General features: G+C 73.6%; 54 protein-coding genes and 1 tRNA gene (1 of these 55 running past the window's edge). 34 read left to right on the top strand and 21 right to left on the bottom strand.

Going from position 1 to position 56,291, the window contains the following annotated elements:
- Positions 1-360 carry the 3' portion of a S26 family signal peptidase gene (locus tag BMW62_RS00275; protein ID WP_091928844.1) on the top strand. 36 nt of this gene lie to the left of the window's left edge, so only the last 360 of its 396 coding nucleotides appear in the window; its start codon lies beyond the left edge, outside the window; it ends in the stop codon at positions 358-360.
- On the opposite strand, the gene rfbC is transcribed toward BMW62_RS00275, so the two are convergent.
- On the bottom strand, positions 346-948 hold the full coding sequence (rfbC, locus tag BMW62_RS00270) for a dTDP-4-dehydrorhamnose 3,5-epimerase family protein (RefSeq protein WP_091928843.1): 603 nt from the start codon (positions 946-948) through the stop codon (positions 346-348). The genes BMW62_RS00275 and rfbC overlap by 15 nt on opposite strands.
- Before the next feature lie 53 nt (positions 949-1,001).
- Here rfbC and BMW62_RS00265 point away from each other — a divergent pair, with 53 nt between their 5' ends.
- The gene (locus BMW62_RS00265) at positions 1,002-2,195 is read left to right on the top strand and encodes an NAD(P)-dependent malic enzyme (RefSeq protein ID WP_091928842.1); all 1,194 of its coding nucleotides are present in this window, start codon (positions 1,002-1,004) and stop codon (positions 2,193-2,195) included.
- Here BMW62_RS00265 and BMW62_RS00260 read toward each other — a convergent pair.
- Genes BMW62_RS00260 through BMW62_RS00250 form a run of 3 tightly spaced genes read right to left on the bottom strand, consistent with a single transcriptional unit; the run spans position 2,185 to position 6,172 of the window.
- Entirely contained in the window at positions 2,185-3,624 is a 1,440-nt protein-coding gene (locus BMW62_RS00260; protein WP_091928841.1) for a pyridoxal phosphate-dependent decarboxylase family protein, read from the bottom strand. The two genes, BMW62_RS00265 and BMW62_RS00260, sit on opposite strands and share 11 nt — an antisense overlap.
- Complete coding sequence (locus tag BMW62_RS00255; RefSeq protein ID WP_091928840.1) at positions 3,621-4,964, bottom strand: MFS transporter; 1,344 nt, start codon at positions 4,962-4,964, stop codon at positions 3,621-3,623. The genes BMW62_RS00260 and BMW62_RS00255 overlap by 4 nt, the downstream gene beginning before the upstream one ends.
- 20 nt (positions 4,965-4,984) lie before the next feature.
- Positions 4,985-6,172: an RtcB family protein gene (locus BMW62_RS00250; protein WP_091929136.1), complete on the bottom strand. Its 1,188-nt coding sequence runs from the start codon at positions 6,170-6,172 to the stop codon at positions 4,985-4,987.
- 77 nt (positions 6,173-6,249) lie between these two features.
- Between BMW62_RS00250 and BMW62_RS00245 the strand changes: the two genes are divergently transcribed.
- Complete coding sequence (locus BMW62_RS00245; protein WP_091928839.1) at positions 6,250-6,546, top strand: hypothetical protein; 297 nt, start codon at positions 6,250-6,252, stop codon at positions 6,544-6,546.
- A gap of 12 nt (positions 6,547-6,558) precedes the next feature.
- Here BMW62_RS00245 and BMW62_RS00240 read toward each other — a convergent pair whose 3' ends face one another.
- The 6 genes from BMW62_RS00240 to BMW62_RS00215 form a co-directional block, all read right to left on the bottom strand.
- Entirely contained in the window at positions 6,559-7,272 is a 714-nt protein-coding gene (locus BMW62_RS00240; protein ID WP_091928838.1) for a metal-dependent hydrolase, read from the bottom strand.
- Positions 7,273-7,409: 137 nt separating this feature from the next.
- Positions 7,410-7,598: a DUF6104 family protein gene (locus BMW62_RS00235; RefSeq protein ID WP_091928837.1), complete on the bottom strand. Its 189-nt coding sequence runs from the start codon at positions 7,596-7,598 to the stop codon at positions 7,410-7,412.
- A gap of 68 nt (positions 7,599-7,666) precedes the next feature.
- Positions 7,667-11,470 (bottom strand): multifunctional oxoglutarate decarboxylase/oxoglutarate dehydrogenase thiamine pyrophosphate-binding subunit/dihydrolipoyllysine-residue succinyltransferase subunit, encoded by a 3,804-nt coding sequence (locus BMW62_RS00230; RefSeq protein ID WP_244523747.1) that lies wholly within the window; start codon positions 11,468-11,470, stop codon positions 7,667-7,669.
- 141 nt (positions 11,471-11,611) lie between these two features.
- The gene (locus BMW62_RS00225) at positions 11,612-12,421 is read right to left on the bottom strand and encodes an ankyrin repeat domain-containing protein (protein ID WP_091928835.1); all 810 of its coding nucleotides are present in this window, start codon (positions 12,419-12,421) and stop codon (positions 11,612-11,614) included.
- 80 nt (positions 12,422-12,501) lie between these two features.
- The gene (locus tag BMW62_RS00220; RefSeq protein ID WP_091928834.1) at positions 12,502-13,257 is read right to left on the bottom strand and encodes an ABC transporter permease; all 756 of its coding nucleotides are present in this window, start codon (positions 13,255-13,257) and stop codon (positions 12,502-12,504) included.
- The gene (locus tag BMW62_RS00215) at positions 13,254-14,132 is read right to left on the bottom strand and encodes an ATP-binding cassette domain-containing protein (protein ID WP_244523746.1); all 879 of its coding nucleotides are present in this window, start codon (positions 14,130-14,132) and stop codon (positions 13,254-13,256) included. Before BMW62_RS00215 ends, BMW62_RS00220 begins: the two co-directional genes overlap by 4 nt.
- A 240-nt stretch (positions 14,133-14,372) precedes the next feature.
- Between BMW62_RS00215 and BMW62_RS00210 the strand changes: the two genes are divergently transcribed.
- Genes BMW62_RS00210 through BMW62_RS00200 form a run of 3 tightly spaced genes read left to right on the top strand, consistent with a single transcriptional unit; the run spans position 14,373 to position 17,597 of the window.
- Positions 14,373-14,843 carry a universal stress protein gene (locus BMW62_RS00210; RefSeq protein ID WP_091929134.1) on the top strand — a complete coding sequence of 157 codons (471 nt, stop codon included), beginning with the start codon at positions 14,373-14,375 and terminating at the stop codon, positions 14,841-14,843.
- 14 nt (positions 14,844-14,857) lie between these two features.
- Entirely contained in the window at positions 14,858-15,928 is a 1,071-nt protein-coding gene (locus BMW62_RS00205; protein WP_091928833.1) for an adenylate/guanylate cyclase domain-containing protein, read from the top strand.
- Positions 15,929-15,959: 31 nt separating this feature from the next.
- Positions 15,960-17,597 carry an ABC-F family ATP-binding cassette domain-containing protein gene (locus BMW62_RS00200; protein WP_091928832.1) on the top strand — a complete coding sequence of 546 codons (1,638 nt, stop codon included), beginning with the start codon at positions 15,960-15,962 and terminating at the stop codon, positions 17,595-17,597.
- A 5-nt stretch (positions 17,598-17,602) separates the two neighbouring features.
- Here BMW62_RS00200 and BMW62_RS00195 read toward each other — a convergent pair whose 3' ends face one another.
- From BMW62_RS00195 to BMW62_RS00185, 3 genes are read right to left on the bottom strand one after another with little or no spacing between them, the layout of a single operon-like run.
- Positions 17,603-18,145, bottom strand: coding sequence for a GNAT family N-acetyltransferase (locus tag BMW62_RS00195; RefSeq protein ID WP_091928831.1), 543 nt, complete (start codon positions 18,143-18,145; stop codon positions 17,603-17,605).
- Position 18,146: 1 nt separating this feature from the next.
- The gene (locus BMW62_RS00190) at positions 18,147-19,271 is read right to left on the bottom strand and encodes an alpha/beta fold hydrolase (RefSeq protein WP_091928830.1); all 1,125 of its coding nucleotides are present in this window, start codon (positions 19,269-19,271) and stop codon (positions 18,147-18,149) included.
- Positions 19,192-19,611 carry a hypothetical protein gene (locus BMW62_RS00185; protein ID WP_091928829.1) on the bottom strand — a complete coding sequence of 140 codons (420 nt, stop codon included), beginning with the start codon at positions 19,609-19,611 and terminating at the stop codon, positions 19,192-19,194. The genes BMW62_RS00190 and BMW62_RS00185 overlap by 80 nt, the downstream gene beginning before the upstream one ends.
- Before the next feature lie 182 nt (positions 19,612-19,793).
- Here BMW62_RS00185 and BMW62_RS00180 point away from each other — a divergent pair, with 182 nt between their 5' ends.
- Positions 19,794-20,564, top strand: a complete 771-nt coding sequence (locus BMW62_RS00180) for an SDR family NAD(P)-dependent oxidoreductase (protein WP_091928828.1) — start codon at positions 19,794-19,796, stop codon at positions 20,562-20,564.
- Here the strand turns inward: BMW62_RS00180 and BMW62_RS00175 are convergent.
- The 4 genes from BMW62_RS00175 to BMW62_RS00165 all read right to left on the bottom strand — a co-directional run bounded on the left by BMW62_RS00175 (position 20,554) and on the right by BMW62_RS00165 (position 25,152).
- A complete protein-coding gene (locus BMW62_RS00175; protein ID WP_211434911.1) occupies positions 20,554-20,973 on the bottom strand; it encodes a hypothetical protein in 420 nt (139 codons plus the stop codon). The two genes, BMW62_RS00180 and BMW62_RS00175, sit on opposite strands and share 11 nt — an antisense overlap.
- A gap of 105 nt (positions 20,974-21,078) precedes the next feature.
- Positions 21,079-21,213 carry a methionine/alanine import family NSS transporter small subunit gene (locus BMW62_RS22010; RefSeq protein WP_139206147.1) on the bottom strand — a complete coding sequence of 45 codons (135 nt, stop codon included), beginning with the start codon at positions 21,211-21,213 and terminating at the stop codon, positions 21,079-21,081.
- On the bottom strand, positions 21,210-22,835 hold the full coding sequence (locus BMW62_RS00170; protein WP_091928827.1) for a sodium-dependent transporter: 1,626 nt from the start codon (positions 22,833-22,835) through the stop codon (positions 21,210-21,212). Before BMW62_RS00170 ends, BMW62_RS22010 begins: the two co-directional genes overlap by 4 nt.
- A 205-nt stretch (positions 22,836-23,040) precedes the next feature.
- Positions 23,041-25,152, bottom strand: coding sequence for a putative bifunctional diguanylate cyclase/phosphodiesterase (locus BMW62_RS00165; RefSeq protein WP_091928826.1), 2,112 nt, complete (start codon positions 25,150-25,152; stop codon positions 23,041-23,043).
- Between the two features lie 229 nt (positions 25,153-25,381).
- Here BMW62_RS00165 and BMW62_RS00160 point away from each other — a divergent pair, with 229 nt between their 5' ends.
- Entirely contained in the window at positions 25,382-26,731 is a 1,350-nt protein-coding gene (locus BMW62_RS00160) for an aminotransferase class V-fold PLP-dependent enzyme (protein ID WP_170852151.1), read from the top strand.
- A gap of 219 nt (positions 26,732-26,950) precedes the next feature.
- On the opposite strand, the gene BMW62_RS00155 is transcribed toward BMW62_RS00160, so the two are convergent.
- From BMW62_RS00155 to BMW62_RS00145, 3 genes are all read right to left on the bottom strand, one after another.
- Positions 26,951-27,022 (bottom strand) — tRNA-Arg (locus BMW62_RS00155).
- 70 nt (positions 27,023-27,092) lie between these two features.
- A complete protein-coding gene (locus tag BMW62_RS00150) occupies positions 27,093-27,755 on the bottom strand; it encodes a DUF305 domain-containing protein (RefSeq protein WP_091928824.1) in 663 nt (220 codons plus the stop codon).
- A gap of 31 nt (positions 27,756-27,786) precedes the next feature.
- Entirely contained in the window at positions 27,787-28,512 is a 726-nt protein-coding gene (locus tag BMW62_RS00145) for a DUF3105 domain-containing protein (protein ID WP_091928823.1), read from the bottom strand.
- A gap of 157 nt (positions 28,513-28,669) precedes the next feature.
- Here BMW62_RS00145 and argS point away from each other — a divergent pair, with 157 nt between their 5' ends.
- The 24 genes from argS (at position 28,670) to BMW62_RS00020 (ending at position 53,817) form a co-directional block, all read left to right on the top strand.
- Positions 28,670-30,331, top strand: a complete 1,662-nt coding sequence (argS, locus tag BMW62_RS00140) for an arginine--tRNA ligase (RefSeq protein WP_091928822.1) — start codon at positions 28,670-28,672, stop codon at positions 30,329-30,331.
- Positions 30,328-31,821: a diaminopimelate decarboxylase gene (lysA, locus tag BMW62_RS00135; RefSeq protein ID WP_091928821.1), complete on the top strand. Its 1,494-nt coding sequence runs from the start codon at positions 30,328-30,330 to the stop codon at positions 31,819-31,821. The genes argS and lysA overlap by 4 nt, the downstream gene beginning before the upstream one ends.
- Positions 31,818-33,122 carry a homoserine dehydrogenase gene (locus BMW62_RS00130; protein ID WP_091928820.1) on the top strand — a complete coding sequence of 435 codons (1,305 nt, stop codon included), beginning with the start codon at positions 31,818-31,820 and terminating at the stop codon, positions 33,120-33,122. Before lysA ends, BMW62_RS00130 begins: the two co-directional genes overlap by 4 nt.
- The gene (gene thrC / locus BMW62_RS00125) at positions 33,119-34,192 is read left to right on the top strand and encodes a threonine synthase (protein WP_211434910.1); all 1,074 of its coding nucleotides are present in this window, start codon (positions 33,119-33,121) and stop codon (positions 34,190-34,192) included. The genes BMW62_RS00130 and thrC overlap by 4 nt, the downstream gene beginning before the upstream one ends.
- Complete coding sequence (gene thrB / locus BMW62_RS00120; RefSeq protein WP_091928819.1) at positions 34,189-35,139, top strand: homoserine kinase; 951 nt, start codon at positions 34,189-34,191, stop codon at positions 35,137-35,139. The genes thrC and thrB overlap by 4 nt, the downstream gene beginning before the upstream one ends.
- Positions 35,140-35,505: 366 nt before the next feature.
- A complete protein-coding gene (rho, locus tag BMW62_RS00115; RefSeq protein WP_348271441.1) occupies positions 35,506-37,491 on the top strand; it encodes a transcription termination factor Rho in 1,986 nt (661 codons plus the stop codon).
- 139 nt (positions 37,492-37,630) lie between these two features.
- A complete protein-coding gene (rpmE, locus tag BMW62_RS00110) occupies positions 37,631-37,864 on the top strand; it encodes a 50S ribosomal protein L31 (RefSeq protein WP_091928817.1) in 234 nt (77 codons plus the stop codon).
- Between the two features lie 108 nt (positions 37,865-37,972).
- On the top strand, positions 37,973-39,052 hold the full coding sequence (gene prfA, locus BMW62_RS00105) for a peptide chain release factor 1 (RefSeq protein WP_091928816.1): 1,080 nt from the start codon (positions 37,973-37,975) through the stop codon (positions 39,050-39,052).
- Complete coding sequence (prmC, locus tag BMW62_RS00100) at positions 39,049-39,906, top strand: peptide chain release factor N(5)-glutamine methyltransferase (RefSeq protein ID WP_091929132.1); 858 nt, start codon at positions 39,049-39,051, stop codon at positions 39,904-39,906. The genes prfA and prmC overlap by 4 nt, the downstream gene beginning before the upstream one ends.
- Positions 39,907-39,997: 91 nt before the next feature.
- Positions 39,998-41,461 carry a protein kinase domain-containing protein gene (locus BMW62_RS00095; RefSeq protein ID WP_091928815.1) on the top strand — a complete coding sequence of 488 codons (1,464 nt, stop codon included), beginning with the start codon at positions 39,998-40,000 and terminating at the stop codon, positions 41,459-41,461.
- A gap of 46 nt (positions 41,462-41,507) precedes the next feature.
- Positions 41,508-42,149 (top strand): L-threonylcarbamoyladenylate synthase, encoded by a 642-nt coding sequence (locus BMW62_RS00090; protein WP_211434909.1) that lies wholly within the window; start codon positions 41,508-41,510, stop codon positions 42,147-42,149.
- A gap of 175 nt (positions 42,150-42,324) precedes the next feature.
- Positions 42,325-43,629: a serine hydroxymethyltransferase gene (glyA, locus tag BMW62_RS00085; protein ID WP_091929131.1), complete on the top strand. Its 1,305-nt coding sequence runs from the start codon at positions 42,325-42,327 to the stop codon at positions 43,627-43,629.
- 4 nt (positions 43,630-43,633) lie between these two features.
- Positions 43,634-44,869: a glycosyltransferase family 4 protein gene (locus tag BMW62_RS00080; protein WP_091928813.1), complete on the top strand. Its 1,236-nt coding sequence runs from the start codon at positions 43,634-43,636 to the stop codon at positions 44,867-44,869.
- Between the two features lie 58 nt (positions 44,870-44,927).
- Positions 44,928-45,374: a hypothetical protein gene (locus tag BMW62_RS00075; RefSeq protein ID WP_139206146.1), complete on the top strand. Its 447-nt coding sequence runs from the start codon at positions 44,928-44,930 to the stop codon at positions 45,372-45,374.
- The gene (locus tag BMW62_RS00070) at positions 45,371-45,616 is read left to right on the top strand and encodes a hypothetical protein (protein WP_091928811.1); all 246 of its coding nucleotides are present in this window, start codon (positions 45,371-45,373) and stop codon (positions 45,614-45,616) included. Before BMW62_RS00075 ends, BMW62_RS00070 begins: the two co-directional genes overlap by 4 nt.
- An 83-nt stretch (positions 45,617-45,699) precedes the next feature.
- On the top strand, positions 45,700-46,482 hold the full coding sequence (gene atpB, locus BMW62_RS00065) for a F0F1 ATP synthase subunit A (RefSeq protein ID WP_211434908.1): 783 nt from the start codon (positions 45,700-45,702) through the stop codon (positions 46,480-46,482).
- Between the two features lie 86 nt (positions 46,483-46,568).
- Positions 46,569-46,775: an ATP synthase F0 subunit C gene (locus BMW62_RS00060; protein ID WP_091928810.1), complete on the top strand. Its 207-nt coding sequence runs from the start codon at positions 46,569-46,571 to the stop codon at positions 46,773-46,775.
- Positions 46,776-46,800: 25 nt separating this feature from the next.
- On the top strand, positions 46,801-47,418 hold the full coding sequence (locus tag BMW62_RS00055) for a F0F1 ATP synthase subunit B (RefSeq protein WP_091929129.1): 618 nt from the start codon (positions 46,801-46,803) through the stop codon (positions 47,416-47,418).
- Positions 47,418-48,290, top strand: a complete 873-nt coding sequence (locus BMW62_RS00050; RefSeq protein WP_091928809.1) for a F0F1 ATP synthase subunit delta — start codon at positions 47,418-47,420, stop codon at positions 48,288-48,290. The genes BMW62_RS00055 and BMW62_RS00050 overlap by 1 nt, the downstream gene beginning before the upstream one ends.
- Positions 48,291-48,339: 49 nt before the next feature.
- The gene (atpA, locus tag BMW62_RS00045; protein ID WP_091928808.1) at positions 48,340-49,977 is read left to right on the top strand and encodes a F0F1 ATP synthase subunit alpha; all 1,638 of its coding nucleotides are present in this window, start codon (positions 48,340-48,342) and stop codon (positions 49,975-49,977) included.
- A 4-nt stretch (positions 49,978-49,981) separates the two neighbouring features.
- The gene (locus BMW62_RS00040; RefSeq protein WP_091928807.1) at positions 49,982-50,953 is read left to right on the top strand and encodes a F0F1 ATP synthase subunit gamma; all 972 of its coding nucleotides are present in this window, start codon (positions 49,982-49,984) and stop codon (positions 50,951-50,953) included.
- A gap of 48 nt (positions 50,954-51,001) precedes the next feature.
- The gene (gene atpD / locus BMW62_RS00035) at positions 51,002-52,444 is read left to right on the top strand and encodes a F0F1 ATP synthase subunit beta (RefSeq protein ID WP_091928806.1); all 1,443 of its coding nucleotides are present in this window, start codon (positions 51,002-51,004) and stop codon (positions 52,442-52,444) included.
- A gap of 560 nt (positions 52,445-53,004) precedes the next feature.
- Positions 53,005-53,394, top strand: coding sequence for a F0F1 ATP synthase subunit epsilon (locus tag BMW62_RS00025; protein ID WP_091928804.1), 390 nt, complete (start codon positions 53,005-53,007; stop codon positions 53,392-53,394).
- A 21-nt stretch (positions 53,395-53,415) separates the two neighbouring features.
- A complete protein-coding gene (locus BMW62_RS00020) occupies positions 53,416-53,817 on the top strand; it encodes a DUF2550 domain-containing protein (RefSeq protein WP_091928803.1) in 402 nt (133 codons plus the stop codon).
- Positions 53,818-53,869: 52 nt separating this feature from the next.
- Here BMW62_RS00020 and BMW62_RS00015 read toward each other — a convergent pair whose 3' ends face one another.
- Positions 53,870-54,481 (bottom strand): cob(I)yrinic acid a,c-diamide adenosyltransferase, encoded by a 612-nt coding sequence (locus tag BMW62_RS00015; protein ID WP_091928802.1) that lies wholly within the window; start codon positions 54,479-54,481, stop codon positions 53,870-53,872.
- Between the two features lie 234 nt (positions 54,482-54,715).
- On the opposite strand from BMW62_RS00015, the gene murA reads away from it, so the two are divergent.
- Both murA and BMW62_RS00005 read left to right on the top strand, forming a co-directional pair.
- On the top strand, positions 54,716-55,996 hold the full coding sequence (gene murA / locus BMW62_RS00010) for a UDP-N-acetylglucosamine 1-carboxyvinyltransferase (RefSeq protein WP_091928801.1): 1,281 nt from the start codon (positions 54,716-54,718) through the stop codon (positions 55,994-55,996).
- Positions 55,997-56,042: 46 nt separating this feature from the next.
- On the top strand, positions 56,043-56,291 hold a 249-nt coding region (locus BMW62_RS00005; RefSeq protein WP_244523744.1), incomplete at its 3' end, for a transposase.

Raw genomic sequence — 56,291 nt, 5'->3', positions numbered from 1 at the left:
GAAGAGCTCCCCGGGCTGGCGGCGCGCTGGGTGCTGGCCCGGGTGAGCGGCCCGTCGATGTCGCCCACCGTCCGCCACGGTGACCGGTTGCTCGTCCGCCGGCTGAGGCCCGGTGCGGCGGTGCGCGAGGGCGACGTCGTCCTGGCCCGGTTCCCGGCCCGCCCGGAGCTGCTGGTGGTCAAGCGGGTACGGCGCACCGTCGAGGGCGGGCACTGGGTCGAAGGGGACAGCCCGTTCGTGGCCGACGACAGCCGCGCCTTCGGGGCCGCCGTCGTCGTGGGCCGGGTGGTCGGCCGGCTGTGGCCGCGCCCGGGTGGGCTGCCGTCGGCGCCCCCGGGCCCCGGCTCAGGCCCCGCGTAGCTCCGCGTACCGCTGCGCGGACTGCTCCATCGTGGGCAGCAGGTCCTGCTGCCGCGCCTCGTCGAGGGTGGGGGCGGCGCGGTCCTTGGCCGACAGCTCCAGCGCGACGTCGGCGGGCCACGGCAGGGCGAGGTCGGGGTCCAGCGGGGAGATGCCGAACTCGCGCCCGGGGTCGTAGGCCGAGGACACCAGGTAGGTGACCGAGCTGCCGTCGGCCAGGGCGAGGAAGGCGTGCCCCAGCCCCTCGGCGAGGTACACCGCCCGCGGCCGCTCGCTGTCGAGCAGCACGCTGTCGTGCGCGCCGAACGTCGGCGAGCCGACCCGGACGTCGACGACGACGTCGAGCACCCGCCCGGCGGGGCAGTAGACGTACTTGGCCTGACCGGGGGGCACGAGCGCGAAGTGCACGCCGCGCAGCACGCCCGCGGTCGAGACGCTGTGGTTGGCCTGGGCGAGGGTCAGCGGGTGTCCCACTGCGTGGGACAACAGGTCGGCGCGGTACCACTCCGTGAAACGGCCCCGCGTGTCCCCGTGCGGTGTCAGGTCGATCACGTAACTGTCGGGCACGGCGAGCTCGCGGATCTCCACGAGCGCACCGTAGCGACAGCGCGGTCTCCGGCCGGGATTACGCTGCTGTGCCCATGAGCGGAAATCCGGCCTCCGGGGACCACGTCGGCACCGACCGATTCGCCCACGACCCGGCGTTCGCGGTGCACGAGGGCGGCAAGCTCTCCGTGTCCTCGACCCGCTCCATCGCCTCGATCGCCGACCTCGCCCTCACCTACACCCCGGGGGTCGCCCGGGTCTCGAGCGCGATCGCCGCCGAGCCCGACCTCGCCCGCCGGTTCACCTGGGCGCCCCGCGTCGTCGCCGTCGTCTCCGACGGCACCGCGGTGCTCGGCCTCGGGGACATCGGGCCGACCGCCTCGCTGCCGGTCATGGAGGGCAAGGCCTGCCTGTTCAGCGAGTTCGCCGGGCTCTCGTCGGTGCCGATCGTGCTCTCCACCACCGACGTGGACGAGATCGTCGAGACGGTCGCGGCGATCGCGCCGTCGTTCGGGGGCATCAACCTGGAGGACATCAGCGCCCCCCGTTGCTTCGAGATCGAGGCCCGGCTGCGCGAGCGCCTGGACATCCCGGTCATGCACGACGACCAGCACGGGACGGCGATCGTGGTCCTCGCCGCGCTGCGCAACGCCGCCGCGGTGGTCGGCGGCGAGCTGGGCGACCTGCGGGTCGTCGTCTCCGGCGCCGGGGCGGCCGGCGTCGCCTGCACCAAGATCCTGCTCGAGGCGGGCGTGGGGGAGATCGCCGTCGCGGACTCGCAGGGCGTCCTGCACGCGGGCCGCGAGGTCACGGGCACCAAGCAGTGGCTGGTCGAGAACACCAACCCGACCGGGTTCGCCGGCACCATGGTGTCCGCGCTCGAGGGGGCCGACGTCTACCTCGGCGTCTCCGGTGGTTCCGTGCCCGAGGCGGCGATCGCCTCGATGGCCGAGAACTGCATCGTCTTCTCCCTCGCCAACCCGACGCCCGAGGTGGACCCGGAGATGGCCGCGAGGTACGCCGCCGTCGTCGCCACCGGCCGCAGCGACCTGCCCAACCAGATCAACAACGTGCTCGCCTTCCCGGGCGTCTTCCGCGGCGCCATCGACGCCGGGGCAACGCGCATCACCGAGGAGATGAAGCTCGCCGCGGCGGCCGCGATCGCCGGCGTCGTCGGCGACGAGGTGCGCGCCGACTACATCGTGCCCAGCCCACTGGACCGTCGGGTCGCGACCGCCGTCGCCGAGGCCGTGGCCGCCTGCGCCCGGGAGCAGGGCGTCACCCGCTGAGCGCGGGGCGGTAGACCCGGCCCAGCACACCGGCCAGCAGCCGCTCGGCGACCGGCCGGGGGAGGGCGGCCACCAGGGCATGCACCGGTGCCATCCGCTCGGGCAGCGATCCGCCGGAGACGCCGGCCAGCTCCAGGAGCGCCTCGACCTCGGCCACCGACAGCGCCGCCGGGTCGATCGTGGCCGCCGCGGCCACCAGCCCGGGGTCGGGCACGGGGCGGGGGAGGGCGGCCGCCGCCCGCGCGGCGTCGCGGAGATCGGAGAGCAGGGCCTCCACCCGGTCCGCGGTGGCGGCCGTGACGGTGAGGTGCAGGGTGGCCGGCAGGTCGCCGCCGTCCTGGGCGAAGGGTGGCTGCGGCTGCAGCAGCCAGCCGCGCGCCGTCATCTCGTCGGCGAGGTGGAGCACGTCGACGCCGTCGGGGCCGTTCGCGGCCAGGGCGACCAGCGTCGCCACCGGCCGGCCGACCACCCGGAGCCCGTCGATGCCGGCGGCGCCCGACGCGAGCCGGGCCGTGGCCTCCCGGGCCCGGCACGCCAGGTCCCGGTACCCGTCGGTGCCCAACCAGCGGTGCACCGCCCAGGCGGCCGCCATGGCACCGGCGGGCCGGGTGCCGGCCAGGGTCGGGTTGACCACGGGGTAGCCGGGCCAGCCGGCGGTCGCGAACCAGTGCGCGTGCCGCAGCTCCGGGGTGGCGGTGAGCAGGACCGACACGCCTTTGGGTGCGTAGCCGTACTTGTGCAGGTCCACCGACAGCGACGTCACCCCCGGCACGGAGAGGTCGAAGGGCTCGGGGACGTCGTCGAGAAAGGGGAGCACCCACCCGCCGATGCAGGCGTCCACGTGGCAGGGGACGCCGGCACCGGCCGCGAGCCCCGCGATCCGGCCCACCGGGTCCAGCACGCCGTGCGGGTAGGACGGCGCGCTGACGACCACCAGCACCGTGCGCTCGTCCAGCTGCCGCACCACCGCCGAAGGGTCGGCGCGGCAGGTCTCCGGGTCGACGGGGATGTCCACGACCTCGACGCCGAACAGGTGCGCGGCCTTGCGGAACGCGGCGTGGGCCGTCACGGGCAGCAGCATCCGGGGCCGCCCGGTGCCGCCGCGGGCGCGCCACTGCTCGCGGGCGGCGAGCACGGCGAGCGCGCAGCTCTCCGTACCTCCGCTGGTGAGCGTCCCGACGGCGTCCGGCCCGCCGCCCAGCAGCTCGAGCGCGGCGCCGACGAGGTCGTTCTCGATGCGGGCGACGCTGGGGAAGGCGGTCGGATCGAGGGCGTTGGTCCACTGGAACGCGGCCTGCGCGGCCGCGGCGAGCTCGTCGACCTCGGTGCGCCCGGAGTCGTAGACGTAGGCCATCGTCGCCCCGCCGTGGGTGGGCACGTCGTCGCGCTGCAGCGCGGTCAGCTCGGCGAGCACGTCCTGGGGCGTCACGCGGGGACCTCCTGGGTGGGCACGGCGTCGAGCCGGTAGCGGGCGAGCACGGGCAGGCTGGCGAGCACGAACAGCGCGGGGACGAGGGTGAAGCCGACCCGCACGGCGAGGACGGCGCCGCCCGACTGCGCCACCACCTCGTCGCCGGTGGAGGAGACGTAGCCCGCGAGGGCGAGCAGGCCGCCGAGCAGGCCCGGCCCGATGGCGAGGCCCAGGGTCTCGGCCGCCGTCCAGACGCCGGTGAAGACGCCCGCCCGGCGCGCGCCGGAGGAGGCCTCGTCGGCGGCGATGACGTCGGGCAGCATCGCCAGCGGGAACATCTGCATGCCCGCGTAGCCGACGCCGACCAGCGCCACGAGGGCGACCGCCGCACCCGTGCCGCCCTCGGGGACGACGGCGAGCGCGCCCGCCGCCCCGGTGAACAGCAGCGACGCGGCGAGCAGCCCGGCCCGCTTGCCGGCCCGGCGGCCCACCCGCAGCCACACCGGCATGACGAGGATCGCCGGGCCGACCAGCGCGGCGAACAGCAGCGTGCCCGCGGCCGGGTCGCCGAGCACCTGCTCGGAGTAGTACGGCACCCCGGCCAGCATCACGCCGATGCCGAGGGCCTGGACGACGAAGCCGGTGAGCAGCACCCGGAAGGGCCGGGAGCGCCACGCCAGGCGCAGGGTGGCGCCGAGCCGGCCCTCGCTGCGCACCCGCGTCAGCGTCGGTGCGTTCCGGGTGCCGACGACGGCCCCGAGCATGCCCAGGGCCAACAGTGCGGCGACGAACACAGACATGGCGAGGTAGCCGCCTCGGCCGTCCCCGAAGGCGTCGACGACGGCGGGCGCTCCCGCACCGGCGAGCAGGATGCCCACCGCGAGGGCGGCGACCCGCCAGGACATCAGCGTCGACCGTTCGTCGGGGTCGTCGGTGATCTCCGCCGGCTGGGCGACGTAGGGCACCTGGAAACACCCGTACGCGGTGGCGGCGAGCAGGAAGGTGGCCGCCACCCAGGCCGCGGCCGCCGCCGGCGGGGCTCCGGGGCCCGCGAACACCAGCACGAACAGCGGGGGAAGGGCGACCCCGCCGGCCAGCATCCACGGCCGGCGGGGCCCCCAGCGGCTCTCGGTGCGGTCCGAGCGGCTGCCGATCCACGGGTTGAGCAGCACGTCCCAGGCCTTGGGTGCGAAGACCACCAGCCCGGCGATCCCCGCGGCGACGCCCAGAACGTCGGTCAGGTAGTACAGGAGCAGCAGCCCGGGGACCGTGCCGAAGGCCGCCGTCCCGATCGAGCCCGTGGCGTAGCCCAGGTGCGTGCCCCGGGACAGGTGGGTGCTCGATGAGACGGCAGTCACAAGATCCGCACCGTAGCGGTTCAGTCGCCCTTCACGTTCACCAGCTGGCGCAGCGTGTGCCGCACCTCCACCAGGTCGGTGGCGTCGGCCATGACGACGTCGACGTCCTTGTACGCCGCGGGGATCTCGTCGAGGAAGGCGTCGCTGTGCCGCCACTCGATGCCGCGCATCGACTCCTCGAGCTGGGCCCGCGTGAAGGTCTTGCGGGCCTTCGACCGCGAGTACACCCGGCCGGCGCCGTGCGGGGAGCTGTTCAACGACTCCGCGTTGCCCAGGCCGGCGACCACGTAGCTGGCCGTCCCCATCGAGCCCGGGATGAGCCCGGCCTGCCCCTTCTCCGCCTGGATGGCGCCCTTGCGGGACACCCACAGCTCCTCGCCGAAGTGGCGCTCGAGCTGGGTGAAGTTGTGGTGGCAGTTGACTTGCTCCAGCCGGGGCGTCGCGTCGGCGCGCATGTGCCGGGCCAGGGCGTCGGCGACCCGGTCCATCATCTCCTCGCGGTTGAGCAGCGCGAAGTGCTGCGCCCACTGCAGCTCGGCGATGTAGCGGTCGAACTCCGGGGTGCCCTCGTCCAGCCAGGCGAGGTCGCGGTCGGGCAGATCCAGGCCGTCCCGGCGAGCCCGGTCCTGCGCGACCGCGATGTGCCTCTGGGCGGTCTTGTTGCCCACCCCGCGGCTGCCCGAGTGCAGGAAGAGCCAGACGCGGTCCTGCTCATCGGCGGTCACTTCGACGAAGTGGTTCCCGGATCCGAGGCTACCCAGCTGCAGCGCCCAGTTCGGCGCCGTCGTCGTCACCGAGTGCAGGACGCGGTCGCCGAGCTCCTCGGCCGTCGCCTCGAGCTCGGCGACCCGGCGGCGGGCGGTCTCGGTCAGCTTCTTGTTGTACCGGCCCGCCGACAGCGGGACGGCGCGCTCGATGTCGCCGCGCAGCGGCGCGAGCGGGCCGCGGGCGCGCACCTCGCCCACCGACCAGGGCGTGCGGACGGCGATCATGCCGCAGCCGATGTCGACGCCGACCGCCGCCGGGATGATCGCCCGCCGGGTGGGCAGCACCGAGCCCACGGTGGCGCCCTTGCCCAGGTGGGCGTCCGGCATGAGGGCGACGTGGGGGTCGACGATGTCGAGGGAGGCGGTGCGCTCGGCCTGCCGGCGGGTCTCGTCGTCGAGGATGCTGGCCCAGTTCAGCAGCTTGTCCGAGAGTCTCTCCACCACCAGGATTCTGCGGTGCGAGCGGGTCCGCGGCGACCGGTTTACCCCGGCGCCCGGTCGCGGGTACGGGTGCGCCCATGGCAGCGGGCAGGGCGGCGGTGGCCGCGACGGACCAGTGGGTCGACCCCGACGACGGGATCCGGTACCCCGCCGGGGAGGTGCACGCGTGGGAGCGCGGGCGCAACGAGACGGTCTGCGGGCTGTCGTTGAACCGGTCGCGCCTCACCCGCTTCCCGCACGTCGGCTGGCCGGACGTGCAGCCGGAGTCGGGGCGGCACGCGGAAGAGGTGCAGTCGGTGTGCCGCCGCTGCCGCGCCGGTCAGGGTGCCCGGCGCGACGACCGCGGTTGGACGCGCACGGATCCGCGCCCGTGAGCGGGCTCAGTCTCAGCCCGAGCTGCGCAGCCGGTCCACCAGCGGGTCCAGCGCCGTGTGCAGCTCGGTGTTGGTGTAGGTGAACACGACGGTGGCGACGACGAACAGCGGCACCAGCGCGACCTTCTCCACGGTGGCGCCGGTGCGGATGGGGGACAGCGCCAGGCGCTTGCGCTTGACCAGCCAGAGCAGCGGCACCGGTACCCCGGCGGTGGTGATGGCGTCGCCGACGACGTGGGTCAGCACGCCGGCGGCCACCGCCCAGGGCAGCCAGGACGGGGTGCCCGTGTGGTCCAGCAGGAGCCAGGCGCCGCCCCAGGAGAGCACGAGGTTGCCCAGGATCGTCGTCTCGGTGCGCCCCGGGATGACGAAGTGCAGCGCCCGCAGCGCGAGCCCGATGGCCAGCGCCATCAGGAGCAAGCTGGACCAGAACGCGCCGGAGGCCGCCACGGCCAGCGCGCCGAACGCGAGCGGGGCGAGGACGGCGTCGTGGGTGCCCCAGCGGTGCCCGCCCGACAGCGCCCCGATCGCGCCGGCGGGCACGTCGGTGACGGGCCCCCACATGTCCGACACCGTGGAGTTTCGGTGGTCGAGGTCGGGGAGCATCGCGAACCCGCCGACGGCGGCCACCCAGGCTGCCTGGCCGACCGCACCCTGCACGGGGGCCCACGGCAGCGTCGCGGCGCCGGCGGCGAGACCGGAGAGCGCGTGGGAGTGACCGAGCACCTACGGAGCGTGCCTCCTGCGAAGCGCGCGGTGGCGCAGGCTCGCGGACCGTCCGGCGATCCGTTCAGTGCGACGAAATCGTGGCGATCAGCGGGTGAGGGCCACGAGTTCGTCGCACTGGAGCGCGCGGACTGCGCTCAGTCGTCGAGGTCGTCGTCGTCCGTGCCGCCGCGGGCCAGCCAGGTGGCCAGCCGCTCGACGGGCACCTCGAAGTCGGGGTGCTGGTCGACGAACGCCTGCATCTGGTCGGCGAGCCAGGCGAGGGTGACCTGCTCCCCGCCCCGCCGTTCGGCCAGTTCTTCCAGGCCCCGGTCGGTGAAGTACATGCCGGAGAACCTACGACGCCCGGCCCCCGAGGTGGTCGGGGGCCGGGCGTCGGTGGTCGTGCGGGCGGTCAGCCGGCCTGGCGGTCCGCGAAGGCGTCGGCGACCAGCTTGCGCTGCTCGACCTCGTGCACCTTCGCCGAGCCGACCGCCGGGCTCGCCGACGCGCGCCGGCTGACCCGCCGGAGCTTCCGGCCCTCGGGCAGCTCCTCCGGCAGGTTGACCGCCATGAACTGCCAGGCGCCCATGTTCGCCGGCTCCTCCTGCACCCAGACCACGTCCGCGGCCTCCGCGTAGCGCTCGAGCTCGGCGCGGATCTGCTCGGCCGGCAGGGGGTAGAGCTGCTCGACCCGGACGATCGCGGTGTCGGCGATGCCCTCGTTCTCCCGCTGGGCCATCAGGTCGTAGGCGACCTTGCCGCTGCAGAGGAGCACGCGCTTCACCGCGGAGCCTTCCAGCGGCTCGCCACCGACGCCGGCGTCGGGCAGCACCGGGCGGAAGCTCTCCTCGGTGAAGTCCGCGACCGGGCTGACCGCCGCCTTCGCCCGCAGCAGCGACTTCGGCGTGAAGACGACCAGCGGCCGGTGCACGTCCGACAGCGCCTGGCGGCGGAGCAGGTGGAAGTAGTTGCCGGGCGTCGTGCAGTTGGCGACGGTCATGTTGCTCTCGGCGCACAGCTGCAGGAACCGCTCGATCCGGCCGCTGGAGTGGTCGGGCCCCTGGCCCTCCATGCCGTGCGGCAGCAGCAGGACGACGCCCGAGCGCTGGCCCCACTTGGCCTCGCCGGAGCTGATGAACTCGTCGATGACCATCTGGGCGCCGTCGACGAAGTCGCCGAACTGGGCCTCCCAGAGCACCAGGGCCTGGGGATTGGCCACCGAGTAGCCGTACTCGAAGCCCACGGCTGCGTACTCGCTCAGCAACGAGTCGTAGACGAAGAACTTGGCCTGGTCCTCGGTGAGGTTGGCCAGCGGCGTGTACTCCGATCCGTTCTCGCGGTCGATGAGCACCGAGTGGCGCTGCACGAACGTCCCGCGGCGGGAGTCCTGCCCGGCCAGCCGGACCGGCACGCCCTCCGCCAGCAGCGACCCGAAGGCCAGCAGCTCGCCCATGGCCCAGTCGATGCCGCCCTCGCTGGCCATCGCAGCCCGCTTCTCCAGCATCTTCTGCAGCTTGGGGTGCGGGGTGAAGTCCGGCGGGAAGGAGACGTGCGAGTCACCGATGGTCTTGAGGACCTCCTGCGTGATCGCCGTCTGCACCGTGGACTCCTGCGGCGTGCGCGGGTCCATGACCGGCTCGGGCTTGGAGGAGTCCTGCGCGTCGTGCGTCTCGGCGAACGCCCGCTCGAGCTGGCCGCGGTAGTCCTTGAGGGCCTCCTCGGCCTCCTCGAGCGTGATGTCGCCGCGGCCGACCAGCGCCTCGGTGTAGAGCTTTCGGACCGAGCGCTTGCGGTCGATGATGTCGTACATCTGCGGCTGGGTCATCGAGGGGTCGTCGCCCTCGTTGTGCCCGCGGCGGCGGTAGCAGACGAGGTCGATGACGACGTCCTTCTTGAACTGCTGCCGGTACTCGACCGCCAGCCGCGCCACCCGCACGCAGGCCTCGGGGTCGTCGCCGTTCACGTGGAAGATCGGGGCGTTGACCATGCGGGCGACGTCGGTCGAGTAGAGCGTCGAGCGCGCCGAACCCGGGCTCGTGGTGAAGCCGACCTGGTTGTTGATGACCACGTGCACGGTGCCGCCGGTGCGGTAGCCGCGCAACTGGGAGAGGTTCAGCGTCTCCTGGACCACGCCCTGGCCGGCGAACGCGGAGTCGCCGTGCAGGAGGACCGGGAGCACCGTGAAGCCCTGCTCGCCCTTGTCGATCATGTCCTGCTTGGCCCGGACGATGCCCTCGAGGACCGGGTTCACCGTCTCCAGGTGGCTGGGGTTGCTGGCCAGCGAGACGGCGATCTCGGCGTCGGTGCGGAACGGGTTGCGGAACGTGCCGGTGGCGCCGAGGTGGTACTTCACGTCACCGGAGCCCTGGACGGTGCCGGGGTCGATGTTGCCCTCGAACTCGCCGAAGATCTTGGCGTAGCTCTTGCCGAGCACGTTGGCGAGCACGTTGAGCCGGCCGCGGTGGGCCATGCCGATGGCGACCTCGTCCAGGCCGTGGTCGGTGCCGGCGATCAGCACCTCGTCGAGGATCGGGATGACCGACTCCCCGCCCTCGAGGCTGAAGCGCTTCTGGCCGACGTACTTGGTCTGCAGGAAGGTCTCGAACGCCTCGGCGGCGTTGAGCCGGCCGAGCACGTGCTTCTGCTTCTCGCGGTCGGGCTGCGCGTGCTTGATCTCGATCCGCTCCTGGAGCCACTCGCGCTCCTCGGGATCGGTGATGTGCATGTACTCCACGCCGACGGTGCGGCAGTAGGAGTTGCGCAGCACGCCGAGGATGTCCCGCAGCGCCATGAGCCGCTCGCCGGCGAACCCGCCGACCGGGAACTTCCGGTCGAGGTCCCACAGCGTCAGCCCGTGCTGGAGGATGTCCAGGTCGGGGTGGGTGCGGACCTTGAACTCGAGCGGGTCGGTGTCGGCCATGAGGTGGCCGTTGCGCCGGTAGGACTCGATGACCTCGATGACCCGGGCTTCCTTGTCGATCTGCCCTTCGCGCGTGATCCGCACGTCCGGCATCCAGCGCACCGGCTCGTAGGGGATCCGCAGCGAGCGGAAGACCTCGTCGTAGAAGCCGTCCTCGCCCAGCAGCAGCGAGTGGAGCTTGCGCAGGAAGTCGCCGGACTCGGCGCCCTGGATGATCCGGTGGTCGTAGGTCGAGGTGAGCGTGATGATCTTCGAGACGCCCATCTCGGTGAGCACCTCGGGGCTCATCCCCTGGAACTCGGCCGGGTACTCCATGGCACCCACGCCGATGATCGCGCCCTGGCCGGCGGTCAGCCGCGGCACGGAGTGGTTGGTGCCGATCGTGCCGGGGTTGGTCAAGCTGATCGTGGTGCCGGAGAAGTCCTCCATCGTCAGCTTGTTGTTCCGGGCCCGCCGGATGATGTCCTCGTAGGCGGCCCAGAAGCCGGCGAAGTCCATCTCCTCGGCGCCCTTGATGGAGGCGACCACCAGCGAGCGCGAGCCGTCGGGCTTGGGCAGGTCGATGGCCAGCCCGAAGTTGACGTGCTCGGGCTGCACGAGCACCGGCTTGCCGTCGACCTCGGCGAAGGCGCTGTTCATGTTCGGGAACGAGTCCAGCGCCCGGACCAGCGCGTAGCCGATCAGGTGCGTGAAGGAGATCTTGCCGCCGCGCGCGCGGGCCAGGTGGTTGTTGACGACGATGCGGTTGTCGGCCAGCAGCTTGGCCGGCACCGCACGCACGCTGGTCGCCGTCGGCACGGTCAGCGAGGCGTTCATGTTCTTGACCACCGCCGCAGCGGCGCCCCGCAGCGGGGACTGCGAGCCGTCCGCGACCGGGAGCTTGGGCGCGGCCTTGGCGGCAGGGGCGGCGGGCTGGTCGGTCTTCTGCACGGGCGAGCTCCCCGTCGGCTGGGACCCGGCGGCCGGGCGCTGGACGTCGGGCTTCCCCGCGGCGGGGGCCGCGGGCGCGGGGGAGGCCGGGGCCGGCTTGCCCGCGGCCGGCTTGTCCCCGGCGGGCTTCTCCGCGGCCGGCTTCTCCGCGGTCGGCGCCGCGGGTGCCGCGTTCCCCGAGGAGGCCTGCTCCCGGTCGCCACCGGCCGGCGGACCGGGGCGGTAGTCGGCGAAGAACTCGTGCCACGCCTGATCGACGCTGGACGGGTCGGCGAGGAACTGCTGGTACATCTCCTCGACCAGCCACTCGTTGGTGCCGAACCCGGCGACCGGGGACGAGGTGGACGACGGTCGGGATGAACTCACGCTTGACACGGGGTCGAGTGCCTTCTTCGTCTCGGGGCTGCGTCTGAGGGGCGCGTCGCTGGACCGGGTGTCGAGTCTACGCCCGTGCCGGTTCGCCGACCGGGTGCAGAGCGGGATCCGCGCGCCCGCGCCACCCGGGGGTCAGTGGGTGGCGCCACGGGCGACGAGGAGCTCGGCCAGGGCGTCGTTGCCGCTGGCCTGGTCCTCGTCCGCCCGCCGGTGCCGGGCCGCCGCCACGCGGCTGATGTCGAGCGCGCTGGCGCCGTCGTGCGTCGTGGCGTTGACGTCCGCTCCGGCGTCCAGGAGCGCCCGGACGATCTCCGGTGCATCGCCCGCCGCCCCCGCCGCCACGGCGGTGTGCAGCGGGGTGCGGCCGGTGTCCGGGTCCCGGCGGTCGACGTCGGCGCCGGCGTCCAGGAGCAGGCGGACCAGCTCCGCGCTGCCGCCGGCGGTGGCCGCGTGCAGCGCGCCCCCGTCGGCGTCGGCGCCCCGGTCCAGCAGCTGGCGGGCGGCGCCGGCCGCCCCGCCGAAGGCGGCCCACGCGAGCAGGTCGACCCCGGTGGCGGGGTCGGTCAGCGGCGCGCCGTCGTCCAGCTCGCCGGTCAGCCGGTCGACGTCGTCGAGGTAGGCCGCGCTGGGGGCGTCGATGACCGCGCCTAGCTCCACCAGCACCGGCACCAGATCGGGTGCGTGCTCGAGGGCCACGTGCAGCGGCGTGCGGTGCTGGTCGGTGCGCGCGGTGAGGTCCGCGCCGGCCGCGGCGAGGACGCGCACGATCTCGACCCGGTCGCAGGCGACCGCCAGGTGCAGGGGCGTCCAGCCGCCCTGTCCCTCCCGTTCGACGGAGCCCTGGACCAGCTGCGGCGATTCGGCGATCGCCGACCGGACGGCATCGGTCTCGCCGTCGACGATCAGCCGGCCGAGTCGTTGGACGGTCATGCGAGTGGTCACGCGTTCTCCGTTCTGCGTTCGGGGCTGCCCGGCGCGTGCTGCTCGGCCGGTGCAGGGGTCGTGGGGGAGCCCCGGCCGCCTCAGGCGATGTCGCGGCGGACCGCGAGGAAGGTGCCCAGCAGGGCCGCCAGGAGACCGTAGCCGAGGAGCAGGGCGCCTCCTTGCCAGGCCTCGAGCAGGTCGGGGCCCTCGAAGGTCGCGGTGAGCGCCTCGAGCGCACCCCCGGGCATCCACTTGTACGCCCCCGAGGTGGCCGGGATCGAGCGGATGACCGGCTCGATGACGAACAGGTAGACCAGGCCGCCGACGATCGCCCCGACCTGGTTGCGCAGCAGCGCGCCGAGGCCCACGCCGATGACCGCGTAGATGACCAGGGCCAGCCCCGAGCGGCCCAGCGTCGCCAGGTTGTCGGCGTCGAGCGCAGGGGCCGCCCCGCGCACGCCGGCGTGGACCGCGACCGCCGCGTAGTTGACGACCAGCACCACCAGGGCGAACAGCGTGGCCGCCAGCGCGTAGGCCAGCAGCTTGGCGATCACGACGTTGCCGCGGCGCGGGGTGGTCAGGAACGTCGGGGTGGCCGTGCGGTGCCGGTACTCCTGGGTCATCCCGATGATGCCCACGATGAGGAACAGCACGTTGACGTTGACCGCGTTGGCCATCGCCAGCTCCTCGTAGAGCGGCGTGCCGACGGCCGGGATGCCCGACTCCGGGTTCCCGGCGAACGAGGTGAGCAGGACGGCGAACCCGATCACCATGACGCAGGCGCCCAGCAGCAGGCCGAGCCAGACCCTGGTCGTGAAGAGCTTGGTCCACTCCGCGCGGATCAGGTGGGTCATCGCGAGGCCTCCGGGGACGTCGCGCCGGCGGCGTACTGCTCCTGGCCGGCGGTGAGCTGGAAGTAGATCTCCTCCAGGCCGCTGGTGCGCGAGCGCAGCTCGTGCAGCTCCACCCCGGCGGCGAAGGCGCGGGCGCCGATCTCGGCGGTGGTGCGGCCGGCGGCGGTCAGGGAGTCGCCGTCGAGGGAGACGGTCATGCCGTCGGCGCGCAGCACCTCGGCCAGCCGAGCGATCTCCGGGCTGCGCACCAGCACCGTGCCGCCCCCTTCGGCGCCCGAGCGGAGCTGCTCCATCGAGGCCTCGCGGACCAGCCGCCCGGCGCCGACGATGACGACGCGGTCGACGGTCTGCTCCACCTCGGAGAGGAGGTGGCTGGAGACCAGGACCGTGCGGCCCTGGTCGTGGGCGAGGTGGCGGATGAACCCGCGCAGCCACTGGATGCCCTCCGGGTCCAGCCCGTTGGCCGGCTCGTCGAGCACCAGGACGGAGGGGTCGCCGAGCAGCGCCGTCGCGAGCCCCAGCCGCTGGCGCATGCCCAGGGAGTAGCCGCCGGCGCGCCGCCGTCCGGCGTCGGCCAGGCCGACCTGGGTCAGCACCGCGTCGGCGCGCTCCACCGGCAACCCGGCGGCGCGGCAGTAGACGCGCAGGTGGTTGCGGCCGGAGCGGGCCGGGTGGAACGCCGTCTCCAGGACCGCGCCCACGGTGCGGACCGGTTCCCGCAGCGACGTGTACGGGGTGCCGTTGAACGTGGCGGTGCCGGCATCGGGGCGGACCAGCCCGAGCAGCATGCGCAGCGTGGTCGTCTTGCCGGCGCCGTTGGGGCCGAGGAACCCGGTGACCGTGCCCGGCTCGACGGTGAAGCCGAGGTCGCTCACCGCCCGTACGGCACCGAAGGACTTGGTGAGCCCCCGGACCTCGACCCGCACGGGGTCGGTCGCGGGGGCGTGGGGGGTGGCGATGTCGCTCCTCCTCGTCTGGTGGCCCGTGTCCCGACCATCCAAGCGCACCGGGGTGGCGTTCCGGGAGGCCGCGCGCGCACGTCGTCTGCCGTTCACCCGGCCCCGTGCACGTGACCCCGGGCACACGGGAGCGCGGCGTCCCCTAGAGTGCGCGCCGTGAGCGAGCCCGCCAACGCCTATTCCACGGTCGTCGTCGGAACCGACGGGTCGGAGTCCTCGCTGCGCGCCGTCGCGCGGGCCGGGGCCCTGGCCGGCGCCTGCGGCGCGACGCTCGTGGTCGCCTGCGCCTACCTCCCCGCGGAGGCCGACGACCGGGAGCTCGCCCGTGCCCAGGACGTGCTCGGCGACGAGGCGTACCAGGTCGTCGGGTCCCACCCCGCCGAGGAGACCGTGCGCACCGCCGCCGAGCGCGCGCTCGCCGCGGGCGCCGGCGACGTGCGCACCGTGGCCGTCACGGGTTCCCCGGTCGAGACGCTGCTCGAGGTCGTCCGCCGCGAGAAGGCGGACCTGCTCGTCGTCGGCAACCGCGGTCTGAGCGGCATCAAGGGCCGGCTGCTCGGGTCGGTGCCGGCCGACGCCTCCCGCAGGTCGCAGTGCGACGTGCTGATCGTCCACACCACGGGCTGAGGTCCGCGACGGGCATGGACGATCCCGGGGCGGGCCCCGACCTCGGCGCCCGCGAGGCGCTGGAGCGGCTGCTGCTCGACGGCCCCCGCCGGTACACCCGGCTCGAGGTCGGCCGGATGGCCGGGATGCCACCGGAGCGGACCCAGCGGCTGTGGCGGGCCCTCGGCTTCCCCGACGCCGCCGACGACGACCCGGCCTTCACCGACGCCGACATCGCCGCCCTCGGGGTGCTCTCGACGCTCATCGACTCCGGCTTCGTCGACGCCGACAGCGAGGCCTCCATCGCCCGGGCGATGGGTCAGTCGCTGTCCCGGCTCGCCGACTGGCAGACCGACATGCTGGCCGACGCGCTGCTCCGCGGGGCGCAGCCCGGCGAGGACCCGGCCGCGACCACGGAGCGGGCGGTGGCCGCCGCGCAGGCGCTGCTGCCCCGGCTGCGCGAGGTGCAGGACTACGTCTGGCGGCGGCACCTCGTGGCCAACGTCGACCGGCTGCTCGCGGCCACCGGTCCGGGCGACCGGCGCGAGCTCGCGGTCGGGTTCGCCGACCTGGTGGGCTACACCTCGCGGAGCCGGGGCATGGGCGGCCGCGAGCTGGGCGCGATGGTGGAGGACTTCGAGAGCACCGCCGCCGAGGTGATCGCCCGGCACCACGGCCGGGTGGTGAAGACGGTCGGGGACGGCGTCCTGTTCACCGCGCGGTCGGCCACCGACGCCGCGGACATCGGGCTCGAGCTCCCCGACGCGTGGGCGGCCGACGACCGCCCGCCGCTGCGGGTCGGGGCGGCGTACGGCGCGGTCCTGACCCGCCTCGGCGACGTCTACTCGCCGGTGGTGAACCTGGCCAGCCGGCTGACCTCGCTGGCCCGTCCCGGCGCGCTGCTGGTCGACCGCGACCTCGCCGACCGGTTGCGCCCGCTCGCCGACTACCGGGTCCGGCCGCTGCGGCGGGTGTCCGTGCGCGGCTACGACCACCTGCAGCCGTGGCTGGTGCGGCGCGGCCGGGCGGCCGCGGAGGAGCCCGACAGCGGCTACGGCGACGACGCGTTCGACGTCGAGGACGATCCGTCGGCGAGCCGGGACTGACCTGCTCCGGGCGGCTTGGCAGGCTGGAGGGGTGAGCGCCACCCTCGTCGCCCGCGGACTGGCGGCCGGTCACGGCGCCCGCGTGCTGTTCTCCGACCTCGATCTCGTCGTCGCCCCGGGCGACGTCGTCGGCCTGGTCGGGGTGAACGGCGCGGGCAAGTCGACCCTCCTGCGGACGCTGGCCGGGGAGCTCCCGGCCGAGGCCGGGAGCATCGTGCTGAGCCCGCCGACGGCCACCCTCGGCTACCTGCCGCAGGAGCACGAGCGCCGCCCGGGGGAGACGGTCCTGGCGGCGCTCGGGCGGCGCACCGGGGTCGCCGCGGCACAGGTGGTGCTGGACGCCGCCACCGAGGCGCTCGCGGCGGGGGACCAGGGGGCCGACGACGCGTACGGCGACGCACTGGAGCGCTGGCTGGCCCTCGGTGGTGCGGACCTCGACGAACGCGCCGCGGAGGTCGTCGCGGAGGTCGCCCCGGGTATGGCGCTCGACGCGCTGATGACCGGGCTCTCCGGTGGCCAGGCAGCGCGGGTCGGGCTGGCTTCCCTGCTGCTGTCCCGCTACGACGTCCTGCTGCTCGACGAGCCGACCAACGACCTGGACCTCGCCGGGCTGGACCAGCTGGAGCGGTTCGTCACCGGCGCCCGGGCCGGCGTCGTCGTGGTCAGCCACGACCGCGAGTTCCTCGCCCGCACGGCCAACCGGATCGTGGAGCTGGACCTCGCCCAGCAGCTGGTGAGGGTGCACGACGGCGGCTACGAGGCCTACCTGGTGGAGCGCGAGGTGGCCCGCCGGCACGCGCGCGAGGAGTACGAGGAGTTCGCCGGCACCAAGGCGGGGCTCGAGGCCCGGGCGCGGATGCAGCGGAACTGGATGGCCAAGGGTGTCCGCGACTCGATCAAGAAGTCCAAGGACGGCGACAAGCACATCAAGGCGGCCAACCGCGCGTCCTCGGAGAAGCAGGCGGCCAAGGCCAAGCAGACGCAGCGGATGATCGAGCGGCTCGACGTCGTGGAGGAGCCCCGCAAGGAGTGGGAGCTCCGCATGGAGATCGCCACCGCGCCGCGTGCCGGGGCGGTCGTGGCGACGCTGCGGGGCGCGGTCGTGCGCCGGGGCGGGTTCACCCTCGGCCCGGTGGACCTGCAGGTCGACTGGGGCGACCGCGTCGCCATCACCGGCGCCAACGGCTCGGGGAAGTCGACGCTCCTGGCCGCCCTGCTCGGCCGGGTGCCGCTGGACGAGGGCGCCGCGTCGCTCGGCCCCTCGGTCCGGGTCGGCGAGATCGACCAGGCCCGCGGCCGCTTCCTCGGCACCGAGCAGCTGCTCGACGCCTTCGGTGCCGAGGTGCCCGACTGGCCGACGGCGGAGGTGCGCACCCTGCTGGCCAAGTTCGGCCTCACCGCCGACCACGTGCTGCGCCCGGCGGTCACGCTCTCGCCGGGGGAGCGCACCCGCGCCGCGCTGGCGCTGCTGCAGGCCCGGGGCGTCAACGTGCTGGTGCTCGACGAGCCGACCAACCACCTGGACCTGCCGGCCATCGAGCAGCTGGAGCAGGCGCTGGCCGGCTACTCGGGCACGCTGCTGCTGGTGACGCACGACCGGCGGATGCTCACCGCCGTCGCCACCGACCGGCGGCTCGAGGTCGACGGCGGGTGGGTCACCGAGCGCTGAGCGGGTCAGCCGGCCGGCGCACCCAGCTCGTCGGCGATGCCGACGGTGTCCATGCCCGCCCACGTGTCCGAGACGTGGTGCGCCAGCACCATGAGGTCGCGCAGCTCGCCGCTGCGGTCGCGGATGTGGTCCTTCAGCAGCGCCTCGCCGGTGAAGCCGAGGTCGCCGAAGAGCGCGAGCGCCGGCCCCTGCTCGGCGACCACCTCGACGACGAGCTTCGCCAGCCCCGAGGAGACCGCACCCACCAGCGCCTGCCGGGCCAGCTCCCGGCCGAGCCCGCTGCCGCGGCGGGAGGGGGAGACCACCAGGCGGACCTCGCCGACGTGGTCCGACCAGCCCGGGAGCGGCCGGACGGCGACGTAGCCGGTCACCTCGTCGCCGTCCACGGCCACCCACCGGCCCCCCGCGGACTCGCCGGTGGCCCACGCGCGGACGGTCTCGGGGTCGGTGACCTCCTCCTTGATGAAGGTCAGGTCGCCCTCGGGCAGGTCGCCGAAGAACCGCAGCAGTGCGTCGCAGCGCTCGGGTCCGAGTTCCACCACGGTCACGTCAGGCCTCCTGCGGTTTCTCGGCGGCGTCGAGCGGGTCGCTGCGCCGGCGGACGAAGTCGATGATCGTGGGCACCGTCGTCCTCGCGGCGGTGCGCCCGACGACCAGCCCCATGTGACCGGCGTCGAGGCGGAGCTCGTGCTTGTCGGGGGAGCCGACGAGGTCGATCAGCGGCGCGGTGGCGTCCGGCGGCACGATGTGGTCGCGGTTGGCGCGCACGGTGAGGAACGGCACCTGGATGTCGGCGAGGTGCACCGGGTCCCCGCCCACGCTGAGCCGGTCGTTCACCATGCCGTTCTCCCGCACGAGCATCTCCGCCGTCTGCCGGGCCGCCGCGCCGGGGAAGGGCACGTGGTCGTCCGACCACCCGGTCATCGCCTGGTACGACGCGACGTACTCGTCGTTCCAGAGCCGCTCCCAGAGGGTGACGTAGCGGGTCACCTCCGCGGTCGGCGTCAGCGCCCGGAAGCCCTGCACGACGACCGAGGGTGGGACGTTGCCGTCCGCGTCGAGGACGGACCTCACATCCATCCCGCCGACGGCGAAGATGTCGGCGAGCGGGCCCATGTGGCGGAAGTCGACCGGCGCCGCGAGCACCGTCAGGCTGCGCAGCGGCGCGTCGGGGTGGTGGGCGGCGTAGAGGAGCGCGAGGTTGCCGCCGAAGCAGTAGCCGAAGAGGTTCACCTCGTCGGCGCCGGAGAGCTCGAGGACGCGGTCGATGGCGGCCGGGATGTAGTCGTCGGCGTAGTCCTCCAGCCCGTTGCCCGCGTCCCGCTCGTCGGGCTCGCCCCAGTCGAGCATGTAGACGTCGAAACCGGCCTCCAGCAGCTGCTCCACGAAGCTGTTGCCGGGCGTCAGGTCGAGGATGTAGCTCCGGCTCACCAGGCTGAACACGATCAGGAGCGGGGGCCCGTAGCGGACACCGCCGTACGTGTCAGGGTCGTTGCGGTAGTGCCAGAGCTGGGTGCGGCCCCGCTGCCAGACGATGTCCTTGGGGGTCCGCCCGACGCCGGGCCGGTCGACGCCGGCGACGAGCTTGATGCCGTTACGGGCGCGGAGGGTGTTGCGCTCGACGTCGCGCCGGACGCGGTCGAGCACCGTCTGCGGGCTGGGCACCGTCGGCATCGCTGTCCTCCGTGGTCGGGGTCGTCTGTCGCGGAGCGCCGGGGCGCGACGTGGCGCTGCGGCGCCGCTCCTGCTCCAGCTGGATGGTCAGCCGCCGCACCTCGCGGTCGAGCGAGCCGATCTGCGCGCGCAGCCGGCTGATGTCGCTCCCCGCGGGCAGGTTCAGGAGGTGCCAGGCGCGGGCGCTGAGGCCCTGCGCCGAACGGCTCGCGAGGGTCTGCGCCCGCCGCACCAGCGCGGCGCCGAGGGCGAAGTGCTCCGTGCGGACCAGGCTCTCCGCGCGCGGCGCCACGGCTCGTTCCGCCGCGTCGAACGCCTGCCGCCACAGCGGGGCGCTCACCGGTCCACCCCGGCCACCCGCCGCGCGGCCCCGGACGGCTGCTGCGCGAGGTCGGTCATGGGTCGCCCCCCGGGGTGCTCGGTTCCTGGTCGGCGGGTCCCTACCCGGCTCGACCGGTGATCTACCGCACAGGGCCGATACGGTGGCCCGACAGCCCGCCGACCACGAGGAGACCCCCGCTCATGCCCGACCGCTCGATCCTCGACCTGTTCCGCCTCGACGACCGCGTCGCCATCGTCACCGGGGCCTCCTCCGGGCTGGGGGCGGTGTTCGCGCGCACCCTCGCCGAGGCCGGCTGCGACGTCGTGCTGGGCGCCCGCCGGGCCGACCGGCTCGCCGAGACCCAGCGCGCGGTCGAGGCGGCCGGGCGGCGGGCGATCAGCGTGGCCACCGACGTCTCCCGGCCGGAGGACTGCCAGGCGCTCGTCGACGCGGCCATGGCCGAGTTCGGCAAGGTCGACGTCCTGGTGAACAACGCCGGGGTGGGCACCGCGGCGCCCGCGACCCGGGAGACCCCCGAGCAGTTCCGGCAGGTCATCGACGTCAACCTCAACGGCTGCTACTGGATGGCGCAGGCCTGCGGCCGGGTCATGCAGCCGGGCAGCTCCATCGTGAACATCTCCAGCGTGCTCGGGCTGACCACGGCCGGCCTGCCGCAGGCCGCCTACGCCGCGAGCAAGGCGGGGCTGATCGGGCTGACCCGCGACCTCGCCCAGCAGTGGACCGGCCGCAAGGGAATCCGCGTGAACGCCCTGGCGCCGGGCTTCTTCACCTCGGAGATGACCGACCAGTACCCCGAGGGCTACCTGGAGTCGCAGCTGGCCCGGGTGCTGGTGGGGCGCAAGGGCGAGCCCGAGGAGCTGGCCGCCGCGCTGGTCTTCCTGGTCAGCGATGCCGGCGGGTACGTCACCGGCACGACGATCCCGGTCGAGGGCGGGATGCTCACCAGCTGAGCGGCCCGCCGATGGCGGTGCACCCGGTGCGAGCGGGGTCCGGCCGCACCGGTCCGGCCTCGGCGTCCGGTGGCGGGAGCGCCGCGGTGCCGCCACCGCGGAGCGGGCGTGGCCGCCGCGGCTGGCGGCTGCCGCTGCCGCCGCCGCGGTGCGGGTAGACCAGGACACCGTTCACCGGGTCGGGGGCGGCGTCGAGCGCGGCGCGGACGGCGGGGGAGTCGCGGAAGCCGTCCCGGCGGCTCTCCTCGTCGAAGACGAACTCGCAGACGACGCCCCAGCGGTGCTCGTGCTCGTCCCAGAACCGGACGCCGGCGGTCACCGCCGTCTCGACGAGCCGGTCGTGCCAGGCCCGCAGCCACCCCGCGGCGGCGGTGCCGCCGTCGAACACCTCGAGGGTGAGCCAGTGCACACCCGGGACGGTACGAGGACCGCCACGTCCGGGGAAGCCGCCTCCGGCGTGGCGGTCACGCGGGGCGGTCGCCCCCTGCGGGGTCGGTCGACGTCGTGCGCCGGGTCAGGGGTCCCGGCGCACGTTCTCGGCGCGGTCCTCGACGGCGCCGTGGCGCACCAGGCTGGTGACGGCCAGGGCGAGGCCGCCCCAGATGATCAGCATGGCCACCAGCATCATGACGATCGCGCTGGCGCTCACCGGCGGCCTCCTTCGTCGTGCCCGGTCACCGAGCGGTCGCGGCCGGCCGCGTCCGCCACGGGTGCCCCGTCCAGGGGTGTTCCCGGATCGGAGCCGGGTGGCGGCCCGTCCAGGTGGGTCCCGGCGCGCCACGGCAGCCGGGCGAGCAGGAAGCCGACCAGCGGCAGCGCCAGGACAAGCAGCCAGCCGAAGCCCAGCAGGAGCCAGGTGGGGTAGCCCTCGTAGGGCGCGGCGAGGTCGTCGCGCACCGCGAGGACGAGCACGATGGCCAGGCCCGCCGGGGCCACGATGCTGGTGAGCACCCGCCAGCCGGTGCCGACCCGGGGCCGGCCGTGGACGTTCAGGTGGTCGCCGAGCCGGGGCAGGGCCCGCAGCACCCAGGCGACGACCAGCATGCTCAGCAGCGCCACGACGAGGATGCCGTACTGGTTGACGAAGTGGTCGACGACGTCGAGCACGTAGATCCCGCTCGTCGTGCTGAAGAGCACCAGGCTCAGCACCGCGCTGGGCACCACGACCGCGAGGGTGGCGGTGAGGCGGCTGGTGTCGAGCTTGTCGCGGACGGCGGAGATCACGACCTCGATCACGCTGATCAGCGACGTGATGCCGGCGATGACCAGGGACCCGAAGAAGAGGACGCCGATGAGGGCGCCGGCCGGGGCCTCGTTGATGATGGTGGGGAAGGCGATGAAGGCCAGCGCGATCCCGTCGCGGGCGACCTCGCCGACCGCAACCCCGCCGGCCTGGGCCATGAAACCGAGGGCGGCGAACACGCCGATGCCGGCCAGCAGCTCGAAGCTGGAGTTCGAGAAACCGACGACGAGGCCGGAGCCGGTCATGTCCTCGCGACGGCCGACGTACGAGGCGTAGGTGATCATGATGCCGAAGCCGATCGACAGCGAGAAGAAAATCTGCCCGAACGCGGCGGCCCAGACCGCGGGCTCGGCGAGCGCCGCCCAGTCGGGCGTGAACAGGGCGTCGAGGCCGGCACCCGCTCCCGGCAGCAGCAGCGCCTGCACCACGAGGACGGCGAAGGCGAGTACCAGCACCGGGATGAAGACCAGGGAGACGGCACCGATCCCGCGCTGGACGCCGAGCGCCAGGACCACCAGGACGGCCAGCCACACGACCGCGAGGGGCACGAGCACCCCGGGCACCACGTCGGCGGTGACCGCGACGTCGCCGGCCTGCAGGTACTCCCCGAAGAAGAAGCCCTCCGGATCGGCGCCCCAGGCCTGGTCGAGCGAGAAGAAGGTGTAGCTCAGCGCCCAGGCCAGCACCGCGGCGTAGTAGACGGCGATGAGGAAGCAGATCGCCACCTGCCACCAGCCGAGCCCCTCGGTACCGCGGCGCAGCCGGGCGAAGGAGAGGGGGGCGGAACCGCGGTGGCGGTGGCCGATCGCGTAGTCGAGCAGCAGGAAGGGGATGCCGGCGGTGAGCAGCGCGACCAGGTAGGGCACCACGAAGGCGCCGCCGCCGTTCTCGTAGGCGACGTACGGGAACCGCCAGATGTTGCCCAGCCCCACCGCCGAGCCGATCGCCGCCAGGATGAAGATGCGCCGGGAGCTGAACGAGCCGCGCCGGCGCTCCTCCTGCGCGGCGGCACCCGCTGTCGAACTCATCTGACCTCCTGCGTCGTGGTCCGCCGGCCCGCGAGCACCGGGGCGCGACGGGCCGTCGAAGGCAACGTGCCAGAACTCGCGCCACGTCGCACGCCCGGACCCCGCACGGCCGGGCGGCGGCCCGAGGTCCCACCACCGCGGCGCTGCCGGAACGCGCGCCCGGCCCCGTCAGCCGATCCGGGCCGTCGGGGCCTCGGTCCGCGGGCTAGGCATGGCCGCGTGTCGTGGCTCCCCGGACCGGGTCGACCCCACCTGGTGGAGCTGCGGTGGCTGCCCGGGGAGCCGGTGCGGAGCGAAGCGCGGCTCCGGGGCTGCCCGACCGGCGGCGCTCTGCGCCGGGCGAGGCGTGCTGCGGAGGAGCGGGCCGTCCCAGGTGGTAGCCCTGCCCGTACTGCACGCCGAGCTGCTCCAGGGCGGCGAGCTCGTCGGCCGTCTCGATGCCCTCGGCCACGAGGACGAGGTCCAGGATCTGCCCGAGTGCGACGATCGCACCGATGACGGCCCGGTCCTCGGAGCAGGTCGCGATGCCGTGGACGAAGGACTTGTCGATCTTCAGGACGTCGATGGGGAAACGTCGCAGGTAGCTCAGCGACGAGTAGCCCGTGCCGAAGTCGTCGAGGGCGAGCCGGATCCCGAGAGCCTTGAGCGCCTCGAGCTTCTGCGTCGTGCCGGCCGTGTCCTCGGCGAACAGCGACTCGGTGATCTCCAGGGTGAGCCGGTCCGGCGCGAGGCCGGAGGCGCGCAGCGCCTCCGTGACGTCGTCGACCAGGTCGGGGTGCTGGAACTGGCGCACCGAGACGTTGACGCTCATCCGCGGTCCCCGGCCGTCGGACTGCTGCCAGGCCGCGGCCTGACGCGTGGCCTCCCGGAGGATCCAGCGGCCGATCGGGACGATGAGGCCGCTGTCCTCGGCGAGGGTGATGAACTGCACCGGCGGCACCATCCCGCGCGTCGGGTGCTCCCAGCGCACCAGCGCCTCGTAGCCGGTGACCCGGCGGGGGGTCAGGTCGACGATCGGCTGGTAGTGCAGCACCAGCTCCTGCCGCTCCAGCGCCTGGTACAGGTCTGCCTGCAGGCGCTCGCGGTCGAGGTGGTCGGCGTGGTGGCTGGGCTGGAACACCTCGCAACGACCCTTGCCGCTGGTCTTGGCCACGTACATCGCGATGTCTGCCGCACGGAGCAGCCCGATGCCGCTGACGCCGGCGGTGGTGGTCGTGGCCAGGCCGATGCTGAGGCCGGCCCGGACCATGCGGTCGACGACGAGCACCGGCTCGCGCAGCGCGGCGAGGATGCGCTCGGCCACGCGCGGAGCCATCTCACCGCTCTGCGGGCCGCCGAGCAGGACGGCGAACTCGTCGCCGGCCAGGCGGGCGAGCGTGTCGCCCGGGCGCAGGCAGGCGCCGATACGCTGGGCCACCACCTCGAGCAGCGCGTCGCCGCCGTCGTGGCCGAGGGTGTCGTTGACCGCCTTGAGGTTGTCGAGGTCCAGGAACAGGACGGCAGCCGGGGTCCCGGTGTCGTGTTCGAGCTCCTCGGCGGCGCGCAGGCGCTCCATGAACAGAGCCCGGTTCGGCAGGCCGGTCAGCGGGTCGTAGAACGCCTGGGTCCGCAGCTGCTCCTCGAGTTCCCTGCGGTCGCTGACATCCCGGGTGGTGAGCACGATGCCGGTGACGGCGGGATCGTCCCGGAGGTCGTTGACGACGGTCTCGGTCCACCGCCAGGAGCCGTTGCGGTGCCGCATCCGGACGGCGGGGCTGGACGTCGGGGGCGCGCCCCGCACGACCGAGGCGAGCTGGTCGCGGAAGGTGCGGGCGTCCTCGGGGTGCACGAGATCGTGGATGTCGGTGCCGATGAGCGTCCCGGGCGGGTAGCCGAGCACCCAGCCGACCGACGGCGTCTGGTAGGTGACCGTGCCGGAGGGGTCGACGACGGTGATGACGTCGGAGGCGTTGCGCACGAGTGCGCGGAAGTGCTCCCCCGCCTCGAGTGCGTCGAGCAGGCTGTTGAATGCCTGGGCGGTCTCCCCGAGCTGGTCGTCGGAGTCCACGCGGATGCGCTGGGAGGTCGACTGCGTCCAGTCGCCGGTGCGGCTGGCCTGCGAGATCCCCTGGGCCACCGACCGCAGGTGGCTGCTGAGCACGGCCAGCCGGCCGCCGACGAGGCACCGGCACAGCGCGTAGCTGAGGGCGCCGACGAGGAAGCCGGCGCCGAGGCACGCCGCCTTGAACACCGGGCGCTCGGCGTACTGGGCCGGCACGCCCAACCCGGTCGCGAACGGTGGGAAGACCAGCCCGACCGCGATGCCGAGACCGACCATCCAGACCGCCAGGTCCTAGAAGACCCGTGATGTCAGCCGCAGTCCCCGTCGCCGGCGACGGCCGTTGCCGACCTCGATCCGCGTTCCGCTCATGCTCAGTCCCTCGACAACCGGTACCGGCCCTTGAGCCTGCTGCCCGTAGATCCCCCGGACGGGTCAGTGCACCGGGCAGCGGTGCACGCCCGCTTGAGAAATGCGGCCGGCGGCCGATGGGACAACCATGCAACCGGTGCGTGATACGGCCCTGAGCCGGCTCGTCGGCGACGACGTCCGGGTCCCGACGGTCGGTGGGGGGCTGTCCCGCTACGTCGATCTGGACGCCGCCGCGACCAGCTCGGCATCCGTCCGGGTGGTGCAGGCCGTGCAGGACCTCCTGCCCTGGTACTCCAGCGTGCACCGCGGGGCGGGGGCGAAGTCCCGGTGCACCAGCGCCCGCTACGAGGAGGCGCGGGAGACGGTGCTGGACTTCGTCGGGGCCGACCGGCGCTCGCACGGCGCGGTGTTCACGCGGAACACCACCGAGGCGCTGAACGCGCTGGCCTTCCGGTTGCACCTGGCGCCGGACGACGTGGTCGTGACCACGGCCGCCGAGCACCACGCCAACCTGCTGCCGTGGCGCCGCCACGCGCGGTTGCGGGTCGTCGACGTCGACGCCGGTGGGACCTTCTCCACGGAGCAGGTCGTCGCCGGACTCGACCGGCAGCCCGCGGCCCGCGTCCTGGCCGTCACCGGGGCCTCGAACGTCACCGGCTGGTTGCCGGACCTGGCTGCGATCACGGCCGCGGCACGGGAGAGGGGTGTCTTCGTCGTCGTCGACGCTGCCCAGCTGGCGCCGCACCGGCCCATCGACATGGCGGCTCTCGGAGTGGACGCCCTCGCCTTCTCCGGCCACAAGATGTACGCACCGTTCGGTGCCGGGGCGCTCATCGCCCCCCGGACGGTCCTCGACCGCGGTGAGCCGATGCTCGTCGGTGGCGGCGCGGTGAAGGCCGTCTCGTTCGACGACGTCGTCTGGGCCGATGGGCCCGACCGCGACGAGGCCGGGTCGCCGAACGTCCTGGGTGCCGTCGCACTGGCCACGGCCGCCGAGGAGCTGCGGAGCGACTGGGCCGGGCTGCTGACCCACGAGCAGGCCCTGGTCGATGCGCTGGACGCCGAGCTGAGCAGCGTCCCGGGGCTCCGTCGCTACGGACCCGCCTCCGGGGACCGGCTGCCGGTGGCGGCCTTCAACCTCGACGGCGTCCCGCACGAGCTGCTGGCTGCCCGGCTGTCGGCCGAGTACGGGATCGGCGTGCGCAGTGGCTGCTTCTGCGCCCATCCCTACATGGCCCGGCTGCTGGGTCTGACCGAGGAAGAGGTGGACCGCTTCCACCAGGACGCCCGCGCCGGGCGCCGCCAGTTGCCCGGCGCCGTGCGCGCCAGTGCCAACCGGGCCACCTCGATCGAGGAGGTCGTGGCGCTCGGGGATGCCCTCCGTGCCATCGCCGCGACACCCGAGCAGGGGCGTCGCTACGGCCTGGACGAGCACGGAAACCACGTGCTGCCCGGGGTCCGCGTCCACGTGCCGACGGGAGCGTGATCGCCGGCGCCGTCGCCCGCCTGCCGGTGGGAAGACCAGTGCGAGCCCGAGCCCGTCGTCCCTCACCGACCGGATCGGTGGCCGACGTCCGATCGACGTGATCGGCACCGGCGCCGCTCGGGCGGGCCGTTCCGGGCTCCGGCGCCGCTCGGGCGGGCCGTTCCGGGCTCCGGCGCCTCGCCCGTCAGCCTGTGCCGCGGAGGCTGCATGTCCGCTCTGTGCCCCCGGCAGGATTCGAACCTGCGCACCCGCCTCCGGAGGGCGGTGCTCTATCCCCTGAGCTACGGGGGCTCGGTGGTGGGGCAGGGAAGAAGTTACCAGCCCACCACGGCGGTCCGGGACGCGGCTCCCGGGCCGCGGGTCACGGCTCCGGGAGGGGGGTGGCCCCCCGGGCGGCGAGCATGTCGGTCATCGTCCCGGTCTCCGCGCCCTGCGACTCCACGATGGACTCGGCGAGGTCGCGCACGGCCCGCTCCTCCGCGTGCTCCGCAGCGTAGGTGGCCATGTCGAAACCACCCTGGTGGTGCCGGATCATCAGTTGCAGGAACTCGACGTCGAAGGCGCGGCCGGACAGGCTGCGCAACTCGGCCAGCTCCTCCTCGGTGGCCATGCCGGGCATGGGCGCGCCGGTGCCCATGGCCATGTCGTGCCCGCCATGGCCCGCGCCCTCGGGCATCCACGCCATGGTCTCGCCGCCGGTGAGCGGCACATTCCAGAGCGCGAGCCAGCCCTGCATCCGGCCGGCCTGGTTCAGCTGGGTCTCGGAGATGTCGAACGCCAGCGACTCGACCTCGGGGTCCTCGCTGCGTTCGGCGACGAGGTTGGCCATCTCCACGCCCTGCAGATGGTGGATGGACATGTCCCGGGCGAACCCGGCGTCGACCGAGTCGGCCGCGGGGTCGGCGTCCCGGCCGACGCCGAGTGCGACGGCGAGCCCGCCGCCGAGGAGGAGCAGACCGACGCCGATGACGGCGAGCAGGGCGATGCGCAGCGGGCTGCGCGTGGTGCTGGTGGGTTCGGTCACGTGGTCACCTCCGGGGCGCCGTCGGTACCGGTCAGGGGGCGGTGGGAGCGCCGGCGTCGTCGCTCTCCAGGGCCGGGTCGGCGAGGAAGTCCGGCCGCTCGCAGGTGGCGCCGGGCTCCGGGAACTCGCCGGCCTTGTAGGTCATGAGGTCGGCGAACTGCTTGATCCGCTCGTCGTCGGCGCTGTCCACCTTCAGCTGCTCGCCCCACGACTGCACGCTGATCGGGGAGTCCTGGCCTTCGTACGGCGAGAGCATGCGGCCGGAGACGCCCTCGACCAGCCCGGCGAGCGTCTCGACGCCGGCGTCGGAGACCTGCTCGGGGTCGTAGGTGATCCACACGGCGCCGTGCTCGAGGCTGTGCACCGCGTTCTCGTGCCGGATGTCCACGTCGTAGACGGTGCCGGTGCAGTCGGCCCAGACGGGATCGTGCTCGCCGCCGACCGGCGGCGACTGCTCGTAGTCGACGGGGGTCTGGACGTGCTCGCCGGCACCCTCGAGCTCGTAGGTCGCGGCGCCGGCGATCTCGTCGATCGAGTCCACCCGCAGGGCGTCGGCCTCCTGGACCTGAGCGACGGCGTAGTAGATGACGGCCGCGGCGAAGACGACGACGGCGATCGCGGCGGCGATCAGCCCCCAGGGCCGCTGCTGCGCCACGACCTGCGTCGGCGGCCGGGTGCGGCCCCCTGCGCGCCCGCCGGACCGGGTGGCCCCACCACCGGTGGCTCGGCTCTTGTCGGGCGTGCGGTCCTTGGCCAAGGCCTCTCCTCGTTCACGGGGCGCGTCCGCGCCGATGCGGTGGGGACCGGGCGGACCCCGGCTCACCGGGCGCGAGTCTAGGTCGGCCGCCTGTACGTCAGCTGGGAGCCGGGCGGGGGCGGCGGGGCGCCGCCGGTGCCATCAGTACGCTCGCCGGGTGACACCGGAGCAGCTCCAGGACGTCGTCCGCACCGCCGTGGCCGCGGTCGTCGGACGAGGCGCGCTGCCCGTCGACGTACCCGCCGAGGTCGTCGTCGAGCGGCCGAAGAACCCCGAGCACGGCGACTACGCCACCAACGTCGCCCTGCGCCTGGCCAAGCCGGCGGGCCGCCCCCCGCGCGAGGTGGCCGCACTGCTCGCCGAGGAGCTGCGCGCGCACCCGGGCGTCGCAGCCGTCGACATCGCCGGCCCCGGCTTCCTCAACATCACCCTCGCCCAGGGCGCGCTCGGCACGATCGCCGTCGACGCGGTGACGGCGGGGGAGGCCTACGGGCGCACCCGGAACCTGGCCGGGCAGAAGCTCAACCTGGAGTTCGTCTCGGCCAACCCGACGGGACCGGTGCACATCGGCGGCACGCGCTGGGCCGCCGTCGGCGACGCGATCGCCCGCCTGCTCCAGGCCAGCGGGGCGGACGTCACCCGCGAGTACTACCTGAACGACGCCGGGGCCCAGATCGACCGGTTCGCCCGGAGCCTGCTCGCGGCGGCGCACGGCCGCGAGGTGCCCGAGGACGGCTACGCGGGCAGCTACATCGGCGACATCGCCACCCAGGTCGTGGCCGCCGAGCCCGGCCTGCTGGACCGGTCCGAGGCCGACCAGCTGCCGGTCTTCCGCGCCCGGGGCGTGGAGCTCATGGTCGCCGAGATCCGCAGCACGATGGAGGCGTTCGGCGTCCACTTCGACGTCTGGTTCTCCGAGACGTCGCTGCACCGGGCCGGTGCCCTGGAGAAGGCCGTGGCCCGGCTCCGCGAGCAGGGGCACGTCTACGACTCCGAGGGCGCGGTGTGGCTGCGCACCACGACCTTCGGCGACGACAAGGACCGGGTGCTGGTCAAGGCCGACGGCGAGCCCACCTACTTCGCGGCCGACTGCGCCTACTACCTGGACAAGCGCGAGCGCGGTTTCGACAAGGTCGTGATCATGCTGGGCGCCGACCACTCGGGCTACGTCGGCCGGTACAAGGCGCTGGTGGCCGCGGCCGGTGACGACCCCGCCGCCCACCTCCAGATCCTGCTCGGCCAGCTCGTCAACCTGCTCCGCGACGGCGAGCCGGTGCGGATGAGCAAGCGCGCCGGCACCGTGGTCAACCTGGAGGACCTGGTCGACGCCATCGGCGCCGACGCCGCCCGGTACGCCCTGGCCCGGGCCTCGGTCGACCAGCAGATCGACATCGACATCGACCTGTGGACCAGGAAGACCAACGACAACCCGGTCTTCTACGTGCAGTACGCGCACGCCCGCATCTCGTCGGTGCTGCGCAACGCCGCCGACCTCGGGATCGCGCTCGGCGAGGCGGGCGACGTCGACGTCACCGCGCTGGTGCACGAGCGGGAGAACGACCTGCTCCGCGCGCTCGGGGAGTTCCCGCGGGTGCTCACCTCGGCCGCCGAGCTGCGCGCCCCGCACCGGGTGGCGCGCTACCTGGAGGAGCTCGCCGGCACCTACCACCGCTTCTACGACGCCTGCCGGGTGCTGCCCCGCGGCGACGAGGAGACCACGCCGCTCACCACCGCCCGGCTCTGGCTCTGCGCCGCGACCGCGGTGGTGCTCCGCAACGGGCTCGGCGTCCTCGGCGTGACCGCGCCGGAGCGGATGTGAGGGCGCACCCCGCGGGGCCGCTGCACGGCAACATCACCCCGCCCACGGCCGCCGGCGCCCCGCCCGAAAAGCTCGGTGCGCTGGACCCGCACGTCTGGCCGCGCTCGGCCACCCGCGTCGACGGCGAGCTGCACCTCGGCGGCCGGGCGGTCACCGACCTGGCCCGCGCGCACGGCACCCCGCTCTTCGTGCTGGACGAGGAGGACTTCCGCGGCCGCGCCGCGGAGTTCGCCGCGGCCTTCGACGACGCCGACGTGCACTACGCGTCCAAGGCGTTCCTCTGCGGCCAGGTCGCCCGGTGGATCGCCGACGACGGCCTGCACCTGGACGCCTGCAGCGGCAACGAGCTGGCGCTGGCCCTGGCGGCCGGGTTCCCCGCGGAGCGGATCGCGCTGCACGGCAACAACAAGTCGCTGGTCGAGCTGCAGCTGGCCGTCGACTCGGGCATCGGCCACGTCGTCCTCGACTCCTTCGACGAGATCGAGCGGCTGGTCCCGATGGCCGAGAAGCGGGTCGCCGACGGCGGGGCGCCGGTGCCGGTGCTCATCCGTGCGACCGTCGGCATCGAGGCGCACACCCACGAGTTCATCGCCACGGCGCACGAGGACCAGAAGTTCGGCTTCTCCCTGGCCACCGGCGACGCGCTCACCGCCGCGGTGCGGGTCATCCGCGAACCCGCGCTCCGGCTGGCCGGCCTGCACAGCCACATCGGCTCGCAGATCTTCGACACCGCCGGCTTCGAGGCCGCGGCGCACCGGGTGGTCGGGCTCCTCGGGCAGGTGCACCAGGCCACCGGTGAGGTCCTGCCCGAGCTCAACCTCGGCGGCGGCTTCGGCATCGCCTACCTGCCCGAGGACGACCCGGTGAGCCCGGCGGACGTCGCGACGCGGCTGCGGGCCGTCGTCGCCGCCGAGTGCGCCCAGCTGGGCCTGCCGGTGCCGCGGCTCGCGGTCGAGCCCGGCCGCGCCATCGCCGGGCCGGGCACGGTCACGCTGTACGAGATCGGCACGATCAAGCCGGTGCGGCTGGGCGCGAGCGGTTCCCCGGGCGCGCCGCAGGTGCGCAACTACGTGTCGGTCGACGGCGGGATGAGCGACAACATCCGCACCGCCCTCTACGACGCCGCCTACACCTGCGTGCTGGCCAACCGTGTCTCCGAGGCCCCGCCCGCCCTGTGCCGGGTCGTCGGGAAGCACTGCGAGAGCGGCGACATCCTGGTCCGCGACCTCTGGCTGCCCTCGGACGTCCAGCCCGGCGACCTGATCGCCGTCGCCGCCACCGGGGCCTACTGCTGGTCGATGGCGAACAACTACAACTACCTGCTCAAGCCCCCGGTGGTCGCCGTCCGGGACGGCGCTGCCAGGGAGATCGTGCGACGTCAGACGCTGGCGGACGTGTTCGCCCTCGACGCGGTCCTCGCCGACCGCCCCGCCCCCTCGCCGGCCCTCGACCAGCCGGCGCCCGAACACCCCGCGGGAGCGACCTCGTGAACCGACCCCTCAAGGTGGCGCTGCTCGGCTGCGGCACCGTCGGCAGCGCGGTGCTGCGCGCGCTGCAGGAGCAGGCCGACGACCTCGGCGCCCGCGTCGGCCGCGCCGTGGAGGTGGCGGGCGTCGCCGTGCGCCGCCCCGACCACCACCCGGACGTGCCCGCGGACCTGCTGACCACCGACGCCCACGCGCTGGTCACAAGGGAGGACGTCGACCTCGTCGTCGAGGTCATCGGCGGCATCGAGCCGGCGCGCTCGCTGATGCTCGCCGCCTTCGAGGCCGGCAAGTCGGTGGTCAGCGCCAACAAGGCGCTGCTCGCCGAGGACGGCGTCGCCCTGCACGCCGCGGCGGCGAAGGCCGGCGTCGACCTCTACTACGAGGCGGCCGTCGCCGGGGCGATCCCGATCCTGCGCCCGCTCCGCGAGTCGCTGGTCGGCGACCAGCTGTCCCGCATCGTGGGCATCGTCAACGGGACCACGAACTACATCCTGTCGCGGATGGCCGAGACCGGTGCCGGCTTCGGCGAGGCCCTGGCCGAGGCCACCGAGCTCGGCTACGCCGAGGCCGACCCGACCGCCGACGTCGACGGCTTCGACGCCGCCGCCAAGGCCGCGATCCTCGCGTCCCTGGCGTTCCACACGCCGGTCTCGGCCGCCGACGTGCACCGCGAGGGCATCTCGACGGTGACCGCCACCGACGTGGCCCGGGCCGCGGAGATCGGCTGCACGGTGAAGCTGCTGGCCATCTGCGAGCGCGTGGCGAACGGTTCCCCCACCCACCCCGGCGACTCGGTCGCCGTGCGGGTGCACCCGGCGATGATCCCGACCACCCACCCGCTGGCGTCGGTCGGCGGCGCGTTCAACGCCGTCTTCGTCGAGGCGGAGGCCGCCGGGCAGCTGATGTTCTACGGGCAGGGCGCCGGGGGAGAGCCCACCGCGAGCGCGGTGCTGGGGGACCTGGTGGCGGTCGCCCGCAACCGGCTGGCCGGGGCCGCCGGGCAGGGGCCCTCGGGCTACGCCGACCTCGCCGTCCGGCCCATGGCCGAGACGCCGACGCGGTACCACGTGAGCCTCGACGTCGCCGACAAGCCGGGTGTGCTCGCTGCGGTCGCCCAGGAGTTCGCGCAGCACGGCGTCAGCATCTCCACCGTCCGCCAGACCGGCCGCGGCGACGCCGCCACGCTGGTCATCGTCACCCACAGCGCCCCGGACGCGGCGCTGTCGGCCACCATTGCCGCACTGCGGGAGATGGCCGCGGTCCGGGGGGTCACCAGCGTGCTGCGCGTGGAGGGTCTGCAATGACGGTCTCGTCGGTCGTGTCCCCGGGCTGGCCGGGCCTCATCGAGGCCTACCGGTCCCGCCTGCCGGTGTCGGACACCACCCCGGTGGTCACGCTGCAGGAGGGCGCCACCCCGCTGGTACCCGCCCGCGAGCTCTCCCGGCGGACCGGCTGCGAGGTCTACCTCAAGGTCGAGGGCGCCAACCCGACCGGCTCCTTCAAGGACCGGGGGATGACGATGGCCATCACCAAGGCCCTCGAGGAGGGCGCGCAGGCGGTCATCTGCGCCTCCACCGGCAACACCAGCGCGAGCGCGGCCGCCTACGCCGCCCGCGCCGGCATGACCTGCGCCGTCCTCGTGCCGCAGGGCAAGATCGCGATGGGCAAGCTGGCCCAGGCGCTGGTGCACGGGGCCAAGCTGCTGCAGGTCGACGGCAACTTCGACGACTGCCTCGCCCTGGCCAGCAAGCTGGCGATCGACTACCCGGTCAGCCTGGTCAACAGCGTCAACCAGTTCCGCATCGAGGGGCAGAAGACCGCCTCGTTCGAGATCGTCGACGTGCTCGGCGACGCCCCGGACGTCCACTGCCTGCCGGTGGGCAACGCGGGCAACATCACCGCCTACTGGCAGGGCTACCGCGAGTACGCCGCCGACGGCACCGCCTCGCGGACGCCGCGGATGTTCGGCTTCCAGGCGGCCGGCGCCGCCCCGATCGTGAACGGGCAGGTGGTGGAGAACCCGAGCACGATCGCCACCGCGATCCGCATCGGGAACCCCGCGTCCTGGACCAAAGCGCTCGCCGCCCGCGACGAGTCCGGGGGGCGCATCGACGCCGTCACCGACCGCGCGATCCTCTCGGCCTATCGGCTGCTGGCCCGCAGCGAGGCCGTCTTCGTCGAGCCGGCCTCGGCCGCCTCGGTCGCCGGCCTGCTGCAGGTCGCCGACGCCGGCGAGCTCGAGCCCGGCCAGCGGATCGTCTGCACCGTCACCGGCAACGGGCTCAAGGACCCGGAGTGGGCCATCTCCGGGGCGCCGGCCCCCGTCACGGTGCCGGTCGACGCCGCCGCGGCCGCGGCCCAGCTCGGCCTGTGACCGGGGTCGTCCGGGTCCGGGTCCCCGCCACGAGCGCCAACCTCGGACCCGCCTTCGACTGCGCCGGGCTCGCGCTGGCGTGCCACGACGTCCTCGAGTTCTCGCTGATCGAGCGCGGGTCGACGAAGATCGTCGTGCGCGGCGAGGGCGCCGGCACGCTGGCCGGGGACGAGTCGCACCTGGTGGCACGGGCCTTCCGCGCCGGGTGTGCAGAGCTGGGGTGGAATGCGCCGGGCCTGCGGATCGAGGCGGACAACGGGATTCCCCAGGGGCGCGGGATGGGGTCCTCCGCGGCCGCGGTGGTCGCCGGATTGCTCGCCGCGTGGTCGCTGTGCCCGGACGTCGACGCGATCGACGGCGATGCGGTCCTGCGCCTGGCCGACGCCCTGGAAGGGCACCCCGACAACGTCGCACCGTGCCTCCTCGGTGGAGCCACGCTGTCGTGGTCGACGGCCGGCGGCGCCCGGGCCGACCGGCTGGACGTGTCCGACGAGCTGCTCGCCGTCGTGCTCGTCCCGGAGGGCGTGCTGCCCACCCACGTGGCCCGCACCCTGCTGCCGGAGTCGGTGCCCCACGGCGATGCCGCTTTCAACGCCGGTCGCGCCGCCCTCCTCGTGCATGCGCTGACCCGTGAGCCCGGGCTCCTCCTGGAGGCCACCGAGGACAGGCTGCACCAGCGGCAGCGGACCGCGGCGATGCCCGGGTCGCTGGCGCTGATCGACCGGCTGCGCGACGCCGGCCACGCCGCCGTCGTCTCCGGAGCCGGTCCGAGCGTCCTGGTGCTGACGCGACGGCATCCGGACGACCCGCCCGGCGATCCTGCCGCCGCGGTGCGGGTCAGGGAGGTCGGTGCCCTCGTGCCGGCCGGCTGGCGCGTGCTCCCGCTGCCCATCGACCCGACCGGCGCCCGGGTCGACCGCCCGGTGCGCCAGGTATCGTCTCGGTAACGGGGAACACGCCGAGATCATCCGGTGTTGTCCTGCCCGTGAGCTGCGACTAGGCTCACGGCGTAGCCGCCCACTCGGGCGAGCCTCGCGCGGGGCCGAAGCAGATGTCCGAACCTCTTCGCCGCTGATCCGCCTCGCATCTCTCGACCTGTCTCCTGACGCGCACCCGCCCTCCGGGCCGGTCCGCCGGGGACCGGGCACCCCCTGCGCTGAGACGCGCAGGTCACCGCAGGGAAGGACCTGTACGTGAGCGAAACCACCGACCTCGGCACGACCGGCGCGCCCGATGCCGCCGCCTCCGCCGAGGGCACTGCCGCTTCTGGGTCGGCCGGGCGTCCCCGCCGCCGCGGCAACGGGCTGTCGGGCATGCTCCTGCCCGAGCTCCAGCGTCTCGCCGGCGAGCTGGGCATCCCCGGCACCGGCCGGATGCGCAAGAGCGACCTGGTCGCGGCCATCTCCGCCCGCCAGGTGGGCGCCGGCTCCGAGGGCGGCGCGCCCGCGCCGGCCACGGAGAGCGGCTCGACCGGTGGCGCGGAGGCCGCGCGCGGTGCGGCCGTGTCGGCCGCGCCCCTCGAGGCGCCCGTCAGCGGCGGCGCCAACGGCGGCCCGGTGACCGGCGAGGCCCCGGTGCGCACCCGCCGGTCGGCCAGCCGCCCGGCCGGCGCGCCCGGCGCCCCGGCCGAGGGTTCCGCGGCTCCGGCCGATGCCGCCCCGGCCGAGGCCCCCGCGCGGGACACCGCGCGGGACACCGCCCCGGCCGAGCCGCGCGAGGACGAGCAGCGCGACGACGAGCGCCCGCAGCGGAACCGCGGCCGCAACCGCGGCGAGCGGGACGGCAACCGTGACGGCGGTGAGCGCGCCGAGCGGGGCAACCGTGACGGCGGTGAGCGCGCCGAGCGGGGCAACCGTGACGGCGGTGAGCGCGCCGAGCGGGGCAACCGTGACGGCGGTGAGCGCGCCGAGCGGGGCAACCGTGACGGCGGCAACCGCGACGGCAATCGCGGTCCCGACGGCCGCAACGACCGGGGCGGCCGGCCGGACAACCGGAGCGACAACCGCACCGACGGCGGCCGCAACGACCGCCCCACCGAGGACGAGGACGACGACTTCGAGGGCGGCCGCGGCCGGCGTGGCCGCCGCTACCGCGACCGCAACAAGCGCGGCGGGAACACCCGCGACCGCTTCGAGCAGGGCGAGCCCACGGTCAGCGAGGACGACGTCCTGCTGCCGGTCGCCGGCATCCTCGACGTCCTGGACAACTACGCGTTCGTCCGCACCTCGGGCTACCTCACCGGGCCGAACGACGTCTACGTCTCGCTGTCGCAGGTGCGCCGCTACGGCCTGCGCCGCGGTGACGCCATCACCGGCGCCGTCCGGCAGCCGCGCGAGGGGGAGCGCAAGGACAAGTACAACGCGCTCGTCCGCCTCGACACGGTCAACGGCCTGGACCCCGAGCAGGCGCGCAACCGGCCGGAGTTCACCAAGCTGACCCCGCTCTACCCGCAGGACCGCCTGCGGCTGGAGACCGAGCCGCACCTGCTGACCACCCGGGTCATCGACCTGGTCATGCCGATCGGCAAGGGGCAGCGCGCGCTCATCGTCAGCCCGCCGAAGGCCGGCAAGACGATGGTGCTGCAGTCGATCGCCAACGCGATCACGACGAACAACCCCGAGTGCCACCTCATGGTCGTCCTCGTCGACGAGCGCCCCGAAGAGGTCACCGACATGCAGCGCTCGGTGAAGGGCGAGGTCATCGCCTCGACCTTCGACCGGCCGCCGGCCGACCACACCACGGTCGCCGAGCTCTCCATCGAGCGGGCCAAGCGCCTGGTCGAGATGGGTCACGACGTCGTCGTCCTGCTGGACTCGATCACCCGCCTGGGCCGCGCCTACAACCTGGCGGCCCCCGCCAGCGGGCGCATCCTCTCCGGTGGTGTCGACTCCACGGCGCTCTACCCGCCCAAGCGCTTCCTCGGCGCGGCCCGCAACATCGAGAACGGCGGCTCGCTCACGATCATCGCCTCGGCGCTGGTCGAGACCGGCTCGACGATGGACACGGTCATCTTCGAGGAGTTCAAGGGCACCGGGAACGCGGAGATCAAGCTGGACCGCCGGCTGGCGGACAAGCGGGTCTTCCCGGCCGTCGACGTCAACGCGTCGGGCACCCGCAAGGAGGAGATCCTCATGTCGCCCGACGAGCTGGCCATCGTCATCAAGCTGCGCCGGGTGCTCGCCGCGCTCGAGCCGCAGCAGGCCCTGGAACTGCTGCTGGACAAGCTGAAGAAGACGCGCAACAACGTCGAGTTCCTCATGCAGATCCAGAAGACGACGCTGGGCCCGGGCCAGGACTGAGCAGGGCCGCCCACCGGCGGGGTTCACCGATCTGGGAGACTGGTCGGCCGAGCCCCGCTGGCGCGGCCGGAAATACCCGTCCGGCCCCCGGCGTTCTGACCGACCGAACGACCCAGACTTCGTAGAAGAGGCAGCAGCCATGAAGCCCGACATCCACCCGGCCTACAACGTCACCGCCGTGACCTGCGGCTGCGGCAACACCTTCACGACCCGCAGCACCTCCCCGACCGGTCAGCTGACCGTCGAGACCTGCTCCGCCTGCCACCCCTTCTACACCGGCAAGCAGCGCATCCTCGACACCGGCGGCCGCGTCGCCCGCTTCGAGAAGCGGTTCGGCAAGCGCAGCGCCGGCGCCTCGACCGACGCCCAGTAGCACCCCCGACGGCGCCCGTCCCACCTCTGCGGTGGGGCGGGCGCCGTCGTCATGTCCGGCCCGCGCCCGATCCCCGCACGTCCCGCACCCCGAGAGGCAGCACCAGCGATGAGCAGCACCGAGACGTCGGCGCCCGACCGGCTGGCCGGGTTGCTCGCCGAGCACGCCCGCCTGGAGCAGGAGCTGGCCGACCCGGCGGTGCACGCCGACCAGGCCCGCGCCCGCCGGATGGGTCGCCGGTACGCCCAGCTGGCGCCGCTGGTGGAGACCGCCCGCGGGCTGGACCAGGCCCGCGACGACCTCAGCGCCGCCCGCGAGCTGGCCGCCGAGGACCCGTCGTTCGCGGCCGAGGCGACGGCGCTCGCGCAGCAGATCGCCGAGCTCACCGGCCGGCTGCGCGAGCAGCTGCTGCCCAAGGACCCGGACGACGACAAGGACGTCATCCTCGAGATCAAGGCCGGCGAGGGCGGTGCCGAGTCGGCGCTGTTCGCCGGCGACCTGCTGCGCATGTACCTGCGGTACGCCGAGCGACGGGGGTGGGCCACCGAGGTCCTGGACGCCGTCGACGCCGAGCTCGGCGGCTACAAGGACGTCGCGATCGCGGTGAAGTCGCGCACCGACGAGGGCATCTGGTCGCGGCTGAAGTTCGAGGGCGGCGTGCACCGGGTCCAGCGCGTGCCCGCGACGGAGAGCCAGGGCCGCATCCACACGTCGGCTGCCGGCGTCCTGGTGCTGCCCGAGGCCGAGGAGGTCGACGTCAGCGTCGACCCGAACGACCTGCGCATCGACGTCTTCCGCTCCTCGGGCCCCGGCGGGCAGAGCGTGAACACCACCGACTCGGCCGTGCGGATCACCCACCTGCCCAGCGGCATCGTGGTCAGCTCGCAGAACGAGAAGAGCCAGCTGCAGAACCGCGAGTCCGCGTTGCGCGTGCTCCGGTCCCGCCTGCTGGCCGCCGCGCGCGAGGAGGCCGCCGCCACGGCGAGCGACCAGCGCCGCAGCCAGGTCCGCACCGTCGATCGCAGCGAGCGGGTGCGCACGTACAACTTCCCGGAGAACCGGATCTCCGACCACCGCGTCGGCTACAAGTCGCACAACCTCGACCAGGTGCTCGACGGCGACCTCGACGGCGTGATCGACGCGCTGGTCGGCGCGCACACCGCCGAGCTGCTGGCGGCCGGCTCCTGAACGCGCGGCCCCTGCTGAGCGGGGCGGTCGCCCGCCTCGCCGAGGCCGGCGTCGAGAGCCCGCGGGTGGACGCCGAGCTGCTGCTGGGCCACGTCCTGGGCGTCCCGCGCACCCGGCTGCTCACGCTGGACGCCGTGGACGACGCGGCCGCCGCCCGGTTCGAGGAGCTGGTGGCCCAGCGCGCCGACCGGGTGCCGCTGCAGCACCTCACCGGCCGGGCGCCGTTCCGCCACCTGGAGCTCGCGGTCGGTCCCGGCGTGTTCGTGCCCCGGCCGGAGACCGAGCTGCTGGTGAGCTGGGCCCTGGAGCGGTTGTCCGGGGTCGCGGCCCCCGTCGTCGTCGACCTCGGGGCCGGATCCGGGGCGATCGCGCTCTCGCTGGCGCACGAGCGCCCCGGCGCGCGGGTGACGGCGGTGGAGCGCGACCCCGGCGCGATCGCGTGGACGCGGCACAACGCCGGTGCGCGCTCGGCAGCGGGGGACACCCCGGTCGACGTCCTCGCCGGTGACATGACCGACCCGGGCCTGCTGCGCGACCTGGACGGGAGCGTCGACCTCGTGGTCAGCAACCCGCCCTACGTGCCCGACGGCGCCCGGGTGCCGCGCGAGGTCGCCGACCACGATCCGCCGCTCGCCCTCTGGGGTGGTCCCGACGGGCTGGACGTCGTGCGCGGGCTGCTGGCCACCGCGGCGCGGCTGCTGCGACCCGGTGGGTGGCTGGGCGTCGAGCACGCCGACCAGCAGGGCGGGTCGCTGCCCGCCGTCGTCCGCGCCCACGGCGGATTCGCCGACGTCGACGACCACCACGACCTGGCCGGCCGCCCGCGGTACACCACCGCGCGCCGCGCCGGCTGAGCCGGCACCCGGACGGGTGCTTTCCGAGGATCTGCCGATTACCCGCAGGGGTGCGGTGGCACGGGGGAACGGACGACAGGGGGCGAGCGCGATGGGGCCACCGGCCGAGGTGCTGGCGAACCGCTACCGGCTGACGTCGTTGATCGCCGGCGGAGGGATGGGCCAGGTCTGGCGGGGGCACGACACGCTCCTCGACCGGCCGGTCGCGGTCAAGGTGCTGCGCGACCAGTTCGCGGCGGACGCGGTGTTCCGCACCCGCTTCCGGGCGGAGGCGCAGCACGCCGCCCTCCTCACGCACCCGCACATCGTCGCGGTCTTCGACTACGGCGAGGTGCCGGCCGGGCCCGGTGCCGCGCCGCTGGCCTACCTGGTGATGGAGCTCGTCGAGGGGGAGTCCCTCGCGGACGTGCTCGCACGGGAGCGGCGCCTGACGCCGGCGCGAGTCGTCGACGTCGTCCGGCAGGCGGCCGCCGGGCTCGCCGCCGCGCACGCCGCCGGGGTCGTGCACCGTGACATCAAGCCCGCGAACCTGCTGGTCACGCCGCAGGGGACGGTGAAGCTCACCGACTTCGGCATCGCGCGGTCCGCGGCCAGCGCCGCGGTGACCGGCACCGGCCAGATCATCGGCACGGCGCACTACTTCTCGCCCGAGCAGGCGGCGGGCGGGCAGGCGACCCCGGCCAGCGACGTCTACGCGCTCGGCGCGGTCGCCTACGAGTGCCTCACGGGGCGGCGTCCGTTCGAGGCCGAGAGCCCCGTCCAGATCGCCGTCATGCACATCCGCGACGAGCCGGTGCCCCTGCCGGCGTCCGTCCCGCCCGAGGTGCGGGCGCTGGTGGTGCGGGCCATGGCGAAGGACCCGGCGGCCCGCTTCCCCGACGGGCACGCTCTCCACGAGGCCGCCGCGCGTTCGGCCGCGGGGATGCCCACCGCGCCGGGGAGGCCGGGGGCCACCGCGGTGCTCCCCGTCCCCGGTCCGGGCACCAGGCCCCTGCCTGCTGTGGCGGCGTCCCCGTCCGGTCGCCGGCGCCCGCGAGCACGGGGACTCGTCCCCGTGCTCGCGGGCATGGCCGCCGTCCTGCTCGCGGTGGTGCTGGCGGTGTTCCTCCTGCCGGGCGGGTCGGACCGCCCCTCCGGCGGGACCGCACCGACGGGGACGGCACCCGCGGGCATCGACGTGGTGGCCGCGGACCACCTCGGCCGCCCCGTGCGGGACGTGCAGGCGGACCTGATCGGCCGCGGGCTCCGGGTGGAGGTCGTGCCGGTCGAGGTCGCGGACGTGCCGGCCGGTGCGGTGACGGCGGTGGAGCCGGTGGGGACGCTGGCCCCCGGGGACCTGGTGCGGCTGTCCTACGCGGTGCCGCCCGTGGCGGTGCCTGCCCCCGTCGACCAGGGCGGCGGCGAGGACGAGGAGTCGGAGGAGCGGGAGGAGAAGAGGAAGGACGAGGAGAAGAGGCGGGAGGAGGAGCAGAAGGAGCGGGAGGCGCAGCAGAAGGAGGCCGAGCAGCAGAGGGACGACGAGGAGGACGAGGGGGACGACGAGGACGGCGGCTGACGCCGGCGCGTCGCGCGCACCCACCTCGATGACAGACTCGGCATTCGTGTCCGACTTCTACGACTGCTCCGACCCCGAGGCGCGCGCCGCCGGCCTGGACGCCGCGGCGGCGGCGATCGGGCGGGGCGAGCTGGTGCTGCTCCCGACCGACACCGTGTACGGCGTGGCCGCCGATGCCTTCTCGCCCGCGGCGGTGCGCCGGCTGCTGGAGGCCAAGAACCGCGGCCGGGCGATGCCGGTCCCGGTGCTCGTCGGCGAGGCCTCCACGCTGGCCGGGCTGGTGCTGCAGACCCCCGCGGTCGCCACGCGGCTCGCCCAGGAGTTCTGGCCCGGCGGTCTCACCCTCGTCGTCGAGCACGCCCCGTCGCTGGCGTGGGACCTGGGTGACGCCCAGGGCACGGTGGCCGTCCGGCTCCCCGACGACGGGCTCACCCGCGATCTGCTGCGGCGCACCGGGCCGCTCGCGGTGTCCAGCGCCAACCGCTCCGGGCGGCCGGCGGCGACCACCGCGGAGCAGGCCGTGCAGCAGCTCGGTCTGCACGCCGCCGTCGTGCTCGACGGCGGGCCGCGCACCAGCTCGGGGGCGAGCACGATCGTCGACTGCACCGGTCCGGCACCCCGGGTGCTGCGGGTCGGTGCCGTGCCGGTCGAGCGGCTGCGCGAGGTCGTCCCCGAGCTCAGCGACTGAGGAGGCCCCCAGGACGACCCGTCCGCCCCACCGCTCGCACGCCCGGGACAGGGCCTCGCGTCCACCGTGGCCGGTGCGCTCCCTCGTCTGCGCCCCCGAGGGGGATACCGTGGACCAGCCGCTGCCGCGCCCGGGCGTCGCGGTCCGCATCCGACTCGTCTGGAGTGCGCCTGAGATGAGCACCCCCTACTGGGGACCGGACTTCGAGGCCCTCGCCGCCGTCGATCCCGACATCGCCGGTGTGGTCACCGGAGAGCTGGAGCGCCTCCGCGGCGGGCTGCAGCTGATCGCCAGCGAGAACTTCACCAGCCCCGCCGTCCTGGCGGCGCTGGGCAGCACGCTGTCCAACAAGTACGCCGAGGGCTACCCGGGACGGCGGTACTACGGCGGCTGCGAGGTCGTCGACCGCGCCGAGGAGATCGGCATCGAACGGGCCAAGGAGCTCTTCGGCGCCGAGCACGCCAACCTGCAGCCGCACTCCGGGGCGAACGCCAACCTGGCCGCGTACGGTGCGTTCCTCTCGCCGGGGGACACCTTCCTGGGCATGGCGCTGCCGCACGGCGGCCACCTGACGCACGGCACGAAGGTCAGCTTCAGCGGCAAGTGGTTCCGCGCCGTGCAGTACGGCGTCGACCCGCGCACCGAGCACATCGACTACGACCAGGTGCGCGACCTGGCCCGCGAGCACCGCCCGAAGCTGATCGTCGCCGGCGGCTCGGCCATCCCGCGGCTCATCGACTTCGCCGCCTTCCGGCAGATCGCCGACGAGGTCGGCGCGATCTTCATGGTCGACGCCGCGCACTTCATCGGCCTCGTCGCCGGGAAGGCGATCCCCAGCCCGGTGCCCCACGCCGACGTCGTCACCTTCACCACGCACAAGGTGCTGCGCGGCCCGCGCGGTGGCGCCATCGTCTGCCGGGCCGAGCACGCCACGGCGATCGACAAGGCCGCCTTCCCGATGATGCAGGGCGGCCCGCTCATGCACGCCGTCGCCGCCAAGGCGGTGAACTTCAAGGAGTGCCTGCACCCCGGGTACCAGGCCTACGCCCGCCAGGTGGTCGCCAACGCGCAGGCGCTGACCGAGGGGCTGGCCGCCGAGGGGCTCCGGCCGGTCGCCGGCGGCACGGACACCCACCTGGCCCTGCTCGACCTGCGGGGGACGGGCGTGACCGGTGCCGACGCCGAGAAGCGGTGCGACGCCGCAGGCATCGTGCTCAACAAGAACGCGATCCCGTTCGACCCGCAGCCGGCCTCCGTGGCCTCCGGCATCCGGGTCGGCAGCCCCGCCGTCACCACCCAGGGCATGACGGAGCCGGAGATGAAGTCGATCGCCTCCCTGATCGGTGCCGCCATTCGCGACGCCGACGGCAGCCGCACCGCCGAGGTCGCCGCGGGCGTCCGCGAGCTCGTCGGCGCCCACCCTGCCTACCCCCACCCGACCCGACCGACCGCGCACCCCGAGCCGGCGCGGACCACCTGAGCCCGTGCGCGAGTACGTCGTCGTCCTGCTCACCGCGGCGCTGGTCACCTTCCTGGCCACGCCGGTGGTGCGGATGATGGCGATCCGGCTGCGGATGATGGCCGCCCCTCGCGAGCGGGACGTGCACGTCATCCCCACCCCGCGGGGTGGGGGCGTGGCCATGTACCTCGGCGTGGTGGCCGCGGTCCTGGTGGCCTCCCGGCTACCCGCGCTGCAGCGGACGTTCGACGACACCCAGGTCTACGCGGTCCTCGTCGCCGGTGGGCTCATCTGCCTGCTGGGGGTGCTCGACGACAAGTGGGGCCTGGACGCACTGACGAAACTCACCGGGCAGATCGCCGCGGCCGGCGTCATGGTGCTGCTCGGCGTCCAGTTGGCGTTCCTGTTCCTGCCGTTCGCCGACATCGGCACGCTGATCCTCGGCCCGGACGTCGGCGTGCCGCTGACCATCCTGCTGACCGTGTTCGCGGTCAACGCGCTGAACTTCATCGACGGCCTCGACGGCCTGGCCGCGGGCGTCTCGGCGATCGCCGCCCTGGCCTTCTTCGCGTACAGCTTCCACCTGGGGCTGACCGGCTACGTGGAGACCGCCAGCGCCCCGGCGCTGATCACCGCGGTGCTCGCCGGGGCCTGCCTGGGATTCCTGCCGCACAATTTCAGTCCGGCGCGGATCTTCATGGGCGACTCGGGCTCGATGCTCGTCGGGCTCATGCTCTCGGCCGCGGCGGTGACCGCCACCGGGGGGGTGGACGCGCAGACCTTCGACTCGGCGGCCAGCCTGCTGCCGCTGACCCTGCCGCTGCTCGTGCCGATCGCGATCCTCTTCATCCCCTTCATCGACCTGCTGCTGGCGGTGGTCCGGCGCACGCGGAAGGGGCAGTCGCCCTTCTCACCGGACAAGATGCACCTGCACCACCGGCTGCTGTCCATCGGCCACTCGCACAAGCGCGCGGTGCTGGTCATGTACTTCTGGGCCGCGCTGCTCTCGTTCGGCGCGGTCGGGATGTCGATCACCGGAGGCCGGGTCGAGCTCGTCGTGGCCGTCGCGGTCCTGCTGGTCGTCGGCGTGGTCGTGGTGCTCAGCCCGCGGGCCCGCCGGGCCGCCCGGGAGGCCCGCGCCGCGGAGCTGGAGGCGCAGCGCCGGCGCAGCCGGGCCGACCACCCCACGGCGCGGGCGCACCGCGCCGGCAGCCAGGAGCCGGCGCCCCCGGCCGCCGGGGCGGAGCGGGTCCCGCTCTGAGTGCGGACGCGGCCCCGTACCCGGTAGGGCGGCGGGGTCCCTCCAGGTACCGTGAGGCGTGCTTTCGCAAGGTGAACCGGCCACGAGACCCGATCCCTACGCCGCCATGCTCCGCGGTGGGCTGGTCCCCGCGGCCGTCGTCGGGGTCGTCGCGTTCGCCGTCTTCCTGGCGGTCGACGGCGCGCTCGGTGCCGCGGGCAGCGCCCTCGCCATCGCCGTCGTCCTGGTGAGCACCGTCTCCACCCTGGTGCTCCTGCGCCGGATGGCCGGCCTCGACCCGCGCGTGGTCTTCATGGGCGCTCTCGTCGGCTACTTCTTCAAGGTGATGCTGCTCGGGGTCTTCCTCGTGCTGTTCCGCAACGCGGAGTGGCTCTCACCGATCGCGTTCGCCGTCACCGCGATCGTCGTGTCGCTGGCCGGGACCATCGGCGAGGTCGTCGCCTTCACCCGGGTGAAGACCTACATCTACGACGAGCCGGGGGCGGCGTCCGGGGCGGCGCGTTGACCGAGCCCGGCGGGACCGAGCGGCCGGCGCCGGTCCACCACCAGATGGTCGCGGGTGCCCACCTGCGCGAGGCGTGGGACGCGCTGGGCATGCTGCTGTCCGGCGTGCTGGTCTTCGGGCTGCCCGCGTGGTGGCTCAGCGAGGCGCTCGACCAGGTGTGGGTGCTGCCCGTGGCCCTCGTCCTGGGGATGGCCGCTTCGATCTCCGCGATCTGGGTCCGCTACGCTCACCACGGCCCGTGAGGCGTGCCACGCCGCAGATGCGGAGGGCAGCCCTCCGGGCCGCAGTACGAAACCACCCAGAAGTTCGTGACGGAGGCTGAGTAGTGACGACCGTGGTCTCGGCCGCCGAGGAGTTCGTACCGCCGAGTGCGCCGGATTTCTGGCAGCCGCTCGTCGGCGACGGCGCCTTCGCCATCACGCGTTCGATGATCGTGATGGTGCTGGTGACCATCGGCCTCGCGGTCGTCATGATGCTCGCCACGCGCCGCCTCTCGGTGGTCCCGGGGCGCGGGCAGTACCGGCTCGAGGGCGTGTACGGCCTCGTCCGCAACTCGATCGGCCGGGACATCATCGGCTCGGACCACTTCCGGCCCTACGTCCCGCTGCTGTTCACCCTGTTCACGCTCATCCTGCTGAACAACCTGATGGCCATCATCCCGGTCGTCCAGTTCCCCACCACGAGCCGGATCAGCTTCCCCATCGCGTTCGCGCTCGGGGTCTACGTGGTCTACCTGGTCGCCGGCGTCCGCCGTCGCGGGCTGGGGGGCTTCCTCAAGAATCTGGTGCCGAGCGGGCTGCCCTTCTGGGTCGTGCCGGTCGTGTTCATCCTGGAGCTGGTGACGTTCCTGATCACCCGCCCGGTGACGCTTGCGCTGCGGCTCTTCGGCAACATGTTCGCCGGCCACATCCTGCTCCTGCTGTTCGCGGTGGGCGGGGAGTTCCTGCTGCTGAACGGCGACGGGCTCCTGAAGCTGGTGTCCATCCCGGCCTTCTTCATGTTCTTCCTCTTCAGCGCGTTCGAGATCCTGATCGCATTCCTGCAGGCCTACGTCTTCATCCTGCTGGCCTCTGTGTACATCGCAGAGGTCTACGCGGACGACCACTGACGTCCGCGGAGTCACCGCCCCCGAGTTGCACCACCCATGTGCGCCACCCGGCAGCACAGACCGACTGAGAGGAACGGACACACCCAATGGAAGGCAACCTTGCGATCATCGGCTACGGCCTGTCGGCCATCGGGCCGGGCGTGGGCATCGGCCTGATCTTCGCTGCCTACGTGGCCGGCGTCGCCCGTCAGCCCGAGGTCCGCGGTGTGCTGCAGACCATCGCCATCCTGGGCTTCGTGCTCTGCGAGCAGCTCGCCATCTTCGGCATCGCCCTGGCCTTCGTCTTCAGCTGACCGAGGACCGGAAGGAGAACACGTGATGGGCGCGATCGACAACGCGGCCGATGTCCTGGCCGCCGAGAGCGGTGAAGGCGGCTTCTGGGAGGACGCCTACCCGGTCATCCCGCACCCGGGTGAGCTGATCGTCGGCATCATCTCCTTCGCCATCCTGTACTTCCTGTACAAGCGCTTCGTGGTGCCGCGGCTCGAGGCCATGCTGGCCGAGCGCCAGCGCACCATCGAGGGCGGCATCGAGCGCGCCGAGGCCATGCAGGCCGAGGCGAAGGCGGCGCTCGAGCAGTACCGCGCACAGCTGGCCGAGGCCCGCAACGAGGCCGCGCAGATCCGCGACCAGGCCCGGGCCGAGGGCCAGCAGATCCTCGAGGAGCTGCGGGTCCAGGCGCAGGAGGAGTCGGCGCGGATCGTCGCCCGCGGCGAGGAGCAGATCGCTGCTGCCCGCCAGCAGGTGATCAACGAGCTGCGCGGGCAGGTCGGTGGCCTCGCCGTCGAGCTCGCCGGGCGAGTCGTCGGGGAGTCCCTCGCCGACGAGGCGCGCCGGCAGGGCACGGTGGACCGCTTCCTCGACCAGCTCGACGAGCTGGCCGCCGGTACCCCCGACGGCCGGAGCGGCAGCACCGTCTCCGGAGGCACCCGCTGATGGACGCCTCGAGCCGCGCGGCGCTGCTCGCCGCCCGGGAGCGGCTGGACGCGCTGACCCGTGACCCCTCGGGGTTCCTCGGGAAGGCCAAGGACCGGCTGACCGGCCAGGCCCGCGCCACCGCCGCCGAGGACCAGCTCGCGCTGGCCGAGGAGCTGTTCGCGGTGGCGCGGCTGCTGGATGCCCAGCCCTCGCTGCGCCGGGCGCTCACCGACCCCTCGGGCAAGCCCGAGGAGCGGGCGGCGCTGGCGCAGCGGCTGTTCGGCAGCCGTCTGTCCCCGGTCGCGCTCGACGTCGTCGAGTTCAGCGTCCGGCAGCGCTGGTCGCGGCCGTTCGACCTCATCGAGGCCGCGACGACCCTGGCCACCGAGGCGGCTCTCGACGCGGCGGGTGCCCGCGGCGAGCTGGACGGCGTCGAGGACGAGCTGTTCCGCTTCGGCCGGATCATCGAGGGTGACCGGGAGCTGTCCCGCATCCTCAGCGACCGCAAGGCCCCGGCCGCGGGCAAGGCGGCGCTGCTCGACCAGCTGCTGTCCGGCCGGGTCAGCCCGGTGACCGAGCTCCTGCTGCGCAACGTGCTCACCACCTCGCACGCCGGCACGGCGGGGGTCGCGGTCGAGCGGCTCTCGGACGTCGCCAGCCGCCGCCGCGGCCGGTCCGTGGCCCGCGTGACGACGGCGGCCCCCTTGACCCCGGCCCAGGAACGGCGGCTGACCGACGTGCTGGGTCGCCTCTACGGGCGGACCATCGGGTTGCAGGTGACCGTCGACCCGACGGTGCTCGGCGGCCTCCTCGTGCAGGTGGGCGACGAGGTCATCGACGGCAGCATCGCCCATCGGCTGGAAGCCGCCCGACGGCAGCTCGCCGGCTGACCGCCCACCACCACAGATCACGACCCCGCAGGGAAGAGGACTCAGAGCCATGGCCGAGCTGACGATCTCCGCAGAAGAGATCCGCAGTGCCATCCAGAACTACGTCACCGAGTACTCGCCTGACGTGTCCCGCGAAGAGGTCGGGATCGTCACCGAGGCCGGCGACGGCATCGCCCGGGTCGAGGGCCTGCCCTCGGTCATGACCAACGAGCTGCTCGAGTTCGAGAGCGGCGTCCGCGGTCTGGCGCTGAACCTGGACGTCCGCGAGGTCGGTGTCGTCATCCTGGGTGACTTCTCCGGCATCGAGGAGGGCCAGCAGGTCCGCCGCACCGGCGAGGTGCTCTCGGTCCCCGTCGGCGACGGCTACCTCGGCCGCGTCGTGGACCCGCTGGGCAACGCGATCGACGGTGCCGGCCCCATCACCACCACCGGCCGGCGCGCCCTGGAGCTGCAGGCCCCCACCGTGGTGCAGCGCCAGTCGGTGCACGAGCCGATGCAGACCGGCATCAAGGCCATCGACGCCATGACGCCGATCGGCCGCGGCCAGCGCCAGCTGATCATCGGCGACCGCCAGACCGGCAAGACGGCGATCGCGATCGACACGATCATCAACCAGAAGCAGGCCTGGGCGACCGGCGACCCGTCGCAGCAGGTGCGCTGCATCTACGTCGCCGTCGGCCAGAAGGGCTCGACGATCGCCGCCATCCGGTCCGCCCTCGAGGACGCCGGCGCGATGGAGTACACGACGATCGTCGCCGCCCCGGCCTCCGAGGCCGCCGGCTTCAAGTACATCGCCCCCTACACCGGCTCGGCCATCGGCCAGCACTGGATGTACGAGGGCAAGCACGTCCTCATCGTGTTCGACGACCTGTCCAAGCAGGCCGAGGCCTACCGCGCCGTCTCGCTGCTGCTGCGCCGCCCGCCGGGCCGCGAGGCCTACCCGGGCGACGTCTTCTACCTCCACTCCCGCCTGCTGGAGCGCTGCGCGAAGCTCTCCGACGAGCTCGGCGCCGGGTCGATGACCGGGCTGCCGCTCATCGAGACCAAGGGCAACGACGTGTCGGCCTACATCCCGACCAACGTCATCTCGATCACCGACGGGCAGATCTTCCTCGAGACGGGTCTGTTCAACTCCGGTGTCCGCCCCGCCATCAACGTCGGCATCTCGGTGTCGCGCGTGGGTGGTTCGGCTCAGATCAAGGCGATGAAGTCGGTCGCCGGCCGCCTGCGCCTGGACCTGGCCCAGTACCGCGAGCTCGAGGCCTTCGCCTCGTTCTCCTCGGACCTGGACGCCTCCAGCCGCGCGACCCTGGAGCGCGGCCAGCGCCTGGTCGAGCTGCTGAAGCAGGGCCAGTACTCGCCGTACTCGGTGGAGCGCGAGGTCGTCTCGCTGTGGCTGGGCACCACCGGCAAGCTCGACGTCGTCCCGGTGAGCGACGTGCGGCGCTTCGAGTCGGAGTTCCTCGACTTCGTGTCCCGCAACAACGACGGCGTCTTCGACACCATCCGGACGTCGAAGAAGCTCGAGGACGACACGGTGCGGAACCTGGAGCAGGCGGTCGACGCCTTCTACGGCCAGTTCACCACCGGTGAGGGCGAGTCGCTCAGGGTGAACGAGCCCGAGGCCGAGGCCATGGACGCCTCGGAGCGGGGTCAGGAGCGCGTCCAGGTCAAGAAGAAGGCCTGACGCGATGGCAGCCTCTCTCCGCGCGCTGCGGCGCCGCATCCGCTCCACCCAGTCGACGAAGAAGATCTTCTCGGCCCAGGAGCTGATCGCCGGTGCCCGCATCGTGCGCGCCCAGGCCCGGGTGGAGGCGTCCAAGCCCTACGCCCGGGAGATCACCCGCGTCCTGTCGGCGCTGGCGTCCTCGGCGTCGCTGGACCACCCGCTGCTGACCGAGCCGGAGAACCCGCGCCGGGCGGCCGTCCTGGTGATCACCTCCGACCGCGGCTTCGCCGGCTCGTACAACGTCAACGTGCTGCGGCGGACCGAGGAGCTGCTCTCCCTGCTGCGGCAGGAGGGCAAGGAGCCGGTGCTCTACGTGGTCGGCCGGAAGGGGGAGACCTACTACTCCTTCCGCAATCGCGAGATGGCCGAGACCTTCACCGGGTTCTCCGAGCAGCCGAACTACTCCGACGCGCAGGCCGTGGGCGAGCAGCTGATCGCCGCCTTCACCGCCGGCCTGGATGACGAGGACGGCGGTGCGGGTGCCGACGGCATCCTCGGCGTCGACGAGCTGCACATCGTCTACACCGAGTTCCGGTCGCTGCTCTCGCAGGTCCCGGTCGCCAAGCGGATGGCTCCGCTGGAGGTCGAGGAGGTCGAGGAGTTCGACTACGAGCGGGAGGACCGGGAGCGGGAGAACGCCACCGCCGACGAGCTGCCGACGGCCTACGAGTTCGAGCCCTCGGCAGAGGGGCTGCTCGACGCGTTGCTGCCGAAGTACATCACCACGCGCATCTACGCGGCGATGCTCGAGGCGGCCGCCTCCGAGTCGGCCTCGCGCCGACGGGCGATGAAGTCGGCCTCCGACAACGCCGAGGAGCTGGCGAAGAATCTCTCCCGGCAGGCCAACCAGGCCCGCCAGGCGGAGATCACGCAGGAGATCAGCGAGATCGTCGGTGGTGCCGACGCGCTGGTCTCGGCCGGCTCGAACGACTGATCCACCGAACAGCAGACCACCGAGCCCCAGGGCAGGAGTGCAGTACAGATGACCGTCACCGAGGACCGTCCGACCACCTCGCAGACCACCGGCTCCGGCCGCGTCGTGCGGGTCACCGGGCCGGTCGTCGACGTCGAGTTCCCGCGCGACGCGATGCCCGACCTGTTCAACGCCCTGAAGGTCGATGTCACGCTGGCCGACCTCGGGAAGACCCTCACCCTCGAGGTGGCCCAGCACCTGGGTGAGAACGTCGTGCGCACCATCTCGATGGCGCCGACCGACGGCCTCGTCCGCGGCGCCGAGGTCACCGACACCGGTAACCCGATCATGGTGCCGGTCGGTGACGTGGTGACCGGGCACGTGTTCAACGCGCTGGGCGAGTGCCTGGATCAGCCCGGCTACGCCGAGGATGCGCTGCGCTGGTCGATCCACCGGCACGCGCCGCGGTTCGACCAGCTCGAGGGCCGCACCGAGATGCTCGAGACCGGCATCAAGGTCATCGACCTGCTGACCCCGTACGTGGCCGGCGGGAAGATCGGTCTGTTCGGCGGTGCCGGCGTCGGCAAGACCGTGCTGATCCAGGAGATGATCCGCCGCGTCGCCCAGGAGTTCGGCGGTGTGTCGGTGTTCGCCGGCGTGGGTGAGCGCACCCGCGAGGGCAACGACCTCATCACCGAGATGACCGAGTCCGGCGTCATCGAGTCCACCGCGCTCGTGTTCGGCCAGATGGACGAGCCGCCGGGCACCCGCCTGCGCGTCGCCCTCTCGGCGCTGACGATGGCCGAGTACTTCCGCGACGAGCAGAACCAGGACGTGCTGCTCTTCATCGACAACATCTTCCGGTTCACCCAGGCCGGGTCCGAGGTCTCGACGCTGCTGGGCCGCATGCCGTCGGCCGTGGGCTACCAGCCGACCCTGGCCGACGAGATGGGCGAGCTGCAGGAGCGGATCACCTCGACCCGTGGCCGCTCGATCACCTCGCTGCAGGCGATCTACGTGCCCGCCGACGACATCACCGACCCGGCGCCGCACACCACGTTCGCCCACCTCGACGCGACGACCGTGCTCTCGCGGCCGATCTCGGAGAAGGGCATCTACCCGGCCGTGGACCCGCTGGACTCCACCAGCCGGATCCTCGACCCGCAGTACGTGGGCCAGGAGCACTACGACATCGCCCAGCGCGTGAAGCAGGTGCTGCAGCGTTACCAGGAGCTGCAGGACATCATCGCGATCCTCGGTATCGACGAGCTGTCCGAAGAGGACAAGGTCACCGTGAACCGGGCCCGTCGCGTCGAGCGGTTCCTGTCGCAGAACATGTTCGTGGCCGAGGCCTTCACCGGCCAGCCGGGCTCGTTCGTCCCGCTCTCGGAGACCCTGCAGGCCTTCAAGGCGATCACCGAGGGCGAGTACGACAACGTCCCGGAGCAGGCCTTCTTCATGTGCGGTGGCCTCGAGGACCTCGAGAAGAACGCCTCGAAGCTCAAGAAGTAGAAGGACCCCCTCCTCCCCGCACCACGCTTCGCGAGGTGCGGGGCCCTGGAGGGGGCCGTTCCAGCACGTTCCGTCGGCCGGGTCTCCGAGAGGGGGCCCGGCCTTCGGCGTTCGCGGGGCGATCCGGTCGCCCGATGGGGTGAGATCCGGCCGCCGGGTCTGCGGGAGGGGCGCGGGCCTGCCGACCATCCCCGCAGGCGCACCCGGGAGACGGGTGCCGGCACGAGGGGCGACGTGGAACGGGACAGCGCGGTACCGCGGCCGGCGAGCCGTGCGGCGCTCGACTGGACCTGGCCGCCTTTCGCACCCGTGGACGTGCGCACCGCGGACTTCGACACCGAGCGCTGGGCGTCGTCCACCTGCGTCCGCCACCCGTGGGTGCGCGTCGGGCGCTGGACGCTGCTGTACCGCCGCGCCGACTGACGCAGGAACCCTGCCGTTCTCCACCTCGGCCGGGTCGAGGGGTTGTGCTCAGGGCGGGGTCGGCGGCCCCGGTGGATCGGGGCGATCGGCCCCGTGGATACAGTGAAGGCCCGTCCGCGTGGATCCCGAGGAGTGTCGTGGCGACCCTGCAGGTCGAGTTGGTGGCCGTCGAGCGCAAGATCTGGTCCGGCGAGGCCACGAGCGTCATCGCCCGCACCACGGAGGGCGAGCTCGGTGTGCTGCCCGGGCACACGCCGCTGCTGGGTCAGCTGGCCGACGGCGGCGTCGTGACCATCCACACCGAGTCCGGCGAGGACATGGTCTTCGCCGCCCACGGTGGTTTCCTCTCCGTCACCGAGCGGGGCGTCTCGATCCTCGCCGAGACGGCGGAGATCTCCTCGGAGATCGACGTCGAGCGCGCTCGCGAGGCCCTGCGCCGCGCCGAGAGCGAGGGCGACGACCCGGAGGCGGTCGCCGCCGCACGCCGCGCCCAGTCGCGGTTGAGGGCGGCCGGCGCGAGCGCCTGACCCGGCCGGCGAGCGCGCGGGATGACCACCGCCCTGTGGGTGCTGATCGGCGTCCTGCTGCTGCTCGTCATCGTGGTCTTCCTGCTGCGCCGCCGCTTCCTGCTGTCGGGGCTCGGCGCGGTGACGATGTGGCTGCGCCCTGAGGGCACGCCCCGCTGGTCGGTGGGCGTCGCCTGGTACGGCGGTGACGCCCTGCTCTGGTACCGGGCGCTCTCGCTGTCGGTCCGGCCGCAGCAGCGGCTCACCCGGGCCGGTTTCCGGGTGCTCGCCCAGCGGCCGGCGCACCGCGACGACCTGGCCCTTCCGGCCGACGTCCACGTGCTCCAGTGCAGCACCGCGCAGGGACGGCGCGAGCTGGCGATGGACCGCTCGACGGTGACCGGCTTCCTGTCCTGGCTGGAGTCGGCCCCGCCGGGCAGCTGACGACGGACCCCTCTTCCCTCCTCGCGCTCGGCCGGGCCCTGGAGGGGGCTGCCTACTCCTGCGGGGCTGCGGCCGCGCGCTGGGCGTGCACGCCGCTGTGCGCGCCGGGCTCCCAGAGGATGTCGCCGTCGGGGTTGGCCACCCGGCCCAGGATGAACACCAGGTCCGAGAGCCGGTTCAGGTAGCGCGCCGTCTCGGGGTTGGTGCGCTCGCCGTCGCTCTCCAGCAGGCCCCAGACGCTGCGCTCCGCCCGGCGCACGACCACCCGCACCTGGTGCAGCAGCGCGGCCAGCGGGGTGCCCCCGGGGAGGATGAAGCTGTCGAGCTTCGGCAGCGTCTCGTTGTAGGTGTCGCACGCCGCCTCGAGCCGTTCGGTGTACGCCGCCGTGACCCGCAGCGGCGGGTACTGCGGCTCCGCGACGATCGGCGTGCAGAGGTCGGCCCCCACGTCGAACAGGTCGTTCTGGATGCTGCGGAGGAGCTCCACCAGCGCCGGCTCGGGGGAGCCGAGCGCGATCGCCACCCCGATCGCGCTGTTGGCCTCGTCCACGTCGGCGTAGGCGACCAGCCGGGGATCGGTCTTGGCCACCCGGCTCATGTCGCCGAGGTGGGTCTGACCGGCGTCGCCGGTCTTCGTGTAGATGCGCGTGAGCCGGACGGTCATGCCCGCAGCCTAGTGAAAGGACCCCGCTGCCCCCCACCGCTCGCACGCTCGCGGCGGGCCCCTGCAGCGCGGCCGTTCCAGCCCGTCACCGGGTGCTCGGAGCGGGCCCCTGCAGGAGGGCCGTTCCAGCACGTCACCGCTCGCACGCTCGCGGCGGGCCCCTGCAGCGGGGCCGTTCCAGCACGTCACCGGGCGCGGCGGGACCCGGCAGTGGAACCACCGTAGGGTGGTCCGGTGGAGTGCTTCGAGGTGACCGGGGGAGCGAGGCTCGCGGGCCGGGTGCGGGTCACCGGCGCCAAGAACAGCGCGCTGAAGCTCATGGCGGCGACGCTGCTCGCGCCCGGGCGCTCGACCATCGACGAGGTCCCCGACATCCTCGACGTGGCGATCATGAGCGAGGTGCTGCGCCGGCTGGGCTGCGCCGTCTCCTACGAGCGCACCCCCGGCAGCGGGGGCGGTGGCCGGCTGACCATCGACGTCCCGGACGCCCCCTCGACCGAGACCGACTACGACCTGGTCCGCCGGATGCGCGCATCGATCAGCGTCCTGGGCCCGCTCGTCGCGCGCTGCGGCAGCGCCCGGGTGGCGTTGCCGGGTGGCGACGCCATCGGCTCCCGCGGGCTGGACATGCACATCTCCGGCCTGGAACGCCTCGGCGCGACCATCGTGAGCGAGCACGGCTTCCTGGTGGCGACCGCCCCGCGGCTGACCGGCACCTCGATCTGGCTGGACTTCCCCTCGGTCGGCGCCACGGAGAACCTGGTCATGGCGGCGGTGCTCGCCACCGGCACGACCGTGGTCGACAACGCCGCCCGCGAACCCGAGATCGTCGACCTCTGCCGGATGCTCGGTGAGATGGGGGCGCGCATCGACGGCGCCGGCACCTCCACGATCACCGTCGAGGGCGTCCAGTCGCTGCGGCCGGTCGAGTGCACGACGGTGCCCGACCGCATCGTCGCCGGAACCTGGGCGATCGGCGCGGTGATGACCCGCGGCGACGTCGTCATCGAGCGCGGCGTCGCCGAGCACCTCACCGTCGCCCTGGACAAGCTGACCGACGCCGGGGCCGTCGTCGAAGCGCTGCCCGACGGCATCCGGGTGGCGATGGAGGGACGGCCGCGTTGCGTCGACGTCGTCACCCTGCCGTTCCCGGGGTTCCCCACCGATCTGCAGCCGATGGCGGTGGCGCTGGCCGCCGTCTCCACCGGCACGGCCCTGATCACCGAGAACGTGTTCGAGGGCCGGTTCATGTTCGTCAACGAGCTGGTGCGGCTGGGCGCCGACGTCCGCATCGACGGGCACCACGCGGTCGTCCGCGGGCGCGAGCGGTTCTCCAGCGCCCCGGTGCTCGCGACCGACATCCGCGCCGGCGCCGGGCTGGTGCTGGCCGGCCTGTGCTCCGACGGCGTCACCGAGGTGCAGGACGTGCACCACGTCGACCGCGGTTACCCCGACTTCGTCGACCAGCTGACGGATCTGGGCGCGGTGGTGCGGCGCACCGAGCGGCCGGGCTAGGGCGTGTCTCCTAACCGTCGACGCTCGGGAGCGGCAGGCTGACGGGGTGTCTCGGATGGTGTCGCTGTCGGATGGGGCCTGGGCCCTGGTGGAGCCGTTGATGCCGGCGGCGTCGGGAAAGGGCGGCCGGCCGTTCGCCGATCACCGGCGCACGGTGGAGGGGATCATCTGGCGGTACCGGACAGGGACACCGTGGCGGGATCTGCCGGCGGAGTTCGGGCCATGGCAGACGGTGTGGAAGCGGCATCGCCGCTTCGCCGCTGACGGCACCTGGGACCGGGTGCATGCGGCCCTG

Origin of the sequence: Blastococcus sp. DSM 46786, assembly GCF_900109665.1 — a bacterium.
In the GTDB taxonomy this organism is placed as follows: Bacteria; Actinomycetota; Actinomycetes; order Mycobacteriales; family Geodermatophilaceae; genus Blastococcus; species Blastococcus carthaginiensis.
The sequence above is the reverse complement of the archived record's forward strand: the minus strand, read 5'-3'. Positions and strand labels throughout refer to the sequence as shown.

What these genes read in the sequence shown, in the direction of transcription:
- BMW62_RS00265 (WP_091928842.1), top strand. Translation starts at nt 1,002, where the DNA reads ATGAGCGGAAATCCGGCCTCCGGGGACCACGTCGGCACCGACCGATTC.
- rho (WP_348271441.1), top strand. Translation starts at nt 35,506, where the DNA reads ATGCTCCTGCCCGAGCTCCAGCGTCTCGCCGGCGAGCTGGGCATCCCC.
- BMW62_RS00205 (WP_091928833.1), top strand. Translation starts at nt 14,858, where the DNA reads ATGGACGATCCCGGGGCGGGCCCCGACCTCGGCGCCCGCGAGGCGCTG.
- BMW62_RS00095 (WP_091928815.1), top strand. Translation starts at nt 39,998, where the DNA reads ATGGGGCCACCGGCCGAGGTGCTGGCGAACCGCTACCGGCTGACGTCG.
- BMW62_RS00060 (WP_091928810.1), top strand. Translation starts at nt 46,569, where the DNA reads ATGGAAGGCAACCTTGCGATCATCGGCTACGGCCTGTCGGCCATCGGG.
- BMW62_RS00220 (WP_091928834.1), bottom strand. Translation starts at nt 13,257, where the DNA reads ATGACCCACCTGATCCGCGCGGAGTGGACCAAGCTCTTCACGACCAGG.
- rpmE (WP_091928817.1), top strand. Translation starts at nt 37,631, where the DNA reads ATGAAGCCCGACATCCACCCGGCCTACAACGTCACCGCCGTGACCTGC.
- BMW62_RS00020 (WP_091928803.1), top strand. Translation starts at nt 53,416, where the DNA reads ATGACCACCGCCCTGTGGGTGCTGATCGGCGTCCTGCTGCTGCTCGTC.
- BMW62_RS00055 (WP_091929129.1), top strand. Translation starts at nt 46,801, where the DNA reads ATGGGCGCGATCGACAACGCGGCCGATGTCCTGGCCGCCGAGAGCGGT.
- BMW62_RS00040 (WP_091928807.1), top strand. Translation starts at nt 49,982, where the DNA reads ATGGCAGCCTCTCTCCGCGCGCTGCGGCGCCGCATCCGCTCCACCCAG.
- BMW62_RS00170 (WP_091928827.1), bottom strand. Translation starts at nt 22,835, where the DNA reads ATGAGTTCGACAGCGGGTGCCGCCGCGCAGGAGGAGCGCCGGCGCGGC.
- BMW62_RS00015 (WP_091928802.1), bottom strand. Translation starts at nt 54,481, where the DNA reads ATGACCGTCCGGCTCACGCGCATCTACACGAAGACCGGCGACGCCGGT.
- glyA (WP_091929131.1), top strand. Translation starts at nt 42,325, where the DNA reads ATGAGCACCCCCTACTGGGGACCGGACTTCGAGGCCCTCGCCGCCGTC.
- BMW62_RS00190 (WP_091928830.1), bottom strand. Translation starts at nt 19,271, where the DNA reads ATGCCGACGGTGCCCAGCCCGCAGACGGTGCTCGACCGCGTCCGGCGC.
- prfA (WP_091928816.1), top strand. Translation starts at nt 37,973, where the DNA reads ATGAGCAGCACCGAGACGTCGGCGCCCGACCGGCTGGCCGGGTTGCTC.
- BMW62_RS00180 (WP_091928828.1), top strand. Translation starts at nt 19,794, where the DNA reads ATGCCCGACCGCTCGATCCTCGACCTGTTCCGCCTCGACGACCGCGTC.
- BMW62_RS00235 (WP_091928837.1), bottom strand. Translation starts at nt 7,598, where the DNA reads ATGTACTTCACCGACCGGGGCCTGGAAGAACTGGCCGAACGGCGGGGC.
- BMW62_RS00050 (WP_091928809.1), top strand. Translation starts at nt 47,418, where the DNA reads ATGGACGCCTCGAGCCGCGCGGCGCTGCTCGCCGCCCGGGAGCGGCTG.
- atpA (WP_091928808.1), top strand. Translation starts at nt 48,340, where the DNA reads ATGGCCGAGCTGACGATCTCCGCAGAAGAGATCCGCAGTGCCATCCAG.
- thrC (WP_211434910.1), top strand. Translation starts at nt 33,119, where the DNA reads ATGACGGTCTCGTCGGTCGTGTCCCCGGGCTGGCCGGGCCTCATCGAG.
- atpD (WP_091928806.1), top strand. Translation starts at nt 51,002, where the DNA reads ATGACCGTCACCGAGGACCGTCCGACCACCTCGCAGACCACCGGCTCC.
- BMW62_RS00165 (WP_091928826.1), bottom strand. Translation starts at nt 25,152, where the DNA reads ATGGTCGGTCTCGGCATCGCGGTCGGGCTGGTCTTCCCACCGTTCGCG.
- BMW62_RS00245 (WP_091928839.1), top strand. Translation starts at nt 6,250, where the DNA reads ATGGCAGCGGGCAGGGCGGCGGTGGCCGCGACGGACCAGTGGGTCGAC.